Source organism: Enterobacillus tribolii (assembly GCF_003363015.1).
In the GTDB taxonomy this organism is placed as follows: domain Bacteria; phylum Pseudomonadota; class Gammaproteobacteria; order Enterobacterales; family Enterobacteriaceae; genus Enterobacillus; species Enterobacillus tribolii.
The window spans coordinates 57,672-115,342 of sequence record NZ_QRAP01000010.1; the positions used below are offsets into that span (position 1 = coordinate 57,672).

Genomic DNA, 57,671 nt, shown 5'->3' on the forward strand with positions numbered 1-57,671 from the left:
GTTCTCACCGGCGGCCAGTTGTTTGGTGGCCTTGGGCGGGATCTCCAGCAGGTTGAACCAGTACACGGATTCACGATCGGCAGGCAACGCGTTGCCCACGCGCAGAATACGAATGGTTTGCCCTTTCTGTGCATCGAGGCGTACGACGGGAGGCGTCAGGCTGAAGGGCGCCCGGATACTTTCCGGTTTGGCGCCCGGATCGCCGTTGTCGAGCCATGCTTGCAGAAGAACGGGCATGTTGCCGGTGTTAGTAATTTTGACCGCGGTTTCACGCGCAGATTCTTCGTAAATAATACGCGTGCCGTTGATGATGACCGCGCTGTGCGCTGTCACGCTGAGCAGGCTTAAGCCTGCAATTAATGCATAAAGTATCTTTGACATATTCACACCTGGCGCTTACAGGACGGGGAAGCTCCCCGTCCTGAGGCTGTTACATCAGTCGTAAGCGATCGTGTAATCAACCTGAGTCGTTACGGTACCGCTGCCCGTCGAGCCCTTTGAATAGTACTGTGCGGCGTAAACCAGCGTGGCGGAGCCGGAGCTGATATCTTCAACCACGGCGCCCTGCGAAGACGAGCCGATGAATACCGGATTGTTTGCCTTATCCAGTAACTCAACCTGCACGTTGGCTGCGGTGCCGGTGTTGTTCAGACGGCCGGTGACAGTATCAACCGTGGTGCCGGATTCGAAATAAGCGTAGGCATTACCCAGCGTGGAGCCCTGGCATTCGGTCAGTTTGATGTCGAACGGCGTGGTGCCGGCGGTATCGCCGTCCGCTGTCAGGGTGTTCTGAGAAACGGTCGGAAGCGTTACGGTCGCATTTTCCGTGCCGCCGTTAACGGAGATGGCACAGGTTACGTCGGTAATTTTCCCATTGATAGTGATGGTACCATCAGAGGCGGACGCTGCGTGTGAGAGAACGATGCTGGCCGTAGCGATCAGCATACAGATTTTCTTCATTTTCATTTTGTACTCCTTTACTCCTCGAGATTTTCTATTGAATACAGCGGAGTTAATTTCGCCGCTGAGTGCATTCCATGAATATTGCTTATATATTCTTATAAATAAGAAAATGATGACAATATCAATTCGTGCAACATTCGAGTTCCTGCTTTCCCTGATTAAGCTATTGCAGGAAAATTCCTAGTTGGTGCAGATGCTATATACCTGCTTATCTTTAGTCAATACGTCATTATGCCTCGTTATATATGCGTTTAAGTTTGTTTTTGGGCTGCGTTACCTGCCTTTTTTCCTTACATATTGTGTGTGAATTTTCCTATAAAATTAAAATATTCAATGAGGTGGTGAATGTTTTTTGAATGATGGATGCATGCCGAAATGTGTTTATTGAAAATTAGGTGTACCTATAGGGGGAAAAATTTTTTTATTTACGCATTAGAATAAGTAGATTCTTACTTCTTTCTTAGCAAATGCTTGCTTGACAGGGCGTTTATAGGATTTTAAAGCGCTCTATTATTTGCGGCTAAGGCTGCATCCGGCGCTGGTGGGTAAAAAAGTACCTCAAAATCACCGGATTGGCAGAGCGCGGGTGTGGCGATGGTGAGCAACGGTCATGGTGGCGACGTCTGGTCTGGCAGCAATCGCGTTCTGCCGGGAACAAGATGATTCACTCCAGGAAAGGGACGATACATGTACATCGGATGAAAAAGAAGCCAATAAATCCGACATAAATCAATCCCCGGCGCCTGAAACCTCCTTAGTATAGTAGTATTCATTATGCATGTTATGTGGGGGTTGCAGAGCCATGACGGGCAAAAAGAGAGTGCGCTGGCAACGCCGGCCGGGAACCACCGGCGGTAAGCTACCGTGGAATGACTGGCGCAATGCCTCAACCTGGCGCAAGGCAACCCAGCTGTTACTGCTGGCAACCAATATTTATATCGGTATCACCTTCTATTTTTGGGTTCGCTACTATGAGTCCGGAGGCGCCTCGCTTTTCGTTGCCAGGCCGGGGGGAATTGAAGGTTGGTTGCCTATCGCCGGCCTGATGAACATCAAATACACGCTGGAAACGGGCCTGCTTCCGCCGATTCACGCGGCTTCTATGCTGCTTTTGGTTGCCTTCATTGCCATCAGTCTGCTGCTCAAAAAATCATTCTGTTCATGGCTGTGCCCTGTTGGCACGATCTCTGAGCTGATCGGCGATGCCGGGAAAACGCTTTTCGGCCGTCATATTACGCTTCCCCGCTGGCTGGACATTCCGCTGCGCGGCCTGAAATACCTGCTGCTCAGCTTCTTTCTCTATATCGCGCTTTCAATGCCGGCACAGGGGATCCAATATTTCCTGACGTCAGCCTACGGCATTATTATTGACGTTAAGATGCTCGACTTCTTCCGGCACATTGGCAGCGCTACGCTGATCTGCGTTGTGGTGCTCACCGTCGTCAGCCTGTTTGTCCGCAACGCCTGGTGCCGCTACCTGTGCCCCTACGGCGCTTTGCTGGGGCTGTTCTCCCTGTTTTCGCCCTTTAAGATCCGCCGTAACGCAGACAGCTGTATCGACTGCGGAAAATGCGCCAAAAACTGCCCGTCCAACATTCCGGTGGATAAACTCATTCAGGTCAGAACCGTGGAATGCTCCGGCTGCATGACCTGCGTTGAGTCCTGTCCGGTCGCATCGACGCTGACCTTTTCTCTGCAAACGCCGCCGGGAAAAACGGAGAAGCGCCAGACAGCGCTGACGGGCGTGGTGATGACGGCCCTGACGCTCGGCATTCTGTTTGCCGCCATTGGTTTTGCCGTTTATTCCGATGCCTGGGAAAGCCCGGTACCGGACAGCCTCTATTTCCGCATTATCCCGCAGGCAAGGATGATTGGGCATTGATTCACCGGATTAAGCCGGTGGCTATCACTCCGTGCCGGGAGCGGAGCAGATTACAGGTGCGTGCTGAGCCTGAACAAAAGTCGTGGATCATGCTTTGTCTTCATTAACGCAGCGCGTCAGCGTATTTATTTTTCTTATTAAAAACAAAACGTAATTAATAGCCGCATTTTTTTTGTGGTTAATGGGGCTGGTCATTAGTAGTTTGTTATCACCTATTTCAGGATAAAAACGCTGTATATGAGGGCACAATGAAAAATGGAATTTATTACGTTACGTTCAGTCGCCATTATCAAATCTTTGGCGAGGGCACTGTCGTGGTTATGGATAACGTGGTGAACGGGGGCGATGTCGGTTTTATGTATCAGGGGCAGATTCATGAACAGAGCCTGGTGCTGCATGTCTACCAGCATGACTATCGGGTACCCTCGTTGTTTAAAGGTATTCTGGCATTCAAATTTATTCTGACGATCAGTGATGCGCCCTATGGTTATACGCTTGAGGGCAACGTAGACGGCATTGACTCAAAACCCGTATCCCTTAAAGCTAAATATATTGGCGCGATCTTTCAGGACGCCAGCGCATTGCCGTGTAAGGCAAAAGAAACGGTATAACGTCATTGCTGCTATTGCCCTGACGGATACCGTTTCAGACCGTATTTGATCCTTCCTACTCCGGATTAACGTGATGCCGAACAGGGTGTCGCGGGTCTGGTGCGCGCAGGAAAGGCGCCGGCGGTGATAATCCCGGTCGGCTGAAATTTGCATCAGCAAGCCATCCAGAGCCGCCCTGTTAGCGGAATTAAACCTCCTTCACCATCGCCAGTGTCCCTTGCTTATGCAACTGCGCCTGCAAGACGCGGCTCAGCAGCAGGCCGACCGCCAGTCCGGTCATCACCGACAGCGCCATTCCGTACCATCCGGCTTTGGCGAAGACGAAACCGTTGAAATAGCCGAGCACCGCGCCGCCGGCGTAGTAGCAGAACAGATAAAACGCGGTGGCCTGCCCTTTGGCGTGGGGAGCGTTGCTGCTGACCCAGGAGAGGATGACGGAGTGTGAGGTAAAGAACGCCACGGAGAGCAGAATAACCCCGAAAATAAACACCGGCACCGTGCTGGCGATAATGCTGATGGCGGCGCCGGCGATCATCGCCAGCAGCAGCATGCTGAGCATATTCATGGCGCCGAACCGGACGGCGCATCGTGCCGCCGTGGGCGCGGAGAAGAAGGTGAGCGCAAAGCTGATGGGAATCAGCCCGATTTGCGAGAAGGGCAGATTGAACGGCTCGCGGTGCAGGTAAAAGGCGATAAAGTTAAATATCGAAGTGAATGAACCAAACAGAATAAAGCCGATAACGTAAGCCAGAGAGATCTTTTTATTTTTGAAGTGCTCAATCCCGCCCTTAAACATTTGCGTCAGGTTCAGCGTGGCGCTGGGGACAAAGTTTTTGGACGCCGGGAGGAAATAGAATACGTATGCCGCCATAAAGATCAGCAGGCCGCCGAACAGGATGAAAATGAGGTCCAGCGAAACGTGTTCCATCATCAGGGTTGCGATAACCCTGCCGGACATGCTGCCCAGCGAGTTGCCGAAAATAAAGTAGCCGGTGATCACGCCAGCCAGCACCGGCGACACCTCTTCGCAGATGTAGACAGTAACCGCCGCCGTTATTCCGCTCACCGCCAGGCCCAGCAGGGCGCGGTAAAGCACCAACTGAGGCCAGACGCTGACGGTGGCGCACAGAAGCGTAAGAATCCCGCCCAACAGCAGCGAGACGACGATGGTTTGTTTGCGGCCATAGCGATCGGAAAGGCTGCCGGTAAACAGCATGGCTAATGCCAGGCAGCCCACTTCGGCGGAAAGGATCAGCCCGACCTGATTCAGCGGAATATGATAAACCTCAGCCAATTTGGGCAGCAGCGCCTGAATAGAATACAACGAGGCAAGCTCCGCCAGTCCGGCCAGCGGAAGCGTAAGTAATATCGGTAAATAGTTCCTTAGTTTAGCGTTATCAGGAGCGGGCTTCATTTTTATTCCTCATACTATGAATAGACGTTTAAATAACCACGGAATTTATACAGCAATTATTTATTGTCAGGTTGAGTATGAGAATGACTGAATGTAATGGGTTGAATGATGAATCGTGTATCTTATTTATTTTTAAACGACGAATAAAAATGGCGTCAGTTTTCGGCAAATAAATAATTGTTGCATTCTTCTTTTTTTACATTTCAAGTGGCTATGGTCACATTTTCTGTAATCGATGAAAAAACAAACCGAGTGTTGCTTTAATTGAATAAATATCAATTGGATATATAAAACACATTTCGTGTTCTTTCTCTTCATGCTTGTGCATCATGCTTTTCCTGCCATCGTGTGCATTGAGTTGCTACTATTCCCGTGATGTAAAAAACAGATATCTTCAGTATGCGGCTGTAGCGCATTTTATTATTGCTGTATATAAGCAAGGTGATTCCATGATGAAACCTAAAACGCTGTACGATAAATTAATCGATACGCATATTATTCGGCAATTAGACGATCAGGGTAATGTGCTGCTTTATATCGATGGCTCAATTCTGAATGAATATACCAGCCCGCAGGCATTCAGCGGATTGCGCGACGCGAAACGCCGGGTATGGCGACCGGAAAGTATTTTGCTTAATGTCGATCATGTTAACCCAACGCGGCCTGAACGTACGGCGGAAATGACCGATCCCGGTGGTGAACTGCAGGTCCGTTACTTCGAATCAAACAGCCGGGACTTTGGCCTGGAGCTGTTTGATGTGATGGACGAACGCCAGGGGATCGAACATGTCGTCGCCCACGAACAAGGAATGGTGCTGCCGGGCATGGTCATTGCCGCCGGCGACAGCCACACGACCACTTACGGCGCGTTCGGCGCGCTGGGTTTCGGCATCGGCACCTCTGAAATCGAGCATATGCTGGCGACCCAAACCCTGGCGTATAAAAAACTGAAAACGCTGCGCGTCACGGTCAATGGCGAATTGCCGTTCGCCGCCACGGCGAAAGACATTGTGATGCTGCTTATTGCGCAGATAGGCGCGGACGGCGCCACCGGCTACGCGATAGAGTTTTGCGGCAGCGCCATCGACGCGCTGAGCGTTGAGGGGCGTATGACCATCTGCAACATGGCGGTCGAGGCCGGCGCGCGCGGCGCGTTTATGGCGCCGGATGACAAGGTTTTTGCCTACATTCAGTCTGCGCCGCGCGTCCCGCAGGGCGATATGTGGCAGCAGGCGCTGGCCTACTGGCGCACTCTGCACAGCGATCCGGATGCGGTGTTTGATAAAGAGGTTGTGCTTGATTGCGCCAGCCTGGCGCCGCGCGTGACCTGGGGCACCAGCCCCGATCAGGGCGGCGATATCACCGGTTTCGTGCCTTATCCCGCCGACGAAAAAGATCCCGCCAAACGGCGTGATATCCAGAATGCGCTCGCCTACATGGGGCTTGAACCCGGCACGCCGCTGAACCAGATTCCGATTTCCCACGCCTTTATCGGCTCCTGCACCAATGGCCGCATCGAGGACTTACGCGCCGCCGCTCAGGTGTTGCGTAACCGGAAAATCGCCGCCGGGGTGAGGGGCATTATCGTACCGGGCTCAACCCAGGTGCGCGCCCGCGCTGAACAGGAAGGGCTGGCGAAAATCTTTATTGATGCCGGTTTCGAATGGCGTCAGTCAGGCTGCTCCATGTGCCTGGCGATGAACGAAGATGTCCTGATGGCGGGCGATCGCTGTGCTTCCAGCACCAACCGCAATTTCGCCGGCCGGCAGGGCGCGGGAGCCAGAACCCATCTGATGAGCCCGGCCATGGTCGCGGCGGCGGCGGTTGCCGGGCATCTGGTGGACGTGCGTCAGTTTCTGCAACAGGAGTCCTAGACGATGGAACCCTTCAACAGCGTTACCGGCATTGCCGCGCCTATGATGGCGGCAAATATCGATACCGACGTCATCATGCCGAAACAGTTTCTGAAAGGCATCGATCGTAACGGCCTGGATAAAGGCGTTTTTTTTGACCAACGCTTTTTAGCCGACGGCGGGTTAAACCCGGCGTTTATCCTCAACCGCCCCGAATGGCGTAATGCGGCGTTTCTTATCGTCGGCCCTAATTTTGGCTGCGGCTCCAGCCGCGAACATGCGGTCTGGGGGTTGCGGCAGCTTGGCGTCAGGGCGCTTATCGGCACCAGCTTTGCCGGCATTTTTAACGATAACTGCCAGCGCAACGGCGTGTTAACCCTGACGTTACCGGCGGCGGACATCGGGCGGCTGGCGCAGGCGGCAAGCGATCCTTTACGCAATCAGATCACCGTCGATTTACCGCAGCAGCATATCCGGGCGGGGAACGAGAAATTCAACTTTGCGGTTGATGAGCTGAAAAAGCAGATGTTGCTGCAAGGGCACGATGCGATCGGCTTCACGCTGCAGTATCAGCAGGAAATCCGTGATTTTGAGCAGCGCTATTTTGCCGCGTTTCCCTGGCTGTCGGCGCAAAACGAAAAGCACATCTGAGAAATGGTTGCAACATTATGAAACTGCTGAGTTTTACGTATAAAAATGGCAATGGCGGCCATAAAAAGAGCTACGGTATCTGGGCCCGCGACGGCGTTATCGATCTGGGTAAACGGATGGGGGATCGCTATCCGACCATCAAGTCCCTGTTGGCCGGTCAGGCGCTGGCCGAAGCGGCCGTTTACCGGCAACAGCCGCCGGATCATTGCGCAGAGGCGATCAGCTATCTGCCGGTGATTGAAGATCCGGGCAAAATTATCTGCGTTGGGATGAACTACGCCGAAAAGCGGCTGGAATTCAACGAAAAGAACAACGAGCCGACGCTGTTCATCCGTTTTGCCGACTCACAGACCGGGCACAACGCCACGCTGCTCAAACCGGGCGACAGCTCCGAGTTTGATTATGAGGGCGAGCTGGCCGTTATTATCGGCAAAAGTTGTTTCCGCACCAGCGTGGAGCACGCGATGCAGTTCGTTGCCGGCTATAGCTGCTATATGGATGGTTCCGTGCGAGACTGGCAGCACACCTGGTATACCGCAGGCAAAAACTGGCCGCTGACGGGGTCATTCGGCCCCTATTTAACCACGCAGGACGAGGTTGACGATCCGCAGGCGCTGGGAATCCGCACCTGGCTGAACGGCCGGATCGTTCAGGACGACAACACCGGTAACATGGTGCATAAAATTGCCGAATTAATCAGCTATATCAGCACCTTTACCCACCTGAAACCCGGCGATGTGATTATTACCGGTTCGCCGGGCGGCGTGGGGAAGAAACGCGTCCCCCCGCTCTTTTTACGTCAGGGCGATCGCATTGAGGTTGAAATTGAGGGGCTTGGCCGCCTGAGCAATACGGTGAGCGAAGCGCATTTTATGGCTGAAGAACCCTGCCTGAGTTAAGACGGTAAAAAGGAGTTTGATGATGATCGGCAATGCTGAATTTATTCAGGATAAAGGCGAATCGCCTTTTATCCCCGGCTTTCGACTGTCGGACGTAACATTAAGCAACGGCGTGCGCCTGCGCTGCGCGGTGGGGGGGAAAGGCGAGCCGTTGGTGCTGCTGCACGGGCATCCGCAGAATCACGTAACCTGGCGCAAAATCGCACCGGCGCTGGCGCAGCGCTTTACCGTCATCATGCCCGACATCCGGGGCTATGGCGACAGCAGCAAACCGCCGAGCGACGCGCAACACCGCACCTATTCCAAGCGGGAAATGGCGCAGGATATCATCCTGCTGATGGCGCGCCTGGGCTTTAACGACGGCTTTGCTTTCGTCGGGCATGACCGCGGCGCCCGCATCGGACATCGCCTGGCGCTGGACTACCCGCAGCAGGTCAGACGCAGCATCTTCATTGATATCGCGCCGACGGCAACGATGTATGCGCTGACCGACAAGACGTTCGCCACGCGCTATTTCTGGTGGTTTTTCCTGATTCAGCCAGCGCCGCTGCCGGAAAAGCTGATTTCATCCGATCCGGCCTTTTTCCTGGACAAACATATCAGCGGGCAAATCAAAACGCCGGGCGCCACGGAGCCGGAGATTTTCGCCGAATACCTGCGCTGCTATCAGGATCCGGAGATGCTGCGCGCGGTTTGCGAAGACTATCGCGCGGCGGCCACCATCGATCTGGAAGATGACGAAGCGGACAAGCATCTGCGTATTACCAGCCCGTTGCTGGCGCTCTGGGGCGAGAAAGGCACCGTTGGTCAGCTTTATGATGTAACATCAACCTGGCAGGAAAAGGCGCTGGATGTGCGCGGCGTGGCGATGCCCTGCGGGCACAGCCCGCAGGAGGAGTGCCCGCAGGAGATGCTCAGGGTCATCATGCCCTTTTTGTCCTGATGCCTTTTATCTTGAACAACAGATGAGGATCCTGAGCGATCCTCATGTTTTCTTTTCCGGATGGCATGCACATGAGCTCCCATGATAAACAGCGCGCGCAGTGGCCGCTTATTGAAGACCTGAACGTTTTCGTCACCGTGGTGCGCAAAGAGAGCTTCGCCCATGCCGCGGCCGATCTGGGGTTGTCGCCTTCTTACGTCAGTAAGCGCATCGCGCTGCTGGAGAAAAGCCTCGGCATGCGCCTGTTCCATCGCAGCGCGCGTTCAATCTGGCTGACCGCCGATGGTCATAAGGCGCTGAGCGGCGCGATTGCGGTGCTGGACAGCATGGGCGAGTTTGTTTCCGGCCTCGCCGATTGGCGTAATGCCATCGAGGGGAATATTCATATCAGTTGTTCGTTCGGCTTCGGCTCGGCCTACATGGCCGATGCGCTCTCTGCGCTGGCGCAGCGCTATCCTGCGCTGAACGTAAAACTCACGCTGACCGATCTGGTGGTTGACCTGGTTGAAGAGGGGGTTGATGTTGAGATCCACATCGGCGATGACGTCAAAGATCTCTATATCACCCGCAAGCTGTCGTCGAATCGCCGGGTCTTGTGCGCCGCGCCCCGGTATCTGGAGCAGTACGGCACGCCTGACCGGATCGGCGATCTCAAACAGCACAAATGCCTGGTTATTCAGGAACGTAACGCGCAGTTTGGCGTCTGGCCGCTCACCGATGGTCACGACAGTACGCAACTGCACATCCGGAGTCAGCTGTCGTCCAACAGCGGCAGCGTCGTGCTGAACTGGGCGCTGAACGGCCACGGCATCATCCTGCGTTCCCTGTGGGAAGTGCAGCACTACTTAGCCAGCGGCGAACTGGTGCGGATTTTGCCGCCGTGGCATCAAACCGCCAATATCTGGGCGGTTTACTCCAACCGGACTTCCGGATCAGCCAGGCTGAGGGCGTGTATTGAATTTTTGCTGGCGTATTTTCAGCAACATCCGCCGGTTACCGGCGAGTAACGCGCCAACCTGTGTTCAACCTCTGCCGGGGACGCGCCCGGCAATCCCCTGAAAGAAAAAAACCGGAGCCTGTACCAGGCCCCGGTTTTGCGTTGGTCGGAAAGCATCACATTTCAATGCGCTTGCCGGCCTTTTTTTAGCCGATTAAGCGACAGACAGAGACTTATCTTCAACCAACAGCATGGAGTACGGCTCGGAAATATCACACATCACGGCCTGCGGGAAGACATTGGCATCAAACGCTGAAGCGCTTTCTGCTTTGCCGGTACCCTCAGTAACGATGGTGGTTTCATCTGCACCGAATACCAGGCTGGTTTGGCTTTCGCTCAGTACGTCAGACAGGTTCACCGCCAGCGTTTTTGCCGGTGCGCCAGCAGTCGTGCTCTCTTCCTGAACGAAGCTCAGGTTATCGCAGCTCGCTACGCTCACTAACAAAGACAGGTCGGTAACGTCGTCACCGGCAACTGCGACATCGGCGGCAGACGTATCAACGTACAGCAGGAACGGCGTGTCGTTGATCAGCTCTTTGCCGGACGGCTGGAGCTGAGAGACGGTCAACAGGTGGCGCCCTTCATCCAGCGGCTGTTCTGTCGCCAGTTCCCAGAAGCCTTTTTCGTCGGCGATGACTGAACCGATACGCACGCCGTTGTCGTACACGAATACTGCTTTGCCGGCATCAGCCTGGCCCTGGATTTTTACCATGTTGTCATGGGAAACAACGGAGGGGCGTACGTTGCCGTGGTCCGTAATCACATCGGTAATATAAACCACGGACTCAGCGCCTTCGGTCTCTATCTCCGGCAACCAGTTGATCTCAATGGAAACGGAGTGGCTGTACTTCCCTTCCATGTTGTTGCCGTCTACGGTAGTGGCGGTGAACGTGTGGTAGCCATTTTTTAACGCGGCGTCATGGGTAAAGCTCCACTTGCCGTGTTCATCCGCCAGGGTTTCCCCGAGCAGACGGCCGTTATCATAAATGCGCACCGTTGAACCGGCAGCGGCAGAGCCTTTCAGCACCGGATGGTTTTCATACGTTGACTGACGACCCTCAACGCCGCCGATGGGGTGGCCGCGGGAGTCAACAATCTGCTCAATCACGGCGCTCGGCTCTCTGTCTATTTCAGGCTCGCGACCGTATTCGCCCATAATGTTTACCGGATAAGGTGCGCTCATCAACCCCTGAACGCCATTGGCATCCACCGGCGCCACCTGGAAATGATGTTCGCCGTTAGACAGCGCAGACGCCGGCGTGAAGCTCCAGTTGCCCTGCTGGTCGGCATAGGTTTCGCCAATCAGCGTGCCGTTATCATAAATCTGGACCTTCAGGTTTGCGCTGGCAACGCCCTGCAGGGCCGGCGTGGTGTCGTTGGTGTGTTCAGACCAGCGGATCTCTTTGCCTTCGTCGTCAAGGATCTTGGTGATGAAGGCGGTTTCCGGAGCGGCAGGCGGTTCCGGCGGATTTACCGGCACATCTCCCCATTCGATTTCTACCTGATAAGGCGCGCTCATCGGCCCTTTCATACCCTGGGCATTCACGGACATGACCTGGAATGCGTGATAGCCTCTGGACAGGTCCGTCGTTAACGTATAGCTCCAGTTACCCTGCGCATCGGCAGTTGTTTCGCCGAGTTCTACGCCCATATCGAAGATCACTACTTTCTGGTTTGCTACGGCGGTGCCGTTCAGGGTCAGCTTTCTGCTATCGGAACGCGCAGAAGGTGCGACCACATCGCCATCCGGTTCACGGATATCGGTGATCAGCGCGACATTTTCCTGAGCCGGCGGCTGTGGCAGCAGTTCAGGATCGATGAGTGAATAAACGTCGATCAGATAAGCCGGGCTCATCTGCCCCTGGGCGCCATTCTCGCCAATGGGCATGACGCGGAATGCGTGCATTCCGTTGGAGAAACTCTGCTCCGGTGAGAAGCTCCAGTTGCCATGCTCATCCGCACGGGTTTCACCGATCAGGCGATCGTTATCGTACACCCTGACCGTTTGGTTAGCGCTGGCCGTGCCCTTAAGCGTCAGTTGGTTATCATTGGTGTGGCCCGGACCACGGGATGCATCAATTGCATTACCGTCGCGATCGGTGATCTGTGTAATCGCCGCGGTATCCGGCTGAAACTGCGGATCCTGTTCAGGCTCGGTCGGCAGGTTACGCATCACGTCCACCAGATAGGCCTGGCTCTGTAATCCATACTCGCCCGTTGCTGAAACGGACTGGGTCATGAATGCATGAGAACCGGAGGAGGTAACCATATAGTTCGCGAAGGTCCAGTTCCCGTTTTCGTCCGCATAAGTGTGGCCGACCAGATTATTGTTATCGTAAATCAGCACCTTGGTATTCGGCGTGGACGTGCCTTTCAGGGTAAACTCATCAAACTTGGTTTTTGTTTGATTACCGATCAATGTTTGTTCCGGGTCGATAATTGCGGTTATTACCGGCGCGGGAAGCTGTGAAAACATGAAATAACTTTTATCCATAATATACTCCTAATGAACGATAGTTTTTTTATCGTCAGTTCATCTCCGAACGAAATCGAACAGAGCTCCGTTATCCACACGTTACGTGCGAAATTTTTTATTAATCGAGCCACCTTAAAAGCCCCCCGCTTTCCCAAAGATATCGAAGCGTGGTGATATCGCCGTCATAGCGACTGGTGATGGCATTAACTTTATATGTGTAATAATCGCTTTCACTGCTCAGCACATCGAGAAAGCTTCTGCGGCCTGCGCTGTACCATTGCTCATAAAACATTTGGCGAATGGTATCGCTCTCCCTGGTTAATTTTTGGTAATTGTCGGTTCTTTCTTTCAGGCGTTTAATTTCTTTATCATCGACCTTAAGCCGGGATGTTAAATCCCGTTGTTGGTCGTTCTTTTTATATTTGGCCGCATTTGCCCGCGACGCTGCCGCGGCGATATTCGCCATGCCGGAAAAGCCGCTGAATAATTCCCAGCGTAAAGAGAAACCGGCCTGCAAACCGTAATCACGGCCATAGTCATCGGCGCTAAATCCTTTCGAGATCACGAAGTCAACGCTGGGCAGTTGCTCTGCTTTGGTTCTGGCCATATAGGCTGACAAGGCCTGATATTCCGCCTCGACCTCACGTATCGGCGCCGAATGGCTGACGTTGCCGATGGCCTGTTGCAATGAGGGAATATCGTTCATCCAGTATTGATAGACCGGCGCAGCGTCGTGGCGGCGGGCGCCAAACCATTTGTTCAGCGTTTCTTGCGTCTTGGCGATTTCCGCCTCAATATTTTCACACTCCTGCTGCGCCAGCAGCAGGCGGGCATTCGCCTGTACCAGTTCGCTGCGTCGTCCGATATCGACGTTGACGATCCCGTTCAACATATCAACCAGCGTGAGCATGCGTTGCTGATAGGCCTGCGCAACGGCCTTAATCGCCAGTTGCTTCGCCAGCTGAACTTCAGTGGAAGCCACGTTATAAGCCAGTTGGTCCAACTGCTGGGCATAGCGCGCCCCGACCGCGGCCGCGCGATATTGCCGCTCATCGATGGCGCGGCTGAGTCTTCCCCAGTCAAACAATGGCATAGAGGCCGAAAGCGTTATATCGCCCTTGGCGGTATTGCGTAAGTCGGCGACATCGCCCTGATACCAGGGCAGCACCGAAGCGCCCACGTTGATCTGCGGCAGACGCTCTCCCTGGGTGGCGCGGATATCCTGTTGAGCCGCTTCCCACTCTTCCTGCAGGCTTCTTATTCCCGGATCGTCGTTGGCTGCCTGCATGATTAAACGCCGGATGTATGACTTGTAAGGAAGCGCCTTGGTCTTCGGCACGGGCTGAGCGCCGGTTTCTTCCGGTTCCTTTTTCTCACGTACGGGCTTTGGGGCCGGAAGATCCTGGTGTGGCGATACGGCAGGCTGTTGGTATTGCCATTCATGCGTAGCGACGGGCGCAGGTGCAACCTGGACTTCCTGCGCCTCGTTTTTTATTGCCGGCGTTTTTTCGGCATCTGCATTTTTTACTGGCGCATTTGGCGCCTGATTCAGCAACGTGCTGAAGAAGTCATCCGAATTACGGCGCTGCTGACTATTTTCCATAACGTCCGACAGCATCTGTAATCCGTTATTATTCTCACCGCTGGCAATAAGCGGTGAGAATAACGAAAGAAAAATGACGACGTTCCTTGTTTCCCTGAATGTCATATTAACGTTCCCTGAATGCTTCCCTGGATTTAAGGATGGGTTTGAGCAGGAAGTCAGAGATGCGTTTTTCGCCCGTTTTAATATCGACCGTCGCCACCATTCCCGGAATCACCGGATAGACTTTGCCGCCGGCGCTTAACGAGTCCGCCGTGGTTTTGATGATGACGCGGTAGTAAAACTGATCGTCTGGCTTAGCCTGGTTTTTTTCTTCTTCCAGTGTGCTGGGGCTGACCAGCGTGACTTCTCCCTGAAGGCCGCCATAGATGGAGTAATCGTAAGCACTGATCTTGATCGTCGCGGGAAGGCCGGGATGAATGAAGGCGACGTCTGAAGGTTTCACCTTGGTTTCAATCAGCAGGCCATCTTCAACAGGCACGATTTCCATGATGTTGGCGCCGCTCTGAATAACAGCGCCCAGCGTGGTGGTGCGGATATTTTTAACGATGCCGTTTACCGGGGCATACAGCGTGCTTTTGGTTATCGCATCCTGCAATAAGACCAGCGTTTCCTGCACCTGCGCCAGTTCGCTCTCAGCCCGCAGCAGCTGGGCGTTGGCGTCCGCATGGAACTGGTTCAAACGCTCGTCGAGCTGAAGCTGGAGCTCGCTGACCTGGCGCTGGTTACGTAACAGTTCCACTTCCGACATCAGCCCTTTTTTTACCAGAGGGGCGGCCAGGCCGAGTTCACGCTGAGCCAGCGCCAGGTTTTTCTTCAGCCCGGCAACCGCCATTTGCTGCATTTTGATGTCGGCCTGATAGGCGCGGGTTTCGTCGGCAACCAACGACGGAAGGGCGAGAACGTCGGCCGGAAACGTCAGCGGGGTGGCGAAAATTTCCGCACGCAAACGGGCGATGGTGGCTTTGAGCGCCAGCGCCCTGGAGTTGCTCTCGCCGTACGAGGCGCGTGAACGGGTATCATCCATCTTTAGCAGCGGCTGGCCGCGGCTGACGTGTTCGCCAGCCCGTACGAGCAGGGTTTGCAGCACGCCGGTGTCGAGGCTTTGAATCACTTGCTCGTGGGCGTAGGGGATAACCTTGCCTTGCCCGCGGGTGATTTCTTCAACCTTGGCCAAATATGCCCAGGTGCCGGCAATGAGTAAAATCGCCAGTACGCCGTAAAGCACGAAAGTGGCACCCGGCGTGGATTGCGCCAGCAGCGCGGCATGCATATCGCGTAAATAGGCGCTCTCTTCCGACGTCACCTGCGCCGGGCGTTTTCCGGGTAACTTAAGCATGTGCTTTCACCTTCGTCAGCCGGGTAGCCTCAGCGCCGCGCAGTTGCTCGAGCACCGCCTCTTTCGGGCCGTCCGCCGCGACTTTGCCGCCGTCCATCACGATCAGGCGATCGACCAGTTCAAGCACGGGAAGGCGGTGCGTAACCACGATCAGCGTCTGCCCCTGGGAGATTTGCCTGAAGTGACGCAGGAATACCGTCTCCGTTTGGTTATCCATCGCGCTGGTCGGTTCATCCATCAGTAACACCCGGGGATGGACGAGCAGGCTGCGCGCCAGAGCCACCAACTGCCGCTGGCCGCCGGAAAGGCAGCAGCCGTTTTCTCCCACCGGCATATCCAGCCCCGCGGGATGGTTGCGGGCGATGGCATCCAGCCCGGTCAGTTGCAGAATGTGGGTTAACCGGGCGGCGTCAATATGCTGGCGTCCCATCAGCAGGTTGTCCCTGAGGGAGCCGAAAAACAGTTGGTTATCCTGGGCGATAAAGCTGACGTTGGCGCGCAAATCAGCGATGTCGATCTGGCGGCTGTCGAGATCGTCAAACAGCAGCTGCCCTTTGGTCGGCAAATAAAGCCCGGCGATGATGCGCAGCAGCGTCGATTTCCCGCTGCCGATACGGCCGATAATGGCGATACGTTCGCCTTCGCGGATAGTGATATTGGCGCCGTCGACCACGACCGGCGAGCCTTTGCCCGTGGTGTCCGGATAAGAGAATCCCACTCCCCGGAGCTGGATGTTCCCGTTCAACACGGGATTGGCGATATAGCTGCCGATGGCGTCGCGCTCCGTTGGCGTTATCATCAGGCGGTTCAGTGCGCCGAGCGCGACCAGCGCCTGCTGGGCGCGTACCGCCAGAGAGACGACCTGCCCGAGCGGCGCGATGACGCGCTGGGAAAGGATGACGCTGCCCATCAGGGCGCCGACGGAAATTACGCCGTCGCCAATCAGGTACACACCAAGGCTGACCAGTATGACCGTCTGCAGTTGCTGAATAGTGGTAATGAAATGGGTCGTCATGCCGGAGAGCAGGCGGGACTTCATCGCCACCGCCGCAAGCTCGGCGCTGTATTTTTCCCACAGCGTCAGCATGTGGCCTTCGCTGGAGGTCGCCTTGAGCGTTTCGAGTCCGGTCAGGGATTCAATCAGCAGCCCCTGACGCAGAGAACCGCCGCGCAGGTTCTCTTTCATGATGCGTGACAGGGGGATTTGCACCAGCAGGCAAACGCTCAGCGCGATCGGAAACAGGCACAGCGGAACCCAGGCCAGAGGCCCGCCGATGGCGGCGATGATGGCGATAAACAGAAACGCGAACGGCAAGTCGCTGAGCGTAATGAGCGTTGCCGAGCTGAAGAAGTCACGGACGGATTCATATTCGCGGATCTGGTTGGCGAATGAACCGGCTGAGGCCGGGCGGTATTCCATCCGCACCGACAGCGCTTTTTTAAACAGCCGGGCGCCGATGATCAGGTCTGCTTTTTTCCCTGCAATGTCAATTAAATATGCGCGGGTAATCCGGCAGGCGAATTCGAGTAAGATCGCGATAAATACCCCGGCCGCCAATGCCCACAGCGTGACATAGGCCTGATTCGGGATTACGCGGTCATAGACATTCATCGTGAAGAATGTGCCGGCCAGGGTTAATACGTTGATGAGCACCGCACCGATTGCCGCATTGTAGTAATAGCGGCGATAGTTCCACATAATCCGGAACAGCCAGTGCCCTTTTCCCGGCGCGTCATCGATTCCCGAGCGACGATCCTGCTCTGCTTTGGGTTTTACCAATAACGCATATCCGGTATAAATCTCAGCCAGCCGCTCGGCGGAAATAACAACGCTTTCCCCGTCCATGTCGGGCAGAATGACGTGACATTGCTCTTCTTCCCGCGCCAGCAAAATAATATTCTTTCGGTCGTGACATAGCAGAATGACCGGACACAGCAGCGCGGGGATGTCGTTCAGCGATTTTTGCACCAAACGGGCGCTGAAGCCGGCATTTTCCAGCAGACGAATGGCCGTGGTGGCTGAGGGCGTGGCGTCACCGGTCTGGCCATGCCTGAAAGCTGAAGGGCTAAAATTCTTACCAAAAAAAGAGCAGATCCACATAAGCGCATATTCATATATATATGGCTCATACTCATTTCCCTGAGAAATATATTCTTTTTTAACTGCGTCCGACACGTTATATCCTTATTAACTGAGCTATTGGATTTTATATGTATAGAACCATAGGGGAACAGAACTTTTACGATAAAAACAGAAATCTCCCGTAAAAAAAGAAAGTTTCATTGCGGTGATAAATTGTTTAATTTAAATCATTCATTATTTGAATTTAAAAATTGAGATAAAGCCTGTGTTATTATGGGATATATCCAATAAGAAATACAAATTCGTTTTCGTGGACAATTATGATGAATGACAGGAATAATCCTTTTTATATTGAAAGTGGGCGGGAAGTAAGGACCCCGTACCGGTGGTTAAGAATAAAAAACCTCCCTGACGGGAGGTCTGAGGAACAACATCAACGGCCGTTGGGATATTGATGTCGTTATATTACTGGGCTTGCTTAGCTGAAATTACGCTACGGCAGCCTGCATATCGCTTTCGAGCAGCATTACTGAGTACTGATCGTAAATACCACAGCCGATGGCAGACGGAATAGCCTCAGCAACCGGTTCGGCGGTTTCACCGATGGTTACTGTCACGGTTTCATCATTGCCGAAATGCAGCTCGCTCTCACCCGCAGACAGCAGTTCATCAAAAGCGACGTTCAGCGTCTGGGCTGACTTGGTTTCGCCGGACTGAACATCCTGCACATCAATAACCGGGATAGTTTCCTGAGCGGAAATCACGTTGTCCATTGCTGCCTGCGGCAGTTCAGGCGCTTCCACGTTGATCCAGAACCCCATGCTGCGGTAACCGGACATGTCGACAGAATCATCAACCGGCTTAGCGATAAGGATGTGTGAGCCCGTGCTCAGATCCTGCGTCGGCATAAAGCTCCAGTTGCCCTGAGCATCGGACATGGTTTCACCAATCACTTCGTCAGCATCGTAAATGACGACTTTCATATTGGCATTGGCCGTTCCCTTGATCAGCGGACGGCTGTCATCCGTTGTGTCACGGTTGCTCAGCTTGCCGGTTTTCGCGCCGATATCATCCACTACCTCGGTAATGACGGCATGTACCGGTACAAACGGCTCCGGCGCGGGTACGGTATGGTCAACTTCCACCCAATACGCGCCGCTTCTGTCTCCGTACAGGCTGGCGTTCTTCGGATCTACAGCCTGGGCAGCGAAGTTATGCGAGCCTTCAGACAGTGCGGTTTTCGGAATAAAGGTCCAGTTGCCGTGCGCATCGGCGTAGGTTTCGCCAATAACTTTGTCAAAATCATAAATGACAACCTTGGTGCCCGCTGTGGCAGTTCCTTTCAGTGTCGGACGGGTATCGCTGGTTTCACCGCCTCTTTCCAGAGACGTGGTGTTCACACCCACATAGTCAATGACTTGTTTGATCACTACGCGACCAATAGTTTTTGTTGTGCCAATCTTATTCATATTATTATCTCCTTGTGGGCAATGTAATTATTGACCCTATTTATTATTTTCTCTGCGCAATAAACGCAGAGACATTTTTCTGGCCTGGTTAAGCCAAAAATCAAGACTGCATTCCCTTGTGTTGGCGGCTGGTGCTAAATATAGAGAGGCATCTGCAATACCATGTTTAAGAGCGACAGTATTAACGTCTTTGTCATAAAGCCGAAAGACTGAGTCAGGAAATTATGGGAGGTGTTATGACTTATGATTCATTGAACACTTCCTGCTTTCTGAGTACATCACTCTCTTTGTATCGGTTTAATTAAATATTCTAAGTGGTAGAGGTTGCTTCATAAAAGCGAATGGCAAAAAAAAAGGAAAAATCTTATAACCAATATAATTTAACTGTGGTGATAACTCGATAAAAACGAAAGGTAGAGCCATAAATAATTGGCTTGATGAATATGTTATTAATTATATTTGGCTGAGATTATAAATGTCCGGAAGTGGAGGATCAATAAATTCTTGAGGAAAATTCCTTTTCAGGCATAGATCGCCTGCTCAGGAGATCTATTCTTTTCGTCGTAATATAATTGGTGCCTATATTTCGTGATTGAAGCGCCGATGGTCTTTAATGTGCCGATAAGCATTCCGGTGACCACGGCAATTCCAATAGCGAAGCGACTGGCGGAACCTGCACCTGCCGCACATAACAGAAGAATCCGTTCGGCGCCGCCAGGCGCAGCGCTGAGATACCAAATAAAGTGCCGGATTCAATGCGATGTTGCGCCCGGATGCTGCGTGTCAGCATAGCGGCCTGATGCTGTTCAGCAGAGAATTACCTTGGACCTGAACTGTCTCAGTAAAACGCATTGGCAGACACCACAAGGTGTTGATACCCGGTATTTGATACTAACCGAAAAATCAAAACCACGGCTCAGGTTGTTATTCAGAAGCCATGATATAGTTCAGCTGAGTTAATATTGATACCGGGGGTTATTATTTCTCTTGATCAAGATATAGGTAATTTATACAATGGAGTGCATCTTTATTAATGGGCTTTTAATTTTTTGATTTGTCTATTTTGTTGCCGCGTTTGATATGGGGATTTGTTTTATAGCCTCTGTTCTTGATGCGCCTTTTATATGTGGAAGAAACAAGATTAAGTCAAATTTCCGATACGGCAGGAGGGGCCATAAACCTAAAGAATGACGCCTGTTAGCATTAATACTGTGTACTCCTGTGAAAAGATATCACCGTGTTATCGAGTTGTAACTAAATTGCGCTTGAATATAAGTGCGTTGTAGCCAATTGACTGGCTGAGACCTTTAAGTGGAATTATTAACGTGATTATGAATGAAGTTTTTGATGAATTGAATGCCCCATCTTCAGCTTCTCATCTGATGAATGAATCAGAGATAAAAAAAGAGATGCGCCTTCTGGAAGAAGCTATTTGTAAAATTTCAGAAGAAAATGAAGTGTTAAAGATATTTAATGAGCATGTGAAAAGCATAGTCTGTTGACGTTTTTATATTTATGTATCTTAGCGCTGCCATGAAATAACATGTTTCATCCGGGTATAGTTAATATATTAATGAGTTTAGCCTGCTTCGTCGCAAAAGAGCCGCTTACAGCGGGAGCTGGAACGCATAATGTGTGTGTCTGCCTGTGCATCCGCAGCCGGACTCGGTAGGCCAATACTTCGGGGTCATGTCAGGATGAGATGCGGAATGGCTTTTGACGTGCTCAATACGCATATCGAATATCTGTCACTTGATTATCAATTTAACTACAACCACGGTGTTATCTGATCTGGCGCAATAAAAGGAGATGACAGTAAGAACAAGCACTGAGTAAGGATAATGCAGAGAAAGGCCATTAAATTTGCATTCAGGTATAAAAAAAACACGCAGACTGCCGATGATATCTTTCCATGTAGATTACGTGAATATTCCCAATCCTGAGAAAGCAAATTTATGTTAAAGAAAATCAAAATATCTACAAGTATGCTATTCGTGTTTATCCTCTTTGGCCTGTTGCAAATAGGCTCAAACACGACTGCCTTCATTTTTATCCAAGGCAACAATAGCGATCTGAATGCGCTCAATACCATTGCATCTGAATTCAGTACATTACGCGACGTTCGTTACCAGACGCTCGAGACGCAATACACCATAAATAGCACCCTTATCGGTTTGCTCGGCAATGATGCCAGTGAGTTGCAGTCTAAAATAGACCAAGCACGCAAGGGAAAAGAGAACGGCAGGAAGCTTTTTCAACAGTTCTGGGATATACCGGGATTGACGCAGGACAGCGCCCGCTGGGAAGGGCTGAAGCAGGCTTTTTATGATCTCGATGCTGAGTTCGAGAGCCAGATTGCCATATTGGAAAAGAAACTGAGTGCCGATGTCACAGTTAAAATGCTGAGTGAGATGCGGGAGCGGAGAGCACAGCGGGTAGAGCGTTTCACCACCGAGTTTGCCGAGTATATGAAGGCCACAGAGACGGTTTATCATGACGTCCAGGAAAAGGCCAGGGATGAATATCAGACGTTTTATAGCATTTTCATCGCGTCGCTGATTACTATTTTCGTCATCATTCTGTTGGTTCATATGATGATGAAGTACATCCTGATCAGGCCGTTAGGAGAGGTTACGACACACTTCGACTTGATAGAAAAAGGCGATTTACGCACTTTTATCCCCGTAGACAGCAACAATGAGATCGGCCGGTTGTATGCCGGACTGCATAAAATGCAAACCGGCTTACGTTCAATGGTGGCGAATGTTCGCCAGAGCGTTGACTCCATTAACCTCGGAAGCCGGGAAATTGCGGCGGGTAATATCGACCTGTCCAGCCGTACCGAGGAGCAGGCGGCGGCACTCACGGAAACCGCGGCCAGTATGGAACAGATCAGCGCCACCGTTCACCAGAATACGGAGAATACCGCGCAGGCTTACAGCATGGTTGATGCCACTGCCCAGGTTGCGCGCCAGGGGGAAACGCTGATGCAAAACGTGGCGGATAAAATGCAGGCGATTACCAGCCATTCGCAGCGTATCAGTGAAATCGTCGGTATGATCGAAAGCATCTCTTTCCAGACTAACATTCTGGCGCTTAACGCCGCGGTTGAGGCCGCCAGGGCCGGGGAGCAGGGGCGTGGGTTTGCTGTTGTTGCCAGCGAAGTTCGTAGCCTGGCGCAGCGCTGCGCCACATCCGCCAAAGAAATCAGTGTGCTGATTACCAACTCGGAAACCGATATCAGGGAAGGGGTTCAGTGGGTGGAGAAAACGGGAGACAGCATCCGTGAAATAGTGACTTCCGTAAACAACGTCGCGCGTGTCATGGAGAGCATTTCCCAGGCTTCCAATGAACAGAGCCGCGGCGTTGAACAGGTTCATGCCGCACTGACGCAAATGGATCAGGTGACCCAACAGAACGCTGCGTTGGTTGAGGAGATCGCCACGACGTCGGCTAACGTTGAAGCGCAGACAAAATCACTGGCGGAAGTGGTGTCAATTTTCAGGGTGAATAGCGGGGAAGAAAGCAAAGAAGAAGAACTGGAAGAATTTGACCGCCTGACACAGAGCCACGGATGAGAAACGCGCGGCAGCCCTGACTGGAACGCATTATGTTTGATGGCAGTCAATGGACGGTGGCTGCCATCAGAGACCTCAACAATCATATGATAGCCGTATAACCAGGTATTCAACATCGCGCGGTTTGCCCCAGGCGCCGGATTGAACCAGATGTTTGCTTTAGGCAATGACGACGCGATTAAGAGAGGAATATATTGTGCAGATTACACATGTTGACTTACGACCGGTCAGTACGTTTGGTAGCAAAATTGCTGTTTGTTTGAATCTTCATTTTACGGATGAAACGGTGGGGGACGGCTTTATTTGGATACCGGAGTTTGAACTGAGCCTGTACAAGTTTAATCATGTGGATTCTATACAGACGCGCACTGACATTACTTATGCCGTCTTTGAAAAATTATTTGATGTGAAAATAAAAAAGTCATAAGCGCGGGCATGCCGGTGTCATAATCACACTGCCATTGCAGAACAACGTATCTGTTCTGCTGCACTCTGAATGTATTGCTTTATAACCCGTATAGTTCGCAATAGTTAATGTGATGTCGTGAAGTTTATATTTCATTACTAATGAAGAGATGAATAACCACGGCATCAAACCGTATTGATGCCAGAAAAAATGCGTATCTGGCATTTTAAAATAATCCCGCGTTATACGTTTTTAACTTGGCGCGGGTAATTTCCCTCCATATCCTTGGTTTGCGTACGCTACCCAGCTCAGAATGAACCTGTGTAAAAAGGAATGAAGTTACTGCCTCCGGGGTGTGAGCGTCGCTGGCAGGAACAAAACCAGACGTTCTGCGTAAGTTCAGCGTGATTTACCCGCCGGTATACTCATCGCAGGCGAATCATGTTGAGCGTTTGTGGCTGCTACTGAAGAAAGTTCGCCATTTTATGATAACCGTCATCCTATTCCCCGGGGGTAAGTATGGGCGAACGAAAGTGTAGCGTTATTCGGCGCAGTTACTGCGTTTTTTTATAGCCAATGGTTCTAAAATAATCCGTCGGAAACTGTATGTGCATACAGTATTTGGTGCCATTATAAGTGCTTCAGTCATCGCTAAGTAATAGGAGTTTTTCATGTACCATATTGATTATAATAGCTATCGTTCAGTTAAAGGGTTTAACCGCCGGGTTAGATTTTTAGTAATGCACTATACCGCAGCTGACTTTGTTACGTCGGTGAAGTTGCTTTCTGGTGATGGTGGTGTGAGTGCTCATTTCCTTGTTCCGGACCCAACGGAACAGACCTATATTGACGCCGGGTTTAAGGAAATGCGAATTTTTAATTTGGTGGACGAAAGTGAGCGGGCCTGGCACGCAGGGGTTAGCTCATGGTCAGGAAGAAGTAATCTTAACGATACTTCGCTTGGCATCGAAATAGTTAATCTGGCAACAGACAACGATGGATATTTTACATTTCCTCCGTATAGTCCAATTCAGATCGAGGCGGTTAAAGAATTAGCGATAAATATCCTTCAACGTTATCCTGATATCCTACCTACCAATGTCGTCGGCCACAGTGATATCGCGCCGGGCAGAAAAAGCGATCCCGGCCCGGCTTTCCCCTGGAAAGCGCTTTATGATGCTGGTATTGGTGCCTGGTATGATAATAAAACCATGCACCGGTATAAGTTAAAGTTTAGAAAGAAGTTGCCGTGTAAGGATGACGTTATTGCTATGCTGGCACGATACGGGTATGACATTACAGGGGCAAAGACAGAAGATGGATATCAGAATCTTATCCGGGCATTCCAGCTCCATTTTCGCCAAAAGCAGTACGATGGTATTCTGGATACAGAAACAGCGGCGATCCTTTATGCTCTTGTAGATAAATACTTTCCGTCAAAATAACCCTTTACTCCCCCCTCATCAGTATTTTATCCCTGGCATTAACCAGGGGTTTTTTTTAACGGGTTGTAAGTACCCCACACGGAATACCATCCTTGTTTTGCAAAACAGGAGAGCACAATGAAACGCTGTCAGCGGGGGGAGATCTCCCCTGAATGACAACTTTCCGCATTACCGCGCCTCACGGCGTTTTACGCCCCTCTTTGCGCACCCGCTCAATATGGATAGAGAGAAACATAATCTCCTCCGTCGTCAGATCGCGCTGGTAACTGCGGTGCAGGTGCAAGGCAATCTTTTCCGCGCAGGCCCAGGCTTTGGCATAGTTATTCTTCACCGCGCTGTGCAGGGTTTCGTCATCATCGGGCACTACCGTTCGCGTTAGCATCCGTTGGGTGAAAAATTTCAGGTGAGTGACAAAACGCTGATAGCTCAGGGAATTCTCATCATATTCCAGCCGCAGTTGATACTTCACGAGGTGCAGGATTTCTTGCATCACCCGGGTAATATGCATCACTTCCGGCATTTCATTGTTAAGCTGGGCGGTTACCAGGTGCAGGGCGATGAATCCGGCCTCATCCTCTGCCAGTTCGACGCCGAGGCGTTTGGCGATAATCGCCCGCGCTTCCTGCCCCAGTTCGAACTCGCGCGGGTAAAGACGCCGGGTTTCCCACAGCAACGCATTCTTGATAGCCAGTCCTTTCTTTTGCCGTTCGATCGCGTAATGGCAGTGATCTGTCAGGGTGATATAGAGGCTTTCCTGCAGCTTGCCCAACCGGGTGCGCGCCAGTTCAATGATGCGATCGCAGGCAGCCATCACCTCCAGCGGGATCTGGCTTAACAATTCGCCGAGGCGGTTAACAAGCTCGTCGCTCTGCAGCGAGAATACTTTTTCGATACGCGTTTCGTCGAGAACGTCGCCCACCCGCTGCTGAAAAGCCAGCCCACGGCCCATTACCACCTGTTCGCGTTGCTGCTCATCCAGGATAACAACCACATTATTATTAAGTATTTTGGCGATTTTCATCCAAGCCCCGAAAACAAAAAAACCTGACTTCCGACGTAGTCAGAAAATCAGGTTTTGCCTGCCAGATGCAGTTACAATCCATTTCTGCAATTTATCACTTTCTCTCTTAGGGTTGAACTCCCTGCGGGAGAAACGTGATTCGGATCGCGAACACCGGTTACGAATATCAGAACATACGGAAACGGTATTCGATAATCACTTCCGACGAGAGCGTATGGGTCCGCGTATAGCGTCCATCCGTCAGAACCGGCGTTTTTCCGCTGCTCTTATACGACCAGCCCGGACCGAACATCGCCCATACCGTCAGGTTTTTAAACGTCGGGTCGGAAGGAACCCAGCGGGTAAAGGCGTTAATTTCACCGGTGCGTACGTGATTGCCTTTGTAATTGAAATTGGCAATGTTGCCGGCTAACCCTACTGCCAGATCCGGCGTCAGCTTATAGTCCGACATCGTTGCAAGCATGAGTTCCCCGTCGCGCATGTAGTCATCACCCGCATAGGCCATGGAGATAAAAGTACCGCGCGAGTTTTTACTCATATGCCGCGGGTAAAAGCCGACTTCATTGGCTTTCTGAGCATCGGTATAGCCTATGCCCCACTTGCTGCTCCAGCGATCCGCTTTCCATGTCGCGTCGAGAGCGAAATGCCAGGCATTGTTGTCGAAGTCTCGTTTGCTGGCAGGCATGGAAGTATATTCGTCAAGGGCATGGGTCGCGTATATCTGTGTACCGATATTCAGCCGATCCATGGGTTTGAGATTGGTGAATAACAGGTGGCGGCGCAGGTAGTTATCGCTTTCGCCATAGCCGTATTGCACATCCAGCAGGCGGCTTTTCCACTGCAGGTCACCACTGGCGAGGTGGTTGATTTCACGTCCGGTGTTGGTCTGGAAGTGTTTTTTGTCCGGCGAGTTACGGTCCATCGAGTTTTCGACGTACGCCCCGCGCAGGGTCAGGTCATCATAGCTGACGGATCCGCTCCAGCCGGAGTAGGTGGTTGGCGACAGGCGCGTTGAGGTAGAGATGACGCCAAAATTTTTCAATACCTGCCAGCCCCAGCGGGCGTTGAGCTGTACGTCCGCCACGTCATACTTCAGCTTGATGTTGCGCTGGCCAAACTTGGAATACCCTTCCGCGTTGCTTTTCTTATTTCCGCTCCCGTTGTTATAAAGTACGCCGCGAGAGTTAAAATAATCGCTGGCGCCCAGTTTGACGGCACCGTAATAGACGGCATCAACGCCGATAATATCAGAAAAGTAGCCGGACTGATAATCAACGGAGACACCCTGCCCCCAGGCATTATGCACGTGCTTGGGGTTGGCATTTTCCTCTTTAAGATATTTCCAGTAATTCTTCAGTGACAATCCCATCTGTGAATCACGGAAGAAGGGATCGGCAAGAACGTTATCCATTAGCGTGGTTTGTTTAATGCTGTCATTATTATCGGCGGCCCAGCCGGTTGCTGAAATGCCGAGTGCAATAAATGCTATAGCAGTACGATTCAGATTCATCAGATACCCCCAGAACGGGCCGCAGCGCGCCCTTACCTGCGCACGGTAATATTATCTGCGGCCAAGAAAGATAAATTAGCTAATTATTGTATTATTGGTTGTTTAACGCTTTTTTACCGGCTTCGACATATTTGAGCGTGCCGATTTCAGGTACCGTATAGCGGCCGTCTTTATAAACAATTTTTACCACGGCAGCATTGGACAGCGGCTTATTTTTTGCCGGATCGTCGGTCAGGTCAGAGATCATAATTTGCATCGATGTTCCTGATGAAATCGCCAGAATATTTTTGTCGCCTTCGGTTTTGGCTTTCTTGATGATGGTGTCCAGTGCCGCCTGAGTACGCTCCTTCACCTGGTCATAATTTTCCGCCAACCCTTTGGGGTCGGCTTTGGCCAGCGCGTTTTGGTTATCGCGCACCGCCAGCGTCCCTGCCTTCATGGCGCTGAACAGCGCCGCGCCATCGGACAGCCCCAGTTGGCGCGCTCCGGCGTCAGCCATCTCTTTATTAAAGCCGCCTTCAAAGCCGCCGAAGAAGGCTTCGCGCAACCCGGTCAGTTCGGTGAGCTGATAATCCGTGACGCCCGCCTGCTTCAGGATGACAGCCATGGTTTCGCGTTGTCGCCCGGCGTCACTGGCGTAGAAACGGTCAAATTTAATTCCTTTTAATCCTTCGCCTAAATAACGGGCCACCCGTACACCGTCTTCTGTCAGCGGCGAATCGGCCCACCCCTGAACGCGATCAAAAGTATTAAACAGAGTTTTTCCGTGGCGGGCGAAATAAATAGTCACCGTATCATCAGAAGATATTTTTACGTCATTTGCTGCTGAACAGGTTGCCGAGCTTGCAACAACCATTAAAGCTACCAGCCATTTTTTCATTTTATGTCCTTCCTTCTATATGCTGTTTTTCCAGATCCCCAAAAACAAAAAAACCCACGTCCTGTTTCGGGAGTAACGCTGGCTACTCGCGATATCTGACGTAGGTTTTGCCTGTATTCACAGTAACAATCCAATCGCCGCAACAATATCACCAACAATGGGAAATAACATCCACTTTTTTGATACCACATGAATAACTGTGATCGTCTTCATATCATCAAGGGGCAGATAAAAACGCCGGAAGCTCGCCAATGCAAGATAAGCCGAATAGGGAGGCGGCAATGCATACGAATGACAGTGTCAGAACTAAAAACGATTTTATTCTCCGTTGCGGGACGTCTTATTTTATTTGTTGAGCGCTGTCACAGAAAATAGTCAGTCCCTCTGGACAGAAATAAATACCGGGCGTATTTTCGTTCCCATCCTGGGGTTGTTACTGAAAACAGGCAAAACCTAAGATACTTGTCGCAGCAACATTGCGTGCAGGTGTCTTAGGTTTTTTTTTGCCCCTCATTCAGGCCCTGGCCATCAGACTCAAGGAGCACTCATGAAAACCAAAACCTTCGCCATCGCCCTGCTTTCTGCCTTTGCCTTCACGGCACAGGCGGCACCGCTGAAGATTCTGATCGTCAATGACGATGGCTGTGAATCTCCGGGCAGCACCTCGCTGCAGGATAAGCTGGCGGCTAAAGGCTATGACGTCTGGATGGTCGCCCCGGCCACCAATCAGAGCGGCATAGGCTCTGCTATCACCTTTAAAACCGGAAAGCTTTTCGATGTTAAGAAGGTTGGCGAGAAGCGTTATTGCTTCCCCGGTACGCCGGCTGACGCTGTGGATTTCGGCCTGTGGGGCGTGCTGAAGGATACGCCGCCGGATCTGATTATTTCAGGCGTCAACGATGGCCCTAACACCGGTATGGCGCAGGTGAATTCCGGCACCGTCAGTGCTGCCGTCCGTGCCGTGCGTTACGGTTTTCCGGCGATCGCCGCCAGCATCGGCTACATCTTCACCGAAGAGGAAATGAAGAATAAGTGGCCGAGCACGCATAAATACTGGCCGGACTCCGTTGACTATGTTGTCAGCATGGTTGACACGCTTAACGCGAAGCATACGCCGGGGACGCCCGTGCTGCCCAAAGGGTCCGGGCTGAGCATCAATTATCCGGCGCTGGCGAAGACCGACATCAAAGGTGTGCACTACATCAGCAACGAAGCGTTCCCCATTCCACAGATTGGTTATGAACTGACGGCGGATGGTAAGGCGAAGCAGACCATGAATCCGGCAGCGTTGGTACCGGCTGAGAACGATACGGATTCCGGCTGGCTCAACAAGGGTTATATCACCTATACCCTTTTTGATGGTACGTGGGACGCCCCGCAGTTTCGGGCACAGTATGAAGCGCTGTTGGGTCAGTAAGAGTACCGGCTTACCCAGCGTGAGCCGTATGGAATAAGGATTGTCACTGCATTTGCAGGCAAAACCTGACGTGCCGTCCTGCCAGTCAGGCCCGGCGCTCAGGTTTTTTTGTGCCTCAGTACAGATAACAGGAATGAATATGAAATACGATGAATTGGCCGGTGACATTCTCCGTCACGTCGGCGGTCGGGAAAACATCAACAGCTTGGTGCACTGTGCAACCCGATTGCGCTTCAAACTGAATGACAGCAGTAAGGCGGATGCGGAAGGCCTGAAAGAAAATCCTGAGATTATCATGGTGGTTGAAAGCGGCGGTCAGTTTCAGGTGGTGGTCGGCAACCATGTTCACGATGTTTGGCTGGCCGTGTGCCAGGCCGCGGGCCTCAGCGATGACGCTCCGGCTCAGAAAACAAAAAGTGAAGATAAAAACGGGGTGATGGCGGCATTCATCGATGTGGTTTCCGGCATTTTTACGCCGTTTCTCGGGGTGTTGGCGGCCTGCGGGATCTTAAAGGGCTTTCTTGCCCTCAGCGCGGTAGGCGGCTGGCTGGAGGAGAGCAGCGGTACCTGGCGCATTTTGTTTGCCGCCAGCGACGCGCTGTTCTACTTCCTGCCGATCGTGCTTGGTTATACCGCCGGTAAAAAGTTTGGCGGTAGTCCTTTCTTAACCATGGTCATTGGCGGTGCATTGGTACACCCGATGATGCTTGAGGCTTTCCAGGCCAGCACCAACGGTGCGACCGAAACCTTCTTCGGGATTCCGGTGGTGTTTATCAATTATACCTCGTCGGTGATCCCGGTAATTTGTGCTGCCTGGTTCTGTTGCTGGCTTGAACGCCAGTGCAATAAGGTGATGCCATCGGCGGTGAAGAACTTCTTTACCCCGCTGGTGTGTATTGCGGTTACTGTGCCGCTGACTTTCCTTGTCATTGGGCCTCTGGCCACCGGGTTAGGCGAGTTGTTAGCCGCCGGATTTCAAATAGTTTACAAATTCGCGCCCTGGTTGGCGGGCGGCATTCTCGGCGCGCTATGGCAGGTTTGCGTGATTTTCGGCGTGCATTGGGGATTGATCCCACTGATGATGAACAACATGGCGGTACTCGGCCATGACCCGATGCTGGTGATCCTGCTGCCGGCCGTGTTTGGTCAGGTGGGGGCTGCGCTGGGGGTGTTCCTGAAAACCCGTGATGTGCGCCTCAAAGCACTGGCCGGTTCAGGCTCCATTGCCGGGATCTTCGGTGTTACCGAACCGGCGGTTTATGGCGTTACCCTGCCGTACCGCCGGCCGTTTATCTTCGGTTGTATCGGCGGTGCTCTCGGTGGGGCGATTGTCGGTTTCAGCCTGAGTCAGGCCTATTCCTTCGGCCTGGCGAGTATTTTCACCCTCGCGCAGATCATTCCTCCTTCCGGCCTTGATGCTTCGGTATGGGGCGCGATTATCGGCGTAGCCATATCGTTTATCCTTGCCTGCCTGCTGACTCTCATTGCCGGGTTGCCGGCGGCTGAGGCCGTTCCTGAAACGAAAGCGGCGGTAGTTCCCGTGGCTGGTGAGGAAGACATTCTGGCACCGCTGAGCGGTGTCACCATCCCCCTTGAGGATGTGCCGGATCCGACTTTCGCCAGCGGCGTGATGGGGGGCGGGGCGGCGATTATCCCTTCTGAAGGGCGTGTGGTCGCGCCATTTCATGGAGAAGTCGCTTCGCTGTTTACCACCCGTCATGCCATCGGTTTGCTGAGCGACAGCGGCATTGAGGTATTGATTCATGTCGGTATCGATACGGTGAAACTCAATGGCGAGCATTTTACTGCCTACGTCAAAGAGGGGGACAAGATCCGGCCCGGCGATCTGCTGATTGCTTTCGATCGCGACGCGATTCTTCTTGAGGGCTATGACCTGAGCACGCCGATTATCATCAGTAACAGCGAAGATTTCGCAGGAATAGAGCAGAAGCATACCACTCCATACGTTCAGGCGGGTGGACCCTTCCTGCATATTAATCGCTGAAGTTTAAGGAGAGAGAAATGAGCAAAACGTTTCCTGACGGTTTTTTATGGGGAGGCGCGCTGGCGGCTAACCAGGTTGAAGGCGCATGGCTGGAGGGAGGGAAGGGGATATCGACCTCTGACATGCAGCCGAACGGTATTTTCGGCGGCGTGGTGGAGAGGACGCCCGGCGATCGCAGTATCAAAGATGTCGCTATTGATTTTTACCACCGCTATCCGGAGGATATCGCCCTTTTTTCCGAGATGGGGTTTACCTGCCTGCGGGTCTCTATTGCCTGGACCCGTATTTTCCCGCAAGGGGATGAGCTGGAGCCCAATGAAGCGGGTCTTGCATGGTACGATGCGCTGTTTGATGAATTAGCCCGCCATAATATTCAGCCCATGGTGACGTTATCACACTACGAAATGCCGTGGGGATTGGTGGAAAATTACGGTGGCTGGGGAAACCGGAAACTTATCACTTTTTTTGAACGCTATGCCCGTACTGTCTTCACCCGTTATCGCGATAAGGTGAAACTGTGGCTGACCTTCAATGAAATCAATATGTCGCTGCATGCGCCGTTGACGGGGGTTGGCCTGCAGGAAGACTGCACGACGGAAGATATTTACCAGGCTATCCATCATCAGCTGGTTGCCAGTGGTATGGCCGTGAAAGCTTGCCACGAGATTATTCCCGACGCGAAGATTGGCAACATGTTGCTCGGTGGCCTGATGTATCCGCTCTCCTGCAAACCTGCAGATGTCTTTGCTACCCTGCAGGAGAACCGTACCTGGCTCTTTTTCGGCGATGTTCAGTGCCGCGGGGAATATCCGGGCTATATGCGGCGTTATTTCCGCGACAACGGCATCGTGTTGCAGACAGAACCCGCGGATGATGAGGCGCTGAGCCATACCGTCGACTTTATCTCCTTTAGTTACTACATGACCGGCTGCGTTACCGCCGATCCTGAACTGGTGGAAAAACTGCGCGGTAATATTCTTGATATGGTGCCGAACCCGCATCTTGAGAGCTCTGAGTGGGGGTGGCAAATTGATCCGCTTGGCCTGCGCACGCTGCTCAACGTGTTGTGGGATCGCTACCAGAAGCCTTTGTTTATCGTCGAAAACGGCCTCGGCGCACAGGATAAGCCTGATGCCGACGGCCACATTCACGATGATTACCGCATCAGCTATATCAACGATCATCTGGTTCAGGCGCGGGAAGCGATCGACGATGGCGTGGAGCTGATGGGGTATACCGCATGGGGGCCGATTGATTTGATCAGCGCCTCGAAAGCTGAAGTGAACAAACGTTACGGCTTTATCTACGTCGATTTGCAACAGGACGGCTCCGGCACCCTGGAACGTCGCCGTAAAGAGAGCTTCTATTGGTATCAGGGCGTCATCGCCAGTCACGGCGCTTCGCTGAAACCCTGATCTTAACGTGACGACGCGGCTCCGACGGGGGCCGCGTTTTTGCCTGCCGCGACGGTAAGTATCCCGCATCACCGCGCCGTTCACAGTCAGAGATCTTCCGGCAGATTCATTCTGCCAACAACGGAGATCGCCATACGTAAAGCCCGTTTTACTGAGCATCAGATCATCGCCGTGATGAAGTGGGTTGAAGCCGGACGAACGGTTAAGGATGCCTGCCGGAATACCTGTGACTCCCCCCCTTACCGAATCCGCCGTGCTTATTGCGGGCTCTCAACTCTTCGGTTATGGCGCGAGATAACGCGGGGTGTTGCAAAATGAGACTTATCTGAACGAGCAAGACTCGGCATTCATAACGTGACGCAGGCAGTTAGCTGAGTGGCATTTACGCTTTTTATGCAGGCATTCAGGGGGGAGTATGAGTGCTTTATTCATTAGCTTTGCTTATGTTTATGCGTTTTTTGGTTCACCAGAGGTCATATCATCACGGTGTAATCGTTGCCTTTTTTTGTGATACCTATCATGATTCATGATAAATATCTTGCCAGATAAGTAAAACCCCATCTCCTTCTTAGGAAGACATTATTCAATCTTTAGTACAGTATGGCCGGTTACCTGAGGGAAAGTGAAAGTGCATCAATATGTGCTTTTGACCAAAATCTCATGTGTAATAGCTAAAATATTGACCAGCCATCAGCGTAATGCAGCCCGCAAAAATTTTTTTTTATCCCGAAAGATCCAAAAGGGAACGATCCCGGTATCAAAATTGATAACATTTTAACGACGATTGAATTATTTGATTTACCTCCGCCTCCATTTAGGTTAGCTGCTGGCTGTCTGGCCGATGAGAATGGTGAGCAGAGTAAGAAATGATGTTGGGCAAAATAGAGCCTCCCTGGCCTGCTTCACGGTAAGCAAGCGATACATCTATCAGGGAGGCTTATTGGATGGTGGTGACACTATTCATGTTGATGATTTTTTTGTAATTATATGTATTTTATTGATTTTTTTAAATATCAGATATAGTTTAGGTATCCTGTGTTGATCAGATTTGTCGCTTTCTTAATACGATACCGGATGTTAGATCTCAACCAACTGTCTGATGACCATTCTCTTTCAACAAGCTGTTCACCAAATATTTCAGAGGCGATAGCCCGGTGCGAAAAGCCTTTGTTAAGATCATCTACGGTCTTTAACAAAGTGAGGTATTGTTCCTCTTTATCATCCCCTTCTATTTTGTTGTTAATAATATTTTTTATAATATCAATGTTTTTATTACTTATATTGTTATTTAAACAAAGAGGAACATATAAAAATATGTTTGATCTATCATTAAGGGCACTGGCATCATCAATAAAGAATTGAAAGTAATTGCTCTTATTAAATACCTTGACGCATAAAGATCCATCCAAAAGAAATAGTTTTTTCTTTTCCAGGTTGGGTGTGTTCTCAATATTACCCCATGTCAAATATCCGTTATTACTAAGTATTATCCGGGTTGATCTCCGGCTCAGTTCAGGAGACCAGAATACTCCTTTGGGCGTGGCATGATTTGGATCAACAAATTTCAGTAGTCCCCATTTTTTCTTAGCAATTAGATCAATATCATTCTGGTATTCTTGGGATGTTTCTTGATTTTTAAAAGAATACCAATCCTTAATGTAAAGTTTATTTCTTCTTAAGCATTCCCATGCAAAGTCAGTGTATGTTTCACTGTTCATGATGCAAATCCTATATTAATGGAATATGACATTTATAGATGTTTATGATTCTTAAGAACTCACAACAGAAGGGTGAAAAAGCATTTAAACAAAATTGCCCCTACCACGCTATGAGTCATTTCGATATTTATTCATAAGCCGAAGACGTTATCGATTTTATTTTGTTTAATAAATCATGAAAATTGGGTATTAATCCGAATAGTTGACGGTTATTTACTTTTATCAAAATTCTTATTGAAAGTGGAAGTGATTTCATTCTTATCATAAAAGATGGTGGAGAATATGGCCGACATTTTTTCTCAAGAACTTTATGGCGTAGAGTTTGATCCTCTATACGGAGAGATAGAATCCACGCTGACACAGATGGATGAATCTTCTGATCCGCTTTCTGGGCCTGATAACACTGCGCAGATCAATTGGAATCAACTCTCTGAACAAGCAGGGAAATTACTTGAGCAGTGCTATGACCTGCGTGTTGCGCTCTGGGCTATCCGGGCCAACCTGCATCAGGATGGAATCTCTTCTCTTTATCATGGGATCGTTGAACTTAGTCAATTGGTATTAAATAGGAGTGATGCCATCTACCCTAAATCAGAGGAGGGTAATATCAATGGCGGACATGCAGCTGCACTGGGATGGTTGTCTACTCCACAGTTTATTGCTGAATTGAAGTCTGCCAAGCTCACTAAAGAACATGGGGTCAGATTAAGTGATTTAATTAATGTCGATGCGGCAATATCTTCCGAACGTACTTTCTCCTCGTCTTCGGCAACCCTGTTGGTGATAAATACGTATTATCAGAAAAACGGGTTGCCAGATATTAAAGAGCAGATTTCTGCCATAAATCAGGCAATTGAAAATGTTGAAAACTATGCGAATCAATATACTGAGGGCTATCAGTTAGATTGCCGTCCGTTACGCTCTTTTTTAACAAAGGTCTTGTCTCAGATTAATCAATTATCCGTTGTTGCGGATATCGACGATGAACACATCATTGACGCGGAAGTAAAGAGTTCGGATTTGTCTGAAGATTCGTTGCTCGACAGCCGGGAGATAAATGTCCGTTCACGTCAGGAAATCATATTAATGCTTGATCGTATCTTAGACTATTTTCAGCGTCATGAGCCAAGCCATCCCGCACCAATATTTATCCGCCGCTCTAAGCAAATGATCGGAATGGATTTTGTGTCTATTGTCGAGGATTTGCTGCCTGAGTCTATGAGCACATTACAGCAGTATACCGGGAAATGATAATCATTGTGTCTGAATGAGGAAATTGGGATGGCTAAAGACGCTAGCTCTCAAAAATTTATTGGAAGAAACAATGCACCACGCGTGCAAATTGAATATGACGTTGAAATATATGGTTCGCAAAAGAAGGTTGAGTTGCCTTTCGTCACCGGAGTCATGGCCGACCTCTCCGGACACCGGGCGAAACCTCTGCCCCCCGTTGAGGAGCGAAAGTTTCTGACCTTTGACCAGGACAATTTCGATGCCCGTATGCGTGCAATCAAGCCTCGGTTGAAGTTTTACGTCGACAACACGCTGAGTGAGGAGAATGAGCTGCTGGATGTCGAGCTGGAGTTCGAATCGATGGAGGACTTCTCACCCGGCGCTATCGCCCGGCGTATTCCGCAGATGGAAAAATTGTTGGAGGCCCGGGCCCATTTAGCTGAATTGATCACCTATATGGACGGGAAGTCGAGTGCAGAAGAGGTTGTTAAAAACCTGCTTGAGCAACCTGACTTTTTACAGCGGTTAGCGACTGATGCGCAGGCGACGGTGACGCAATTAGGTCAGGCCCAGGACGACCAGCCATCTTTTGAGGGGGAAGAGTAAGTGGAAAACATACAACATACTCAAACTGGCACGCAGACGGATGTCGATGTCGTTTTTGCTGACAATGATCTGAACGAACTTGACGACTTACTTAAGCGCTCATTCCGTCCGAGAACCGATGAAGCATCCACCGCCGTACGTCGTGCGATTGGCACGCTGGCGTCCTATGCGAACAAAGGGAAGGTCAAGGTCAGCCGGGATGTCGTCATGACGATTGAATCCCTGGTGGCAGAAATTGATGAAAAGCTTTCTGAGCAGATGAATCATGTTCTGCATCATAAAGAATTTCAGAAACTGGAGTCAGCCTGGCGAGGGTTAAGTTATCTCGTTGATAATACAGAGGTAAACGAAACCCTGAAAATTCGGGTACTGAACATTCAACAAAATGAACTGGCTTCAACACTGCGCCGCTACAGAGGTTCTGCGTGGGATCAAAGTCCTGTCTTTAAACAGATTTACGAGCAGGAATACGGTCAGTTCGGCGGTGAGCCTTTTGGTTGCATGATTGGTGACTTTGAATTTGACCACGGCCCGCAAAGCGTGGCGCTGCTTACGGAGTTAGCCAAAGTGTCGGCAGCGGCCCATTGCCCATTTATTGCCTCTGCGTCGCCAGCCATCATGCAAATGAATGACTGGAAAGAGCTGGGTAACCCGCGTGATATCGGTAAGATTTTCACTACCCCGGAGTATGCCCCATGGCGGCGCCTGCGTGAGAGCAATGACTCCCGGTATCTTGTACTCACGCTGCCCCGCTTTTTGTCGCGGCTTCCCTATGGTTCAAAAACGAATCCTATTGATGATTTTGCCTTTGAAGAAGTTGTGAATCCTTATTCAATTGAGGATTTCTCCTGGGCAAATGCGGCCTATGCCATGGGGGTGAATATCAACCGGGCTTTTAACGAATATGGTTGGTGTTCGCGTATTCGTGGTATCGAGTCCGGTGGTTCGGTTGAAGAATTACCCGCCTATGCTTTCCCTTCTGATGAAGGGGGGTATGAATTGACATGCCCAACGGAACTGGCGATTTCCGATCGCCGTGAAAATGAATTGTCCAACGCCGGCTTTTTGCCGCTGGTATACCGCAAGCACTCTGATTTTGCGGCGTTTATCGGATCGTGCACCCTCCACGCGCCCGCAAATTATGAAGATCCGGATGCGACCGCCAACGCCAAGCTGTCTGCGCGCCTGCCGTATATCTTCGCGACCTGCCGCTTCGCGCATTACCTCAAATGTATTGTCCGCGACAAGATTGGTTCGTTCCGCTCCCGGGACGATATGCAGATTTGGCTTAATGACTGGCTGATGAACTATGTGGATGGCGATCCGACGATCTCAACGGAAGCAACCAAGGCGAAGCGGCCGTTAGCGGCTGCGGAAGTCCGGGTAGAGGATGTTGAAGACGATCCTGGTTTCTACCGTGCGCATTTTTATTTACGGCCGCACTACCAACTGGAAGGCATGACGGTTTCATTGCGGCTGGTCTCCAAACTTCCGTCAAGTAAGGAAGGCAAAGAGAAGTAAACGTTTTGTCTGGTCAGAAGCCGGTGTCATAGCCTGGAAAGGTACGACCCTGCGGTCCTGTAAGAGAGATTCGAGCCAATCCGGCACCCCTTTGGGGAACGTTCCCTATTTTTGAGGGGGAATATGGTTCGGCGTAATGCACCAGCGAAATGCAGAACGCTATGCGCGTTTCATACATCAATGACATTAACTCAGGAGTAAAGAATGGCAGCTTTAGTCGATTATTTTTTAAAAATTGAAGGAGTTGAAGGTGAATCCCCCGATCAAACCTACGGTGGCTGGATTCAGCTTCAGGCCTGGCAATGGTCGGAAGAGAACGCGGGCCGCTGGGGGTTCGGCAGCGGCGGTGGGTCGGGGAAAGTCGAAATGAAAGACTTTGAATTTCATATGGTCAGTAACAAGGCATCCCCGAAGCTCTTTTTGATGTGTGCCACCGGGGAGCATATTCCCCAGGCCAAGCTGGTGTGCCGTAAATCAGGCAGCGGTCAGCAGGACTTTCTTACCGTGACGTTTGGTAACTGTCTCGTTTCTGCGTTCAAAACCGTTGGCAACATGCCTCTTAGCGCCACCGCCGTAAACATACAGGAAGCCGATACCGTACTGCCTACGGATGTCATCAGCCTGAACTTCGCACGTATTGAAATCGAATACAAAGAGCAGAAGAACGATGGCTCCATGGGGGCAGTAATCAAGTCCGGTTACGACCTGAAGCTGAACTCCCGTATCTGATGGTCCCTGGTTATGCAAGCTGCTCCACGGATGTGGGGCAGTTTTCCCGGAAAGGAATGGAATGATGAAAACGTCGGATCCCGTGCTGTTCGATAAGTTGAGCCTGCGTCGCGAGCATACAAGCCTGCCGCACTGGCGTGAAGTGCTACTGCGCGACATTGAGTTCTTGCTCAATGACTCCGCACACAGTGCCGCGCTGAAGTTGCAGCGCCATGCGCATTGCGAAACCTCTGTGCTGAATTACGGCCTGCCGTCGCTTAGCCAGCAAGTGCCGGTCAATACGGACCTGATGGCATTGGCGCGGCAGATCCAGCGCATTATCGCCACGTTTGAATCGCGTCTGGATCCCCGTTCCATCAGGGTTGTCCCCCTCATCGACAAGGATCAAACCTGGGTGTTGGCCATCCTGTTTGACATTCATGCCCGGTGTAATTTGCCCGGCGAAGAGCAGATGGTGAATTTGCGTATTGCGCTTGATTACTCCTATGGGATTGTGCGTGTTCTTTAACGAATTGATAAAAAAGAGAATATCGACATGCTCAGTGAAAATTTTCTTGCCTTATACAATGAGGAATTGCGTTACCTGAGGGAGGATGGGCAGCGATTCGCCCATACACACCCTCAGGTAGCCCAGCATCTTGGTATGTTGGCTGACGGCGTGTTGGACCCTTTTGTTGAGCGCCTGCTGGAGGGAACCGCTTTCCTCAGCGCCCGGATTCAGGAACGTTTGAATAATGAGCAGCCGGAATTTGCCCTGCAGATGCTCGGTCGTCTGGCGCCGTTTTGGTACACGCCGCTGCCGTCTATAGCCACAATTGCGATGACGCCGGATTTGACGTCACCCCAGTGGTACTCGAATGTAGAACTGCCGCGGGGCAGCAAAGTGATATTGCAGGATCCCTCCCTGCATACCAAGCAGGCCACGTTTACGACAGGCCGCAGCCTGAAAATTCAGCCTCTGGTGATTGAGTCTGCCGAATGCGCGACTACGCCGTCAGTGCACCTTCCGCAAAGCGCAGCCGTTTATCTTCGGGAAGGGCAGGCGCACATCGGGCTGAAATTAAGCACTCAGGGCGTCGCATCGTTGTCAGAACTGGATTTTGATCCCCTGCATCTCACCCTCGCCGGCGATATCGTACACACCAATCAGCTACTGACCACCTTGCTCAATGATACCGTCCGTATCGTTTTATGGGCGAAAACGGACGATGGACGCCCGGTTGTCAAAACGTTGATGCCTGATGATTTACGTCAGGGCGGCCTGTCCGGCAGTGAGGCGTTGTTGCCTTGCGCGATTGGCGAACTGCCGGGCAGCCGGTTGCTGAGGGAATATTTTGCCTCCCCCTCCCGATTTTTCTCTGTGGAATTACATGGCCTTAACGAATTTTTGCAACAGGCAGGACGAGGACAGTCATTCGAGATTATTTTCGTTTTAGAGCACCGCCCCCTGCATCTGGTCGGGCGGGTAAGCGATGGCGATTTTCGCTTATTTGCTACGCCGGTCATTAACCTGAGTAAGCGCCGTTGCAGTCCCGTCCTGATTAACGGCGAGCATACCGAGTACCCCGTGATTGTTGATCACCTTAATCCGCGGATGTACGAGATTCATCACCTGCTGAATGTGACCGGCTTGCTGACCGACGGCGGAAACGTCCCATTTTCACCCCTGCATGGTCATGCTTCCTATGAAGATGAGGAAAGCCCTGCGGGATACAGCCTGCGCCGGCGCCGGGAGTTCGTCGATAAAAACGGCCATAAATCTTCTCAGTTGCCGGTTGATAGCCTGTTTATCGCATTTTCTCCGGGCAACAGGAAAGTCGATATCGATCGTATCAAGGCGCTCTCTATTGAAGCGATGGTTTGTGATCGTCATCTGATCCCCGGCCAGCTCCAGCAGCCGCATTTTCAGCTGGAAAATGCTTTGCCGGTCCGGCAAATCGAAACGCTGCGTCATCCTTCCCGGCCACAGGGCGTTCCAGATATTGCGCAGGCATGGAAGGCATTGCAGTTGCTGGCCAATAACCCCTTACGCTATGCCCTGCCGGAAGTCTCTGATTGTTCGTTGATGCTGCGTGACTGGTTGTCACTGTTCTGCCAGGTGCATGAAACCAGCCAATACAAACGCGTCACCAGCCTGAGCCATGCCAATATCAGGCACAAATTCGAACGTAACCCGTTGCCTGGGCCGATCGCATGGATCCGGGGGGCGCAGGCAACGATCGACCTGCACAGCAGCCACCACAGTGATAAAGGCGCTTTTCTCTTTGCCCGGATCATTCATCACGCGTTGGCGGAATATTGCGAACTGGGACAAACCTTGCAGATGGATGTGAAGCTGGATGGCGAGCCGTTTGCGTCATGGGGGGCGATAAGGCATGTCTAATATGCCCCCCGTTACTCAGCGCATCACCGGCATTTCGGCCCGGCAGGATTTCTTTGAACTGTTGCGCCGGATTGAACGGGCCTCGCCGCAGGAGGCCCGTCTCGGAACCTGTGGCGATCGCAGTCATCAGCGTATCCGCATCTTTCAGCCGGCGGATCTCTCTTTCGCGCCACGGGAAGTTGCAGATGTGCGCCAGCCCATCGGGGAACACGCGGCAACGGAGCCACTGACGATTTTTTGCCGTCATTTTGGTCTGTTCGCACCTTATGGCCCGCTCCCTATTCATATGACAGAACACGCCCGTAATGAGTTTCTGGCACGGCGTAATCGGGCATTTCAGGATTTTGCCAGCATCCTGAGTCAGCGAATGGCGGTGTTGCATTACCGCGCCTGGGCTCAGCTGCACGTCGCCGTGGGGCATGACCGGGAAAAGACCAACCCGTTCAGAAGCCATCTTTGCCAGATCGCCGGGCTTACTACGCAGCAGAACGTCGACCAGCATATACGGCGCGTGCGGGAAGCTTTCCCTGGTGCGTATCTGCCGGGGCGGGGATCGTTATACAAGTTGCAGGAAATTCTGACGTATTACTTTTCCGTCCCGGTGAAGGTGGCCCCACACAAAGGAATATGGATTGACGATGCGCATAACCAAGACCGCCAGCGGATGGGGCATCTTGGCGCCACCCGTATCGGCCGGCGGTTCTTCGATGTGCAGCACAGCCTGGTGGTGTATATCGGGCCGGTATCTGGTGAAGGCTATCTCAAATTCCAGCGTGGCAGCGATCGACTGAAAACCCTGGTGCATCTCTGCCACGACTTTGTCCGCTACCGGATGGTGCTGGACATTAACGTCATTATTCAAACCTCACCAGATATGGCCTGCAGCCTGAAGAGTGGGAGGCTCGGACGCCACAGTTGGTTAAAACCCGGTACGGCATTGAGCATACGTCCTCTCTACAGAACGGCGACCTGATTAAAGGAGTAACAACGGTGTACCAGCGTGAACGTCTTTTTAACCGGCTTGGCCCATTCGCTTATAAAACATTTGTTGAAGCGACCCGTCTATGCCGTAGCTACCGACATGAATATGTGGAACTGGAGCATTGGCTGAAGGTGCTGCTGGATTCGCAGGACGGCGATTTGCCAGCCCTGTTCACTCACTATGGCATCAATCAAAAGCTGATTGCGGACCGTCTCGATAACTTTATCCGCCATATGCCTAACTGTAATACCGCGGTGCAGGATTTGTCAGATCGCCTGGAGGCGGCGGTTGAGGCGGGATTGCTGATAAGCGAGCTGACCGGTACGCAGCGTACGATCCGCACTGCCCACATTTTAATTGGCTTGTTGCAAACGCCTCAGCATCAGCGTTGGTTGTATCGTTTGTGCGATGAGTTCAAAAAGTTTCCCGTTGAGCAACTGGCTGAGCAGTACGAGGCGTTTTTACGCGACTCCTGTGAACATGAAGAAAGCAGGGAACCCGCTGATGTTCCGGCGGCGCAGGGCGGCGGCGCTCCGGATAACAAGACGGTACAGGCCCTGGATAAGTGGTGCAGTGATTTAACGCGTCAGGCGAAAAATGGGGAAATCGATCCCGTTATCGGACGGGAAGCCGAGCTACGCCAGATGGTGGACATTTTACTGCGCCGTCGCCAAAACAACCCGATTCTTGTGGGCGAGGCCGGCGTGGGAAAAACGGCGGTTGTGGAGGCGCTTGCCCGCCGTTTAGCCAGCGGAGATGTGCCCCCCCTGTTACAGGGGGCGCGCCTGTTGTCGTTAGATCTCGGGCGAATGCAGGCCGGCGCCAGCCTGCGTGGTGAGTTCGAGTCGCGCCTGAAGGCTTTGATTGATGGTATTCAGCAGTCGCCGACCCCGGTCATTCTCTTTTGCGATGAAGCCCATACCCTGGTTGGCGCCGGGGGGCAAGCCGGTACCGGGGATGCCGTCAACCTGTTAAAGCCGCTGCTGGCCCGCGGGGCGTTGCGCATGATCGCTGCGACCACCTGGTCGGAATATAAACAGTTCATTGAGCCGGATTCTGCATTAACACGCCGCTTTCAGCGAGTATTCATCGGAGAGCCCGACGAGGCGACTGCGGTGGATATGTTGCGTGCGATCGCGCCGCACTTTGCCCGTCATCATAATGTGACAATCCGTGATGCCGCGCTCTCTGCTGCGGTTCGTCTCTCCTTGCGTAATTTGCCTGCGCGTCAGCTGCCGGATAAAGCGATCAGCCTTTTAGACACCGCCTGCGCGCGAGTGGCGTTAAGCCAGCATGCGCAGCCCCAGGCAATCGAACAGTTAGCCGCGCGGCTGGAGATTCTTAAGACAGAACACGGTTATCTGCAGCGTGAAATTCAGCTGGGCGCCGCGGTGGGGGAGCGTTTAGCCGACGTCGAGGCACAGATTCCACACCTGGAGCAAGAGCTTGCCGGCCTGCGCGATCGCAATATCCGGGAGCAGGCGTTGGTACGGGAACTTATCCCTGTTGATGATGGCGCAGGTGTTATTACTGAAAATGCCCGCTGGCCAGAGCTGGCGGCGCTGCAACAGGACAAGACACTGGTCTATCCGTGGGTAGATGAGCAGACCATCGCAGATGTGCTTTCCGACTGGACCGGGATTCCGTCAGGAAAAATGTTGCAGGACGATATCGAATGCATCCTCAATCTCGAACAGCATCTTGGCGAACATATATTTGGTCAGGATAACGCCATCCGTGAAATCGCTCAGACCATGCGTATCGCCCGCGCAGGCATTCAGTCCCAGGAACGGCCGCTGGGTATTTTTCTGCTGGCAGGCTCGACCGGCACCGGTAAAACGGAAACGGCCAACGTATTGGCGGAAATGTTATACGGGGGTGCGCATAACCTGATTACGTTCAATATGAGCGAATTCCAGGAAGCCCACACGCTTTCTACGCTGAAGGGGGCGCCGCCCGGATATGTTGGCTATGGCAAGGGCGGCAAACTGACGGAGGCCGTCAGGCGCAAACCGTATTCGATTATTTTGCTTGATGAATTTGATAAAGCGCATCCCGATATTCATGACGCTTTCTATCAGGTCTTCGATAAAGGCTGGATGGAGGATTCTGAAGGCCGCATCGTAAGTTTCCGGCAGTGCTTCATTTTTCTTACGTGCAATCAGGGCGCCGATGAGATCGAACAAGCGTTTCAGGGTGAGGAACCGGTGAAGCCGGCCACGCTCAGGCCGCTGGTCTATGACGCGCTGCTGCGCAGCTTCGCGCCCGCCTTGTTGGCCCGGCTCAACATCATTCCCTATGTCCCCCTGAATCAGGACGCTTTAGCCGCCATTGCCGGGCATGGCCTGGCCCGTCTGGGGCGGCGCTTACTGGCGGAAACGGGGGCGGCATTGGTGTTGGACGGCGATATCCCCCTTTGGATTGCGTCACGGGTCATTAGCCACCCGAACAGGGGGCGTGCGGTGGATGAGCTGTTGCGGCAGGCAGTGCTGCCAGTCATCGGTAATGAGGTATTGCGGCGTAAACAGGCGGGGCAGCCATTGAAAGAGGTACGGCTCATTACTGATGCGACAGAACTCAGTATGGAATTCGCATGATGGTTACCGCGGGAAAATGGGATTTATAACTTTTGTTAATACGGGGTTGTTATGCCTTTAATCGAGTTAGAGAATGACAAGCTATCAGTGCTGGATGCCTTTCCTCTCAGCTTTACTACGCGGGAGCATCTTTCCATAAATCCGGTTTATAAGCTGGAATTTCAGGTTGCCGGCGCAGACCTGGATCTGAGTGCGCTGCTTGGCGAGATGGTGAAAGTCAGGCTGGAACTACCTGACTCAGCGGGTTACCGCACCTTTTTTACCTATGTGATCGCCGGTTTTGACGAGGGGCAGCGTCAGGATAAGTTTGTTTATCGTTTGGAAATGAGCACCTGGTTGTGGTTTTTAAAGCAGAACCGTAACTGCAGGATTTTCCAGAATATCAACGTTGTCAGCATCATTGAGCAAGTCTTTGCCCGCTATAGTTTTGCTGATTATCGTATCGCTCTTGAAGGCAGTTATGCTCCGCGCGAGTACTGCGTTCAGTTTGAAGAAACCGATCTCAATTTTGTCAGCCGCCTGATGGAAGACGAAGGGATTTGGTTCTACTTTGAGCATGGCGAAGAAAATAACACTCTGGTCATCACCGATCGCCAGCAATTCCCTGAGTTAGACAGCCGCTACGCCCAGCTAAGCTTTCTGCCCGACAGTGAAGAACGCCGGGCGATCAGGGAGAGTATTCAGCGCATCCAGCGCTCAAAGCGCATTCACTCCAGTGAAATCGTACTGCGTGATTTTGATTTTCTTAATCCCCGCAACACATTGCAGACTAAGGTGGAGGAAAACCGCGGGCATCTGCAGGATATTCCGCTGGAGTGGTATGACTACGCCGCCGGATATACCGATACCCAGGAGGGGGAGGCGATTGCGCGGCTGCGTCTGGAGGCGATGCAGAGCAGCGGCCAGTTGCTGGTGGGAGAAAGCAATGCCACGGGGCTTATTGCCGGGCATACTTTCGAACTCGTTCAGCACCCTGATCCGGGCCGGAACCGCAGTTTTAAACTCATCAGCTGCGATTATACCTTTCTGCAGGACGGGCCCGACAGTGCCAGCCAGGGGCGCAATGTTACCTGCCGATTCCAGGCGCTGAATGACGATGTGCCCTACCGTCCGCTGTGTCTGACGCCCAGCCCTCAGGTGCCCGGTGTACAGAGCGCGACCGTTGTGGGCGCCAAACAATCAGAAGTCCATACCGATCAATACGCACGGATACGCGTTCATTTTCACTGGGATCGTTACAAAACTACGGAAGAAGACAGCTCCTGCTGGATCCGCGTCGTTCAGGCCTGGGCCGGTAAAGGTTGGGGGGTTCTGGCGATGCCGCGCGTCGGTCAGGAAGTTTTGGTTACCTATATTGATGGTGACCTCGACCGGCCGATGGTGACGGGCATCGTATATAACGGCGAAAACCCACCTCCCTATCGTCTGCCTGAATACATCAACTACTCAGGGCTGGTTTCCCGTTCACTGCGCTTCGGTCAGCCGCAGCATGCCAGCCAACTCACGTTTGATGATAACCGGGGCAATGAGCGCGTCATGCTGCATGCAGAACGCGATCTGCAAAAAACGGTGGAGCGCAACTCCGCAACGGCAGTAGGCCAGGACAGCTATGAAACGGTTGAACGTACCAGCACGGATTGGGTGAGTAATCATATTTCCTATACCGATATGAGTTTCTCCATTACGGGGATGAGCGTTTCTGCCACGGGATTCAATGCGTCCGCCACCGGAATTAACTTATACGGCAATGGCTTTGAAGTCGGTTTTGTCGGGATAGGAACCTATTTCTGTTTGATCAACACCTCTTTCACCGGCATCGCAACCAGTTTTACCGGTATGTCGACGTCGTTCACCGGTGCCAGCAACAGTATGACGGGGGTGAGTAACTCCATGACAGGCTGCAGTAACTCGTTCACCGGTTGTAGTAACAGCATGACCGGCAGCAGCCATAGCATGACGGGTTTTAGCAGCAGCATGACGGGTTGCAGCACCAGCATGACAGGCAGCAGCTCTTCTTTTACCGGCGACAGCGTTTCCTATACCGGAAACAGCTTCAGCAGTACGGGGTCCAGCACCAGCGAAACCGGGGTGAGCGTCAGTACGACGGGCAGCAGCACCAGCGTGACGGGCAGCAGCATCAGTACCACCGGCAGCAGCGTCAGCACAACGGGCAGCAGCATCAGCGCGACAGGCAGCAGTATCAGTACCACGGGCAGCAGTATCAGCACCACCGGCAGCAGCATCAGTACGACAGGCAGCAGCATCAGCTCCACCGGCAGCAGCGTCAGTACCACGGGCAGCAGCATCAGCACGACGGGGAGCAGCATCAGCGTCACGGGCTTGTCGATAAGCTACAACGCCGTGCAGTACGCCGATCATGGGATCGATCTGAAATCCGTCGGCATGCAAAGTAAAAACTGAGGAAGGGATCATTATGCGCATTATTCGCCCTCAGCAGCTTGCGGTCCTGAAGAACGGTTATCAAATCGGTCAGGAATGCCATATGGGTATCAGCGTGATAGCGGGCTTTTATCTTTCCCGCCCATCGCACTTCGTCACGGAAGCCCAGATATGGCAGGCGTGGAAATCCGCGCCGACTTCATTTCATGTCCTTGATGGCGCGGAACCAAAGCCCTATGCCGAGTTTTTGCTCGCGGGGCATGCGGGTATCGGCGAGGAAGTGACGGCATTGGACGTTATCGCCCATGTTGGGCCGCTGACCCGCCGGTGGCGGGTCGAAGGCGAAAGCAACAAGGCCGGAATGATGACTAAGCCGTTCACACGTATGCCGATGGATCACACGCAAAGCTGGGGAGGTAAAGGTTGCAAGGATAACCCGCTGGGGCGTGGCTACAACGACAATCGCCATCCAACGTTAATGACAATGAATATTGATGGTTCGGCCATGGTCTGCTCTCCTCTGGCGGCGCCCACGCCGCTTCCGCCCGACTTTCAGGTGCGAAAAAGCTATATAGATGACGTCGCTGGGGCGATGACAGACAAACATTATCTTGAAACCTGCTTTCCGGGGCTGCCGCCGTCGATCGATCGCCGCTACTTTCAAACTGCCGCACCGCAGCAATGGCTGAAAAAGGCTGAATGGCCGGATGACGTTCCCTTTGAACTGCATGGCTTCCGTGCCGGTTATGACGTATTGGCCGGGGAGTTTCCTGCTGTACGGGCAAGGGCATTTGCCTGGAGGAATGGGCAGCCGGAGCCCGAAGAGGTGCTGCTGCTGCGTAAAACATTGTGGCTGTTGCCGGATAACGATATTGGTCTGATCGTGTTTACCGGGCATCTCTCATTGTCACACCTTTTTGAGGAACCGCTGGAGACATTGCTGGTTGCCCTCGATCCCGCGGCTGCGCTGCGTGATGAGGCGCATTATTGCGGCGCATATACTCGCCGCACCCAGGAAGGCGCGCCGCCGTTCGAGTTTCTTAACGATCCGGACCTGATGCCTGAAGGCATGGCGCTGAATGTGATCCGTGATCTGTCCGATCACCCGGACTCCAAACGCTATAGCGCATTGCCGTTAGCGAAGGTTGACGCTGCGCGTTTTTATCGTGATTTGCAGGAGACGATTGAACTCTACCGGCAACGGCAGAAACAGCGCGAATCAGGCGAATCAGACAAGGCCGGTGCTGAAAACCCTGTGCTGCCCGCAATCTCCGATGAGCTGGGTGAGAACTGGCTGCGGCAGGGAGAAAATGAAGCGGAAAACATGACGTTCTCCGGTACAGATTTCTCCACACATACCTTGCAAAACAAACAGTTCCGCTATTGCACATTCAATAATTGCAGTTTCCCCGGTACTTGTCTGCAGGATTGTACTTTCGAGTTTTGCCAGTTCATCTATTGCAGTTTCAGCAAGGCTACGTTCAAAAACGTGACGCTGAAAAGCTGTTTCGTCCGTAATTCTCGCTTACAGGAAGCGCTGATTGAGCGTGGCGTATGGGAGAAGGTCACGGTGGAATCCTCCGGGTTTCAGATGAGCCGATTCAACGGATGTATCTGGAATCATAACGTGATTATGCAAGGGGATTTTAGCCAGTGCAGTTTCGACGACAGTTCACTCAATCATGGCTTTTTTTCCGGCACCACACTATCTGACGCAACGTTTCACCAGGGGAATGTGATCTCGTGTGTTTTTGAAAAATGCGCGTCCCAGGGAACGGCATTCAACGGGTGTGCCCTCGAAAAAGACTCTTTTGTCGGCGGAAGCTGGCAAAAATGCAGCTTTATCGCTTGTCAGATTGAAAGTGTCACCACCGGGCTCGGTATTTCACTTTCCGGTACGCATTTCGAGCAATGCAGCATGAGCAAAGTCGGGTTCACAAAAGCCGACCTCCGGGACAGCCGCTTTGCCCATTGCACCTTACTGGAAACATGTTGCGACATGGCCAATCTTGAGCAGGCGAACGTCACTCACTGTGATATGGCCGGCTTGCGCCTCAAGGATGCGGTACTGATCCACTCTTCGTGGAATGGCGTCAGCCTGCAACAGGGCATGTTGTACAACGCCGATCTGCGTGATGCCACATTCAGGGGGTGTAATTTTGTCGGCGCCAATCTGGCCATGATCAACCAAAACGTGATGACACGCTTTGAACGTTGCCTGATGGAACAAACCCACTGGATACCCCGGCGTTATCGGGCAACCGCCTGACGCTTTACTTTGACAGGGAGAATGGAATGACAGGGTTACAAGATCAGGGAGCGATCCCTGATAAACCGCGCCGTATCGTTGGGAAGTCTTTTCGCCGGCGTAAGATCGGTTCGCTGGCGTTAGCGCAGGTTTGCTTCACAGACTGCATATTCACCGATCTGGAGATCGGCGATTTAACGGCGCAAGGGCTGCACTTCGAGCGTTGTCAGTTCAGAAACGTCCGTTTTCTTGGCGGTCGCCTGGATGTTTGCACGTTGCAACAGTGCCAGGTCGATAATTTCAGCGCGCAAGATTTTTCGATGTTCAATTTCTCTTGCCTTGAATCAACATGGCGGGAGATTCGCTTGCAGGAGTGCCTGATCGAGCGCTGGATGATGTCCGGCTGCCGTCTGGAGCAAGCTCAGTGGCAGAATGTTCGTATCAGTTACTGGACAGCACAAAATACGCCGGTAGACGGGCTTACCATGACCGATGGCGAAATGCAGGATGGTAACTGGCACGGATGTGTCCTGCGGCGGATCGACTGGAAAAACACCTCCCTGATCCGGCAGGTTATGGGCAGTTGCATCCTTGAAGAGTGCCGCTACAAAGACAATGCCTGCGACATATTGGTTTGGAGTTCATGCCAGCTGCGCGGACTCGATCTGCGCAATCTGAACCTCGCGAATGCCGGTTTTCAAAACTCCCGGCTGCAAGAATGCCGGTTTGAAAAGTGCAGTTTAGAGGCCGCCCAGTTCAACGGCGCAGATATTCTCCGTTGCGACTTCAGCCAGGCAAACTTATCCAACGCTCAGTTCACCGATGCGACATTGACCGGCTGTGGTTTTACTTCCGCCCGATTAACAAGAGCCTCTTTACTGCGCGCGAAGTTGGTGAAGTGCAGCTTGGTACGCGCCGATCTCAGCCATGCAGACATGCGCTACAGCGATCTGAAAACCACGCTATTACAGTCCGCCATTACCGATAAAACCCGTTTGCACGGTGCCCAGCTGCAAATACTGGACTGTGCATTACAAACACCGGAACCCCTTATGGGGCAGATCGATAACTGGTACCAGCATCATCAGCCCGGGCCTGTTGAACCTGCCCAATTTCCGCCTTTACCTTCAGGAGCCAGTCGTTATGTCTGAATTAATTCATTTTACTCCCGTGAAACGTAACAGCCAGGGAATGAAGCACGCTGCGGTTCATCCCTATCAACATGTAACGCTCAGAACGCCGGGGCCTCAGCTCGTGTGCGGACGCATCCGTTCAGAGGATGGAAAGGGGGCGTATTTAGACGCTTATCCGCATCTGCCGTGGTCGGTTGCGCCGAGTTGTTTATTGGCGCCGCAGACGGGAGATGTGGTGAGTGCGGTCATTAATGACGGGCAGATTTTTGTGACCGCCGTTCTTCAGCGTCAGCATGCGACGTCGCCTCTGGTGCTTAACAGCGACGGGGCGCCGCTGCATATCGTGGCGCCCTCGCTGACATTGAAAGCCACTGAACGTGTGGAAATTCAGACGGAAAGCCTCTCGCTTTTGTCCCGAACGTCTCAATGGGTCACGGATACGTTGCATCAGGTCGCGCAGTCGCTGTTTGTCCGTGCCGGAAATGCCCACCGGAAAGTGACGTTTGCCGATGAGGTCGAGGCCCGGCATATCAGCCAGAACGCGGAACAAAGTCTGGTGCTCAATAGCCGGATTGGGTCAATCAATTCCTCAGCCGTACTGAAGTTGGACGGCGGCCAGGTTCATATGGGGTAAGTACGATGACGGCAGCAAATACACGTGCAGGTGGAATGAGCTTTGTCGGATGCGATCCCATGATCCCCGCGCCGGGGCCAAATATTGCACCCAATTCAAACGGAATTCCCAACGTCAGCAACTACTTTTGCTGCGGCGGAAATGAGCAAAATCTGAACACGATTCGAATTTCGACAATTGATACCGGGATTATTGTGGGGGCTGCATCAGGGACTCATTCCGCCAAAATGGATCCAATGCAGGGTTCCAGTAAGTACTTTATCCAGGGTAGTCCCGCTACACGCTTAGGAGATATGAGTATGACGAATAACTACAACATGTGTACCACACAGATCGCCCCGAGCCAGACGAAGTATTTCATCAATGTCTAGAGTGTTGCGTTTTCAGGTCCTGTTTGCTCTGGCGGGGGCATTGTTATCAGGCGGATGCAGCTGGTTTTCCTTCTCATCGAATTCGGAAAGGATGCCACAGAACCGCCAGATTGATTTGCGGCTCAATGCGACGGCCAACCTGAACGCTTCTGCAAGCGGTGTGGCCCAGCCGGTAAAAATGTGTGTCGTGGAGTTGAACCGGGAGGGGTGGTTACCTCCGGGGTTGTATCAGGGGAGGACATGTAGCGACATCTCAACGGGAGGGGAGGTCATCAGAGTGACGTCATTCATTATGACGCCGCTGGAGACCCGTAAATATCAGCACGAAGTGCCTTATGAAGAGGAACGCTGGCTGGTCGTCGCCGCCGAGTTTCAGAGCCCGGGGGTTGGAAATGGCCTTATTCAGCTCAAATCAGAGGCACGTAAGGATTTCAACCCCGTGATACTGATTGATGGCAACCACATGTCGTTGTTAAACATCACAAAGCCATAAAGGATGAAGGGAAAGGAATATGCATCTAAAACAACGTGTTGCTTGGGTTGAAGGAATGTTGATGGAGCCGCAGCATTTTCAGCAACAGGAACGTCATCTGGAACATCTGATCGATATGCGGGCACGCAGTTTAGATGCGCTGGCATGGGGTTTTCATAAGCTGAGTATCAATCAGGGGTTATTAGACCAGGGCAAAATCGCGCTGAATAAGGCCAGCGGCGTATTTCCGGATGGAACGCCGTTCAGTTTAGGCGACAACGACCTGTTGCCACTGCCTTTCGCCCCTGGCGAAAACTGTCAGGGAAGTGTCGTTTGTTTATCTACGCTGATGGATATCCCCGGCAATACGCTGATTGATCTTACTCAAAGTAACCGTAGCAGCCGTTTCCGCGTGGTGGATGCAGAAATTCCCGATCGCAACCACGGCGTTGTCGCGGAAGGTACGCCGCTGACGGCAGCTATACAGCTCGGCCAACTGCAAACCCGCCTGAACGTGCGCAGCGCTATCAGCGAAGCTGAGACGCTGCTGCCCGTGGCTTATATAAAAGAACGTACGCGCGACGGGCGTTTACTGCTGGACGATAAGTTTCTGCCGCCCATGATTGATTTCCGGACAACGGGGTGGCTGGAAAATGCCACAACAGAATTGCTCGGGCTTATCGTTCAACGTCTGGAGGCCGTTTATCGGCCGGACGTTCCTTTGTCGGTGGGGGGATTGTCGGAGCTGCTGGAGCTTATGCTGTTGCAGTCGCTGAGCGAATATAATCTGACGCTCTCACATCTGTTGTCCCTCCCTCAGGTACACCCTGAGCGTTTATTTCACACGCTGTTGGGGTTATTGGGGCGTTTAAGCACAATTCCCGGAGGAGAAAAAGCCTGGGGCCGGCAGGATCTGGTTTACTCGCATATAGAGCCCCACAACGGATATCTGACCTTGTTTGCTGCGTTACGCCGGGCGTTGTCCCTGGTTATTGAGGCGCCGGCTGTGGCATTGCCGTTTGTGGAGCGGGGCGACAATATTTATCTGTATCAGAACGATCCGCAACTGCGTCTGGAAAAACTGATTTTCACCGTCACCACCAAGCTGCCGGCAGATACTGTGCGTACCTATTTCCCCGCGCAGACCAAGTTGGGGCCGGTAGAGAAGATCGTGCAGCTGATCGATCTTCAGTTGCCCGGCGCCCGCCTGATGCCCATGGCTTCACCGCCCAGGCATATTCCTTACTATCCCAACAGTGTCTATTTCGAGGTCGACAATTCCGACGCCATGTATCAGGAGATGATGTCCGGCAGCGCCGTTGCGCTCAGCATCGTGGGGGACTTCCCTGAGCTGCGTTTTGAAGCCTGGGGTCTGAGGCAGGGGAGAGTAGGATGAATGAATTTGAACGCCAAATTCGCGAAGCGATCGCGGCGGCACGTACCGGAGCCAAACATGCCGAACATTCGCTGACCAGTCCGATTTGGCAAGCGAAAAGCAGTCTGTCGTCCTTAAATGGCATCTTGCCAAGAGGACGCAGCCGCCCGGGCGCCGGAAGCGAAGACGAGGACGAGGATGAGCCGGAAGAAACCGCCGATGCCGGTTATGGGGAGAGCGGCGAATATGGGGCGCCGCCGGCATTAGCCGCGCAGCGTAACTGGCGCTCTGACGTTGGTGGGCGGCGAACCGGCGTCGAACGCCCGGGTGTATTGAATGGGCTCTGGGAGAATCCTTACATCGCAGCGGCGATGCCGCTGCTGTTGCTGGTTGAACGCTTACGCAGCCAACGTAGCGTCACGTTAGCGGAGGTTCGTCCGCAAATCGTCAGGGAACTGCAGTATTTTCAGCAGCATTTAAAAAAGCAGGGAAAACCGGTCGATGATATCGATAACCTGTCTTATTTAATGTGTACGTATATCGACGGCATATTCAGCGCCCGGCAAACCCCGTCGCCGGAACAGTTCAACCTGAGCCTGCTGGTCGAGTTTCATCGCGATGCCTGGGGTGGGGAGGATTGCTTTGAACACCTGCAGAAATATATGGAGGCGCCCCAGCAAAACAGGGATGTACTGGAGTTTTACGACATGATCCTATCCCTTGGCTTCGAAGGGAAATATCAGATGATAGAACGGGGCCCGGTGCTGCTGATGGATCTGCGTTCGCATCTGAATGCGTTGCTGTATGGTCAAAATCCGACGCAGGTGCTGACAATTGCGGGGACAGAGAGCGTGACACCGCGTCGGCGACGGGTGAAAGCGATCAAAATCCTGTGCTGGGGATTATTGCTGGCTCTGGTCGCGTACGGTATTACTGCCTGGTATCTCCATGAGCAGGCGCGCAAGATCCGCAGCGATATCCTGGCCTGGGTTCCTCCGGAACCACGCAAAATCAATATCATGGAAACGCTGCCCAACCCCTTATCACAAATCCTCAATGAAGGATGGCTTGAGGTCCGCAAAGATCCCCGCGGCTGGTTGCTGATTTTTACGTCTGACGGGGCATTCCGTACCGGTGAAGCACAATTATCCGAAGAGTTTCTGAAAAAACGCAACATTGAACGTTTGGGTATGGCATTGGCGCCGTGGCCGGGCGATCTGGAAGTTATCGGGCATACCGACAGTACGCCTTTCCGCAATAACTCGGCGAACTCAAACCTGAGGCTGTCTGAAGCCAGAGCGCATGTTGTGGCCGATAAACTTCGGGAAACGACCAATATTAACCAGACGCATCAACGGGATATCAGTTCGATAGGGCGTGGCGAGAGCGAACCGCTGGCAGACAACTCGACGGATGAAGGGCGCCGGCGTAACCGGCGTGTAGATATTCTCTGGAAGATTGGGCAGCGGGAAGCCGATCAGGCCATGAAGGATTTTCTGGAAAGCGCTCCTCCCACCACGGTTGCTCCCGTACCGGCCACTCAGCAATAGGGATTGATATGATTCGTCGTTTTTTGATTTTACTTATAGCGCTGGCGATTTGTTATGCGGTCTGGTGGGTAGGTCCATTAATTGCTATTGGGTCATATTTTCCACTGGCCAGCGAGTTGGTGCGCAAAATTATCATTGCCCTGATTTTGTGTTGGGCTTTGTGGCCTTTTGTCGCGGTCATTGTCAGCTGGATTTTCCGTCATGCAAGAGCCCCGTTACCGAAGCGTAAAAAGAAAACGCTGCAGTTAGATCGGGTTTCGGCGCGTTTCTTTGATGCGCTGCGTACATTGCAGCATGTCAGTCTGACAGGGAAAAAAACGCGCTGGGAGCGTTGGAGACAGAAACGCAAAAAGCACTATATTGACGAGAAACCCTGGTTTCTGGTTATGGGCCCTCCCGGATGCGGGAAAACCTCGCTGATATATGAGAGCGGTGAGCATTTCCTGTTATCGGAGCAATATGGTTTGGCGCAAACCAGCGATGTCGGACCGACATTGGATTGTAACTGGTGGTTGACCGAACGCGCTGTTTATATCGATACCGCGGGGGAATGGATCTTATTGCATGGGCAGAGCGAAGAAGCAGGCGATGCCAGGCAAAAATTGTTCACCATGATCCGCAAATATCGGCGCTACCCCGGTTTGGATGGCATCATTCTCTGTCTGGACGCCGGAATGTTGTTATATGCCTCATTAACTGAGCGTAAATCGCTGGCGGACACATTGCGCGTACGCGTATTAGAGGTGGCTTCCTTATTTCATACCGATATTGCGGTTTATCTGACGCTGAACAATATTGACCGATTGCCGGGTGGCGAGACTTTTCTGACCATGATCAGCGACGATTTATTGTCGGAAGGGCTGGGTTTCACCCTGACCAGAAATGCGGAAGGGCATAATGACTTCGCTACCGATGAAGCCAGTTATCAGGCCCTGTTGCTGAGGATTAACCGTTATATCCTGGAGATACTGCATAACGCACCCGATGAGGATACCCGTCATCAGCTGTTGTTATTCACCGAAAGCCTGGGCGCCTTGCAAAAGCCGTTGTTTGCTCTGCTGGAACAAGTGTTTCCTATCTCACCCCTTGGTTATTCCGGGTGTCTGCGTCAACTGTGGATGGGATGTACTCAGCCGCTAAAATCTTGGGAAGCGCTTTATCATCCTGAATTAAAGGATATCTATGATGATCGTCCCATCGGCGGAATTTATTATCCGGCTCTGAGCCAGGCTATCACCGAACGGGGCGTCCTGCACGCTACCGGGCCATTGCCGTTACAAAACCGCCTGCTTGCCCTGGGGCGTTATACCCTCGTGGCTATGCTGCTGATTGCCCTGTCGGGTTTACTGGCCGCACGCTACTTTTGGGAGTTTGATTACATCGCGTACGCGACAGCGCGTTTTGAGGAAACCAAGCGTATTGTGCGTGATATTCCTTTAACCAGTCAGGTCAATGACGATCTCGTGGCGGCGTATGAACAGCTGGGGTATATCAGCACGCAGTTTCTGGAGAGCTCCCCTCCGTTGTTAACCCCTTATTTTGAGCATCAGTTGCTTAGCCAGGCCATGCTTCAGACCTACCACCGGCACCTGAACAAGGTTTTCTGGCCGGCCGTAGAACATTACGTCGCCAATGAGCTGAAGAAAGGCACCCTTTCCTTTGATGAGGATGTCTATGACACGCTGAAGGTGTACATCATGCTGGGCAGCCCGGAACACCGTGCTTCCGAGGCGCTTGAGAATTGGTTCATGGGGCGCTGGAATGACTTTGCGCTGCAGGGGTATACGGAAAATGACCGTAAGCTGTTTCGTTACCACTTAAGTGAGTTATTCAAAGACACCTCCTCCGGCGCGCCAACGGCGAAGCTGGATGCAGAGTTGGTGCGCATGGCCCGCGTTAAGGCCATGAAGATCCCTATTCATCTGCGGGTCGTGCGACGTATACAGGACAAACCTCTGCCGCCGCGTATTGAGGACGTTACTCTGGCTGATGCCGGTGGCCCGAGTGTAACGCTGATGCTGCGCCGTAAAAGCCAGAGCACGGTGACAGACATTGCTATTCCGGGCTTCTTTACGCGCGCCAGCTATCATGATGTGTTCTTGCCGCAGCTGCAGAAAGAGTCTGAAGAGATGATCCGCGAAGAGAACTGGGTGCTCAGCGATGGAAGAGCATCGCGCGGTGAAGTGGAACTGCTTGCCGCCTCGCAGAAACTCTCTGACGAGGCGCGCAAATACTACCTGATGGAATATGCCAATCAGTGGGATGCTTTTCTGAGCGACATCCGGGTCCGTCCTATCAGCGATCTGGATGATGCTGCGTTGTTGGCGCGGCAGTTCTCCGACCCTTCATCACCGCTGGCAAATCTGGTTCGTTTCGCGGCAAGGGAAACCTCACTGACAGGGGATAATCAGAATGATGTGTCCAGCTGGTTTGGGCAGCAGCGTAACCGCCTGACCCAGGCGCGACGCAGCATACTCGACGAGATGACCGGCGAGCGCTCACGTTTTCGGTTAACGCCGGAAAAAAGCGTTGCCGATCGTTTCGAACTCCTGAGGCGCCTGGGTTATTACCTGCAACAGGTCCCCGCGGGAAGCAGCAGTGATCCGCTGGCCAGTGCCTTCGAGCAGATTTACAACAAACTTATTACGCTGTCTGCTTCGCTGCGTGCCGGGCAGATCCTGCCGCAAAACAGCGACTTTAACCGTCTGCAGATCGACACGGCCCGGCAGCCTGAACCTGTACGCAGTGTAATGATGGATCTGCTTTCCATGGGGCAAACGCAGAGCATGGAGCTGAGCAAGGAAAGCCTGAACAAAGGCGCCTCCTCAATTGCGTCAGACTTATGCCGCAGTGCGGTTA

The 57,671-nt window shown here is 52.3% G+C and carries 43 protein-coding genes and 2 pseudogenes (2 of these 45 cut by a window edge); 33 read left to right on the top strand and 12 right to left on the bottom strand.

The window, feature by feature from the left end; genetic code table 11:
• Together C8D90_RS18355 and C8D90_RS18360 are read right to left on the bottom strand one after the other, a co-directional pair.
• Nucleotides 1-381, bottom strand: the 5' portion of a protein-coding gene (locus C8D90_RS18355) for a fimbrial biogenesis chaperone (protein WP_115459918.1). 354 nt of this gene lie to the left of the window's left edge; 381 of the gene's 735 nt are visible here — the first part of the coding sequence; the start codon lies at nt 379-381; its stop codon lies off the left edge, out of view.
• Nucleotides 382-435: 54 nt separating this feature from the next.
• Entirely contained in the window at nt 436-966 is a 531-nt protein-coding gene (locus C8D90_RS18360) for a fimbrial protein (RefSeq protein WP_115459919.1), read from the bottom strand.
• 799 nt (nt 967-1,765) lie between these two features.
• Between C8D90_RS18360 and C8D90_RS18365 the strand changes: the two genes are divergently transcribed.
• Complete coding sequence (locus C8D90_RS18365; RefSeq protein WP_115459920.1) at nt 1,766-2,845, top strand: 4Fe-4S binding protein; 1,080 nt, start codon at nt 1,766-1,768, stop codon at nt 2,843-2,845.
• A 248-nt stretch (nt 2,846-3,093) separates the two neighbouring features.
• Complete coding sequence (locus tag C8D90_RS18370; protein WP_115459921.1) at nt 3,094-3,456, top strand: GrlR family regulatory protein; 363 nt, start codon at nt 3,094-3,096, stop codon at nt 3,454-3,456.
• Between the two features lie 187 nt (nt 3,457-3,643).
• Here C8D90_RS18370 and C8D90_RS18375 read toward each other — a convergent pair whose 3' ends face one another.
• Complete coding sequence (locus C8D90_RS18375; RefSeq protein WP_115459922.1) at nt 3,644-4,870, bottom strand: MFS transporter; 1,227 nt, start codon at nt 4,868-4,870, stop codon at nt 3,644-3,646.
• Nucleotides 4,871-5,322: 452 nt separating this feature from the next.
• Here C8D90_RS18375 and leuC point away from each other — a divergent pair, with 452 nt between their 5' ends.
• The 5 genes from leuC (at nt 5,323) to C8D90_RS18400 (ending at nt 10,223) form a co-directional block, all read left to right on the top strand.
• Complete coding sequence (gene leuC, locus C8D90_RS18380; protein ID WP_115459971.1) at nt 5,323-6,744, top strand: 3-isopropylmalate dehydratase large subunit; 1,422 nt, start codon at nt 5,323-5,325, stop codon at nt 6,742-6,744.
• A gap of 3 nt (nt 6,745-6,747) precedes the next feature.
• A complete protein-coding gene (leuD, locus tag C8D90_RS18385; RefSeq protein WP_115459923.1) occupies nt 6,748-7,374 on the top strand; it encodes a 3-isopropylmalate dehydratase small subunit in 627 nt (208 codons plus the stop codon).
• 17 nt (nt 7,375-7,391) lie between these two features.
• Nucleotides 7,392-8,273 (top strand): fumarylacetoacetate hydrolase family protein, encoded by an 882-nt coding sequence (locus C8D90_RS18390; RefSeq protein ID WP_115459924.1) that lies wholly within the window; start codon nt 7,392-7,394, stop codon nt 8,271-8,273.
• A gap of 19 nt (nt 8,274-8,292) precedes the next feature.
• On the top strand, nt 8,293-9,216 hold the full coding sequence (locus C8D90_RS18395) for an alpha/beta fold hydrolase (RefSeq protein WP_115459925.1): 924 nt from the start codon (nt 8,293-8,295) through the stop codon (nt 9,214-9,216).
• Between the two features lie 71 nt (nt 9,217-9,287).
• Nucleotides 9,288-10,223, top strand: coding sequence for a LysR substrate-binding domain-containing protein (locus tag C8D90_RS18400; RefSeq protein WP_115459972.1), 936 nt, complete (start codon nt 9,288-9,290; stop codon nt 10,221-10,223).
• A gap of 144 nt (nt 10,224-10,367) precedes the next feature.
• Here the strand turns inward: C8D90_RS18400 and C8D90_RS18405 are convergent, their stop codons facing one another.
• The 5 genes from C8D90_RS18405 to C8D90_RS18425 all read right to left on the bottom strand — a co-directional run bounded on the left by C8D90_RS18405 (nt 10,368) and on the right by C8D90_RS18425 (nt 19,183).
• Nucleotides 10,368-12,707, bottom strand: coding sequence for an Ig-like domain-containing protein (locus C8D90_RS18405; RefSeq protein ID WP_115459926.1), 2,340 nt, complete (start codon nt 12,705-12,707; stop codon nt 10,368-10,370).
• A 100-nt stretch (nt 12,708-12,807) separates the two neighbouring features.
• Nucleotides 12,808-14,307 carry a TolC family protein gene (locus tag C8D90_RS18410; protein ID WP_162844424.1) on the bottom strand — a complete coding sequence of 500 codons (1,500 nt, stop codon included), beginning with the start codon at nt 14,305-14,307 and terminating at the stop codon, nt 12,808-12,810.
• A gap of 91 nt (nt 14,308-14,398) precedes the next feature.
• On the bottom strand, nt 14,399-15,631 hold the full coding sequence (locus tag C8D90_RS18415; RefSeq protein ID WP_115459928.1) for an HlyD family type I secretion periplasmic adaptor subunit: 1,233 nt from the start codon (nt 15,629-15,631) through the stop codon (nt 14,399-14,401).
• Complete coding sequence (locus C8D90_RS18420) at nt 15,624-17,807, bottom strand: type I secretion system permease/ATPase (RefSeq protein WP_115459929.1); 2,184 nt, start codon at nt 17,805-17,807, stop codon at nt 15,624-15,626. The genes C8D90_RS18415 and C8D90_RS18420 overlap by 8 nt, the downstream gene beginning before the upstream one ends.
• 395 nt (nt 17,808-18,202) lie before the next feature.
• Nucleotides 18,203-19,183 (bottom strand): Ig-like domain-containing protein, encoded by a 981-nt coding sequence (locus tag C8D90_RS18425; protein WP_115459930.1) that lies wholly within the window; start codon nt 19,181-19,183, stop codon nt 18,203-18,205.
• 1,325 nt (nt 19,184-20,508) lie between these two features.
• On the opposite strand from C8D90_RS18425, the gene C8D90_RS22115 reads away from it, so the two are divergent.
• The 5 genes and pseudogenes from C8D90_RS22115 to C8D90_RS18445 all read left to right on the top strand — a co-directional run bounded on the left by C8D90_RS22115 (nt 20,509) and on the right by C8D90_RS18445 (nt 24,612).
• Nucleotides 20,509-20,685 carry a hypothetical protein gene (locus tag C8D90_RS22115; RefSeq protein WP_162844426.1) on the top strand — a complete coding sequence of 59 codons (177 nt, stop codon included), beginning with the start codon at nt 20,509-20,511 and terminating at the stop codon, nt 20,683-20,685.
• 453 nt (nt 20,686-21,138) lie between these two features.
• Nucleotides 21,139-22,761: a methyl-accepting chemotaxis protein gene (locus C8D90_RS18430; protein WP_115459931.1), complete on the top strand. Its 1,623-nt coding sequence runs from the start codon at nt 21,139-21,141 to the stop codon at nt 22,759-22,761.
• A 196-nt stretch (nt 22,762-22,957) separates the two neighbouring features.
• On the top strand, nt 22,958-23,188 hold the full coding sequence (locus C8D90_RS18435; protein ID WP_147291386.1) for a hypothetical protein: 231 nt from the start codon (nt 22,958-22,960) through the stop codon (nt 23,186-23,188).
• A 374-nt stretch (nt 23,189-23,562) separates the two neighbouring features.
• Nucleotides 23,563-23,706 (top strand): annotated as a pseudogene (locus C8D90_RS22295) (IS630 family transposase); the annotation flags it as partial.
• Between the two features lie 132 nt (nt 23,707-23,838).
• Nucleotides 23,839-24,612, top strand: a complete 774-nt coding sequence (locus C8D90_RS18445) for an N-acetylmuramoyl-L-alanine amidase (protein WP_115459933.1) — start codon at nt 23,839-23,841, stop codon at nt 24,610-24,612.
• 178 nt (nt 24,613-24,790) lie between these two features.
• On the opposite strand, the gene licT is transcribed toward C8D90_RS18445, so the two are convergent.
• The 3 genes from licT to C8D90_RS18460 form a co-directional block, all read right to left on the bottom strand.
• Complete coding sequence (licT, locus tag C8D90_RS18450) at nt 24,791-25,633, bottom strand: BglG family transcription antiterminator LicT (RefSeq protein ID WP_115459934.1); 843 nt, start codon at nt 25,631-25,633, stop codon at nt 24,791-24,793.
• Nucleotides 25,634-25,799: 166 nt separating this feature from the next.
• Entirely contained in the window at nt 25,800-27,143 is a 1,344-nt protein-coding gene (locus tag C8D90_RS18455) for an OprD family outer membrane porin (RefSeq protein ID WP_115459935.1), read from the bottom strand.
• Between the two features lie 91 nt (nt 27,144-27,234).
• Entirely contained in the window at nt 27,235-28,023 is a 789-nt protein-coding gene (locus tag C8D90_RS18460; RefSeq protein ID WP_115459936.1) for a histidine phosphatase family protein, read from the bottom strand.
• Between the two features lie 547 nt (nt 28,024-28,570).
• Between C8D90_RS18460 and surE the strand changes: the two genes are divergently transcribed.
• From surE to C8D90_RS22425, 4 genes and pseudogenes are all read left to right on the top strand, one after another.
• Nucleotides 28,571-29,440, top strand: a complete 870-nt coding sequence (surE, locus tag C8D90_RS18465; RefSeq protein ID WP_115459937.1) for a 5'/3'-nucleotidase SurE — start codon at nt 28,571-28,573, stop codon at nt 29,438-29,440.
• Between the two features lie 139 nt (nt 29,441-29,579).
• Nucleotides 29,580-31,445: a PTS beta-glucoside transporter subunit IIABC gene (gene bglF / locus C8D90_RS18470; RefSeq protein ID WP_115459938.1), complete on the top strand. Its 1,866-nt coding sequence runs from the start codon at nt 29,580-29,582 to the stop codon at nt 31,443-31,445.
• A gap of 17 nt (nt 31,446-31,462) precedes the next feature.
• Nucleotides 31,463-32,860, top strand: a complete 1,398-nt coding sequence (locus tag C8D90_RS18475; RefSeq protein ID WP_115459939.1) for a glycoside hydrolase family 1 protein — start codon at nt 31,463-31,465, stop codon at nt 32,858-32,860.
• Nucleotides 32,861-32,992: 132 nt separating this feature from the next.
• A pseudogene (locus C8D90_RS22425) lies at nt 32,993-33,080 on the top strand (transposase); the annotation flags it as partial.
• Nucleotides 33,081-33,873: 793 nt separating this feature from the next.
• Here C8D90_RS22425 and C8D90_RS18485 read toward each other — a convergent pair.
• Nucleotides 33,874-34,578, bottom strand: a complete 705-nt coding sequence (locus C8D90_RS18485; RefSeq protein WP_115459941.1) for a DNA -binding domain-containing protein — start codon at nt 34,576-34,578, stop codon at nt 33,874-33,876.
• A gap of 282 nt (nt 34,579-34,860) precedes the next feature.
• Between C8D90_RS18485 and C8D90_RS18490 the strand changes: the two genes are divergently transcribed.
• The 17 genes from C8D90_RS18490 to tssM form a co-directional block, all read left to right on the top strand.
• Entirely contained in the window at nt 34,861-35,829 is a 969-nt protein-coding gene (locus C8D90_RS18490; RefSeq protein WP_115459973.1) for a type VI secretion system protein TssA, read from the top strand.
• Nucleotides 35,830-35,859: 30 nt separating this feature from the next.
• Nucleotides 35,860-36,417, top strand: a complete 558-nt coding sequence (tssB, locus tag C8D90_RS18495; protein ID WP_115459942.1) for a type VI secretion system contractile sheath small subunit — start codon at nt 35,860-35,862, stop codon at nt 36,415-36,417.
• 69 nt (nt 36,418-36,486) lie between these two features.
• On the top strand, nt 36,487-37,938 hold the full coding sequence (gene tssC, locus C8D90_RS18500) for a type VI secretion system contractile sheath large subunit (protein WP_230473057.1): 1,452 nt from the start codon (nt 36,487-36,489) through the stop codon (nt 37,936-37,938).
• A 204-nt stretch (nt 37,939-38,142) separates the two neighbouring features.
• A complete protein-coding gene (locus C8D90_RS18505) occupies nt 38,143-38,667 on the top strand; it encodes an Hcp family type VI secretion system effector (protein ID WP_115459944.1) in 525 nt (174 codons plus the stop codon).
• Between the two features lie 64 nt (nt 38,668-38,731).
• A complete protein-coding gene (gene tssE / locus C8D90_RS18510) occupies nt 38,732-39,175 on the top strand; it encodes a type VI secretion system baseplate subunit TssE (RefSeq protein WP_115459945.1) in 444 nt (147 codons plus the stop codon).
• A 27-nt stretch (nt 39,176-39,202) separates the two neighbouring features.
• Nucleotides 39,203-41,050, top strand: coding sequence for a type VI secretion system baseplate subunit TssF (gene tssF / locus C8D90_RS18515; RefSeq protein ID WP_115459946.1), 1,848 nt, complete (start codon nt 39,203-39,205; stop codon nt 41,048-41,050).
• Nucleotides 41,043-42,023, top strand: coding sequence for a type VI secretion system baseplate subunit TssG (tssG, locus tag C8D90_RS18520; protein WP_115459947.1), 981 nt, complete (start codon nt 41,043-41,045; stop codon nt 42,021-42,023). The genes tssF and tssG overlap by 8 nt, the downstream gene beginning before the upstream one ends.
• A gap of 17 nt (nt 42,024-42,040) precedes the next feature.
• Nucleotides 42,041-44,629, top strand: a complete 2,589-nt coding sequence (gene tssH, locus C8D90_RS18525) for a type VI secretion system ATPase TssH (protein WP_115459948.1) — start codon at nt 42,041-42,043, stop codon at nt 44,627-44,629.
• Between the two features lie 51 nt (nt 44,630-44,680).
• A complete protein-coding gene (gene vgrG / locus C8D90_RS18530; protein WP_115459949.1) occupies nt 44,681-47,050 on the top strand; it encodes a type VI secretion system tip protein VgrG in 2,370 nt (789 codons plus the stop codon).
• A gap of 13 nt (nt 47,051-47,063) precedes the next feature.
• Complete coding sequence (locus C8D90_RS18535; protein ID WP_115459950.1) at nt 47,064-49,298, top strand: DUF2169 family type VI secretion system accessory protein; 2,235 nt, start codon at nt 47,064-47,066, stop codon at nt 49,296-49,298.
• A 26-nt stretch (nt 49,299-49,324) separates the two neighbouring features.
• On the top strand, nt 49,325-50,428 hold the full coding sequence (locus C8D90_RS18540; protein ID WP_115459951.1) for a pentapeptide repeat-containing protein: 1,104 nt from the start codon (nt 49,325-49,327) through the stop codon (nt 50,426-50,428).
• Nucleotides 50,421-51,044, top strand: coding sequence for a DUF3540 domain-containing protein (locus tag C8D90_RS18545; protein WP_115459952.1), 624 nt, complete (start codon nt 50,421-50,423; stop codon nt 51,042-51,044). The genes C8D90_RS18540 and C8D90_RS18545 overlap by 8 nt, the downstream gene beginning before the upstream one ends.
• A 5-nt stretch (nt 51,045-51,049) precedes the next feature.
• Complete coding sequence (locus C8D90_RS18550) at nt 51,050-51,415, top strand: PAAR-like domain-containing protein (protein ID WP_115459953.1); 366 nt, start codon at nt 51,050-51,052, stop codon at nt 51,413-51,415.
• Nucleotides 51,408-51,908 (top strand): type VI secretion system lipoprotein TssJ, encoded by a 501-nt coding sequence (gene tssJ, locus C8D90_RS18555; RefSeq protein ID WP_115459954.1) that lies wholly within the window; start codon nt 51,408-51,410, stop codon nt 51,906-51,908. Before C8D90_RS18550 ends, tssJ begins: the two co-directional genes overlap by 8 nt.
• Before the next feature lie 19 nt (nt 51,909-51,927).
• Entirely contained in the window at nt 51,928-53,283 is a 1,356-nt protein-coding gene (tssK, locus tag C8D90_RS18560) for a type VI secretion system baseplate subunit TssK (RefSeq protein WP_115459955.1), read from the top strand.
• Nucleotides 53,280-54,812: a type IVB secretion system protein IcmH/DotU gene (icmH, locus tag C8D90_RS18565; RefSeq protein ID WP_115459956.1), complete on the top strand. Its 1,533-nt coding sequence runs from the start codon at nt 53,280-53,282 to the stop codon at nt 54,810-54,812. The genes tssK and icmH overlap by 4 nt, the downstream gene beginning before the upstream one ends.
• Before the next feature lie 8 nt (nt 54,813-54,820).
• Nucleotides 54,821-57,671, top strand: partial view of a type VI secretion system membrane subunit TssM gene (gene tssM / locus C8D90_RS18570; RefSeq protein WP_230473055.1) — the 5' portion only. 638 nt of this gene lie beyond the right edge of the window; 2,851 of the gene's 3,489 nt are visible here — the first part of the coding sequence; it begins with the start codon at nt 54,821-54,823; the stop codon falls past the right edge of the window.

Excerpts from the sequence above, each read along its gene's own strand:
- C8D90_RS18545 (WP_115459952.1), top strand. The coding sequence starts at position 50,421 with ATGTCTGAATTAATTCATTTTACTCCCGTGAAACGTAACAGCCAGGGA.
- vgrG (WP_115459949.1), top strand. The coding sequence starts at position 44,681 with ATGCCTTTAATCGAGTTAGAGAATGACAAGCTATCAGTGCTGGATGCC.
- C8D90_RS18475 (WP_115459939.1), top strand. The coding sequence starts at position 31,463 with ATGAGCAAAACGTTTCCTGACGGTTTTTTATGGGGAGGCGCGCTGGCG.
- leuC (WP_115459971.1), top strand. The coding sequence starts at position 5,323 with ATGAAACCTAAAACGCTGTACGATAAATTAATCGATACGCATATTATT.
- tssK (WP_115459955.1), top strand. The coding sequence starts at position 51,928 with ATGCATCTAAAACAACGTGTTGCTTGGGTTGAAGGAATGTTGATGGAG.
- tssB (WP_115459942.1), top strand. The coding sequence starts at position 35,860 with ATGGCTAAAGACGCTAGCTCTCAAAAATTTATTGGAAGAAACAATGCA.
- icmH (WP_115459956.1), top strand. The coding sequence starts at position 53,280 with ATGAATGAATTTGAACGCCAAATTCGCGAAGCGATCGCGGCGGCACGT.
- C8D90_RS18365 (WP_115459920.1), top strand. The coding sequence starts at position 1,766 with ATGACGGGCAAAAAGAGAGTGCGCTGGCAACGCCGGCCGGGAACCACC.
- C8D90_RS18485 (WP_115459941.1), bottom strand. The coding sequence starts at position 34,578 with ATGAACAGTGAAACATACACTGACTTTGCATGGGAATGCTTAAGAAGA.
- C8D90_RS18405 (WP_115459926.1), bottom strand. The coding sequence starts at position 12,707 with ATGGATAAAAGTTATTTCATGTTTTCACAGCTTCCCGCGCCGGTAATA.
- licT (WP_115459934.1), bottom strand. The coding sequence starts at position 25,633 with ATGAAAATCGCCAAAATACTTAATAATAATGTGGTTGTTATCCTGGAT.
- C8D90_RS18425 (WP_115459930.1), bottom strand. The coding sequence starts at position 19,183 with ATGAATAAGATTGGCACAACAAAAACTATTGGTCGCGTAGTGATCAAA.
- C8D90_RS18360 (WP_115459919.1), bottom strand. The coding sequence starts at position 966 with ATGAAAATGAAGAAAATCTGTATGCTGATCGCTACGGCCAGCATCGTT.
- C8D90_RS18505 (WP_115459944.1), top strand. The coding sequence starts at position 38,143 with ATGGCAGCTTTAGTCGATTATTTTTTAAAAATTGAAGGAGTTGAAGGT.
- C8D90_RS18375 (WP_115459922.1), bottom strand. The coding sequence starts at position 4,870 with ATGAAGCCCGCTCCTGATAACGCTAAACTAAGGAACTATTTACCGATA.
- C8D90_RS18535 (WP_115459950.1), top strand. The coding sequence starts at position 47,064 with ATGCGCATTATTCGCCCTCAGCAGCTTGCGGTCCTGAAGAACGGTTAT.
- tssF (WP_115459946.1), top strand. The coding sequence starts at position 39,203 with ATGCTCAGTGAAAATTTTCTTGCCTTATACAATGAGGAATTGCGTTAC.
- tssJ (WP_115459954.1), top strand. The coding sequence starts at position 51,408 with ATGTCTAGAGTGTTGCGTTTTCAGGTCCTGTTTGCTCTGGCGGGGGCA.
- surE (WP_115459937.1), top strand. The coding sequence starts at position 28,571 with ATGAAAACCAAAACCTTCGCCATCGCCCTGCTTTCTGCCTTTGCCTTC.
- leuD (WP_115459923.1), top strand. The coding sequence starts at position 6,748 with ATGGAACCCTTCAACAGCGTTACCGGCATTGCCGCGCCTATGATGGCG.
- C8D90_RS18540 (WP_115459951.1), top strand. The coding sequence starts at position 49,325 with ATGACAGGGTTACAAGATCAGGGAGCGATCCCTGATAAACCGCGCCGT.
- C8D90_RS18370 (WP_115459921.1), top strand. The coding sequence starts at position 3,094 with ATGAAAAATGGAATTTATTACGTTACGTTCAGTCGCCATTATCAAATC.
- C8D90_RS18460 (WP_115459936.1), bottom strand. The coding sequence starts at position 28,023 with ATGAAAAAATGGCTGGTAGCTTTAATGGTTGTTGCAAGCTCGGCAACC.
- C8D90_RS18490 (WP_115459973.1), top strand. The coding sequence starts at position 34,861 with ATGGCCGACATTTTTTCTCAAGAACTTTATGGCGTAGAGTTTGATCCT.
- C8D90_RS18415 (WP_115459928.1), bottom strand. The coding sequence starts at position 15,631 with ATGCTTAAGTTACCCGGAAAACGCCCGGCGCAGGTGACGTCGGAAGAG.
- tssE (WP_115459945.1), top strand. The coding sequence starts at position 38,732 with ATGAAAACGTCGGATCCCGTGCTGTTCGATAAGTTGAGCCTGCGTCGC.
- C8D90_RS18400 (WP_115459972.1), top strand. The coding sequence starts at position 9,288 with ATGAGCTCCCATGATAAACAGCGCGCGCAGTGGCCGCTTATTGAAGAC.
- bglF (WP_115459938.1), top strand. The coding sequence starts at position 29,580 with ATGAAATACGATGAATTGGCCGGTGACATTCTCCGTCACGTCGGCGGT.
- C8D90_RS18390 (WP_115459924.1), top strand. The coding sequence starts at position 7,392 with ATGAAACTGCTGAGTTTTACGTATAAAAATGGCAATGGCGGCCATAAA.
- C8D90_RS18455 (WP_115459935.1), bottom strand. The coding sequence starts at position 27,143 with ATGAATCTGAATCGTACTGCTATAGCATTTATTGCACTCGGCATTTCA.
- C8D90_RS18430 (WP_115459931.1), top strand. The coding sequence starts at position 21,139 with ATGTTAAAGAAAATCAAAATATCTACAAGTATGCTATTCGTGTTTATC.
- C8D90_RS18550 (WP_115459953.1), top strand. The coding sequence starts at position 51,050 with ATGACGGCAGCAAATACACGTGCAGGTGGAATGAGCTTTGTCGGATGC.
- tssG (WP_115459947.1), top strand. The coding sequence starts at position 41,043 with ATGTCTAATATGCCCCCCGTTACTCAGCGCATCACCGGCATTTCGGCC.
- C8D90_RS18395 (WP_115459925.1), top strand. The coding sequence starts at position 8,293 with ATGATGATCGGCAATGCTGAATTTATTCAGGATAAAGGCGAATCGCCT.
- C8D90_RS18410 (WP_162844424.1), bottom strand. The coding sequence starts at position 14,307 with ATGCTGTCGGACGTTATGGAAAATAGTCAGCAGCGCCGTAATTCGGAT.
- C8D90_RS18445 (WP_115459933.1), top strand. The coding sequence starts at position 23,839 with ATGTACCATATTGATTATAATAGCTATCGTTCAGTTAAAGGGTTTAAC.